This is a genomic window from Exobacillus caeni, from assembly GCF_005747095.1.
In the GTDB taxonomy this organism is placed as follows: Bacteria; Bacillota; Bacilli; order Bacillales; family Guptibacillaceae; genus Exobacillus; species Exobacillus caeni.
In genome coordinates, this window is sequence record NZ_SWLG01000010.1 from 57,672 (window position 1) to 115,342 (window position 57,671).

46 protein-coding genes and 1 riboswitch (1 of these 47 only partly in view) are annotated in these 57,671 nt (G+C 41.8%); of the genes, 40 read left to right on the plus strand and 6 right to left on the minus strand.

What is annotated here, in order from left to right; translation table 11 throughout:
• The 5 genes in view from FCL54_RS14805 to FCL54_RS14820 are tightly spaced (at most 9 nt apart) and all read left to right on the plus strand, a layout consistent with a single transcriptional unit that may run on beyond the window.
• Positions 1-2,657, plus strand: the 3' portion of a protein-coding gene (locus FCL54_RS14805) for a sigma factor-like helix-turn-helix DNA-binding protein (RefSeq protein ID WP_210238531.1). It extends 1,069 nt beyond the left edge of the window; the window shows 2,657 of its 3,726 coding nt (coding positions 1,070-3,726); the start codon falls outside the window, past its left edge; its stop codon occupies positions 2,655-2,657.
• 9 nt (positions 2,658-2,666) lie between these two features.
• Positions 2,667-4,697, plus strand: coding sequence for a DEAD/DEAH box helicase family protein (locus FCL54_RS14810; RefSeq protein ID WP_138127513.1), 2,031 nt, complete (start codon positions 2,667-2,669; stop codon positions 4,695-4,697).
• On the plus strand, positions 4,694-4,864 hold the full coding sequence (locus FCL54_RS24075) for a hypothetical protein (RefSeq protein ID WP_171016864.1): 171 nt from the start codon (positions 4,694-4,696) through the stop codon (positions 4,862-4,864). Before FCL54_RS14810 ends, FCL54_RS24075 begins: the two co-directional genes overlap by 4 nt.
• Positions 4,864-6,891, plus strand: a complete 2,028-nt coding sequence (locus FCL54_RS14815) for an AAA family ATPase (RefSeq protein ID WP_138127514.1) — start codon at positions 4,864-4,866, stop codon at positions 6,889-6,891. The genes FCL54_RS24075 and FCL54_RS14815 overlap by 1 nt, the downstream gene beginning before the upstream one ends.
• A 5-nt stretch (positions 6,892-6,896) precedes the next feature.
• Positions 6,897-7,349, plus strand: a complete 453-nt coding sequence (locus FCL54_RS14820; RefSeq protein WP_138127515.1) for a hypothetical protein — start codon at positions 6,897-6,899, stop codon at positions 7,347-7,349.
• Between the two features lie 338 nt (positions 7,350-7,687).
• Here FCL54_RS14820 and FCL54_RS14825 read toward each other — a convergent pair whose 3' ends face one another.
• On the minus strand, positions 7,688-8,875 hold the full coding sequence (locus tag FCL54_RS14825; protein WP_138127516.1) for a PDDEXK-like family protein: 1,188 nt from the start codon (positions 8,873-8,875) through the stop codon (positions 7,688-7,690).
• A 1,010-nt stretch (positions 8,876-9,885) separates the two neighbouring features.
• Between FCL54_RS14825 and FCL54_RS14835 the strand changes: the two genes are divergently transcribed.
• The 8 genes from FCL54_RS14835 (at position 9,886) to FCL54_RS14860 (ending at position 16,072) form a co-directional block, all read left to right on the plus strand.
• Positions 9,886-10,635 (plus strand): hypothetical protein, encoded by a 750-nt coding sequence (locus FCL54_RS14835; RefSeq protein WP_138127518.1) that lies wholly within the window; start codon positions 9,886-9,888, stop codon positions 10,633-10,635.
• Positions 10,636-10,935: 300 nt separating this feature from the next.
• Positions 10,936-12,384 carry a sigma-54 interaction domain-containing protein gene (locus FCL54_RS14840; RefSeq protein ID WP_138127519.1) on the plus strand — a complete coding sequence of 483 codons (1,449 nt, stop codon included), beginning with the start codon at positions 10,936-10,938 and terminating at the stop codon, positions 12,382-12,384.
• Positions 12,385-12,517: 133 nt separating this feature from the next.
• Complete coding sequence (locus FCL54_RS24635) at positions 12,518-12,640, plus strand: hypothetical protein (protein ID WP_281281381.1); 123 nt, start codon at positions 12,518-12,520, stop codon at positions 12,638-12,640.
• Positions 12,637-14,079, plus strand: coding sequence for a sodium/proline symporter (locus FCL54_RS14845; protein ID WP_138127520.1), 1,443 nt, complete (start codon positions 12,637-12,639; stop codon positions 14,077-14,079). The genes FCL54_RS24635 and FCL54_RS14845 overlap by 4 nt, the downstream gene beginning before the upstream one ends.
• Before the next feature lie 17 nt (positions 14,080-14,096).
• The gene (locus FCL54_RS14850; RefSeq protein WP_138127521.1) at positions 14,097-14,843 is read left to right on the plus strand and encodes an acetoacetate decarboxylase family protein; all 747 of its coding nucleotides are present in this window, start codon (positions 14,097-14,099) and stop codon (positions 14,841-14,843) included.
• Positions 14,844-15,099: 256 nt separating this feature from the next.
• Entirely contained in the window at positions 15,100-15,222 is a 123-nt protein-coding gene (locus FCL54_RS24640) for a DUF3784 domain-containing protein (RefSeq protein WP_281281382.1), read from the plus strand.
• A gap of 21 nt (positions 15,223-15,243) precedes the next feature.
• Positions 15,244-15,384 carry a hypothetical protein gene (locus FCL54_RS24440; protein ID WP_246055284.1) on the plus strand — a complete coding sequence of 47 codons (141 nt, stop codon included), beginning with the start codon at positions 15,244-15,246 and terminating at the stop codon, positions 15,382-15,384.
• A 229-nt stretch (positions 15,385-15,613) separates the two neighbouring features.
• On the plus strand, positions 15,614-16,072 hold the full coding sequence (locus FCL54_RS14860) for a DinB family protein (protein ID WP_138127522.1): 459 nt from the start codon (positions 15,614-15,616) through the stop codon (positions 16,070-16,072).
• Positions 16,073-16,245: 173 nt separating this feature from the next.
• On the opposite strand, the gene FCL54_RS14865 is transcribed toward FCL54_RS14860, so the two are convergent.
• Positions 16,246-17,136 carry a fructose bisphosphate aldolase gene (locus tag FCL54_RS14865; RefSeq protein ID WP_138127523.1) on the minus strand — a complete coding sequence of 297 codons (891 nt, stop codon included), beginning with the start codon at positions 17,134-17,136 and terminating at the stop codon, positions 16,246-16,248.
• A gap of 790 nt (positions 17,137-17,926) precedes the next feature.
• Here FCL54_RS14865 and FCL54_RS14870 point away from each other — a divergent pair.
• From FCL54_RS14870 to FCL54_RS14980, 23 genes are all read left to right on the plus strand, one after another.
• Positions 17,927-19,135 (plus strand): hypothetical protein, encoded by a 1,209-nt coding sequence (locus FCL54_RS14870; protein WP_246055286.1) that lies wholly within the window; start codon positions 17,927-17,929, stop codon positions 19,133-19,135.
• Positions 19,136-19,267: 132 nt separating this feature from the next.
• Entirely contained in the window at positions 19,268-20,479 is a 1,212-nt protein-coding gene (locus tag FCL54_RS14875; protein ID WP_138127524.1) for a metal-dependent hydrolase family protein, read from the plus strand.
• A gap of 284 nt (positions 20,480-20,763) precedes the next feature.
• Entirely contained in the window at positions 20,764-21,960 is a 1,197-nt protein-coding gene (locus FCL54_RS14880; RefSeq protein WP_138127525.1) for a M20 family metallopeptidase, read from the plus strand.
• 174 nt (positions 21,961-22,134) lie between these two features.
• Positions 22,135-23,364: a CynX/NimT family MFS transporter gene (locus tag FCL54_RS14885; protein ID WP_425467132.1), complete on the plus strand. Its 1,230-nt coding sequence runs from the start codon at positions 22,135-22,137 to the stop codon at positions 23,362-23,364.
• Positions 23,365-23,411: 47 nt separating this feature from the next.
• Complete coding sequence (locus FCL54_RS14890; RefSeq protein WP_138127526.1) at positions 23,412-23,753, plus strand: antibiotic biosynthesis monooxygenase; 342 nt, start codon at positions 23,412-23,414, stop codon at positions 23,751-23,753.
• 246 nt (positions 23,754-23,999) lie between these two features.
• Complete coding sequence (locus FCL54_RS14895; protein WP_138127527.1) at positions 24,000-25,796, plus strand: M3 family oligoendopeptidase; 1,797 nt, start codon at positions 24,000-24,002, stop codon at positions 25,794-25,796.
• 358 nt (positions 25,797-26,154) lie between these two features.
• Complete coding sequence (locus tag FCL54_RS14900; RefSeq protein ID WP_138127528.1) at positions 26,155-29,367, plus strand: M36 family metallopeptidase; 3,213 nt, start codon at positions 26,155-26,157, stop codon at positions 29,365-29,367.
• 424 nt (positions 29,368-29,791) lie between these two features.
• Entirely contained in the window at positions 29,792-30,121 is a 330-nt protein-coding gene (locus tag FCL54_RS14905) for a DUF3895 domain-containing protein (RefSeq protein WP_138127529.1), read from the plus strand.
• Between the two features lie 276 nt (positions 30,122-30,397).
• Positions 30,398-31,684 carry an extracellular solute-binding protein gene (locus tag FCL54_RS14910; RefSeq protein ID WP_138127530.1) on the plus strand — a complete coding sequence of 429 codons (1,287 nt, stop codon included), beginning with the start codon at positions 30,398-30,400 and terminating at the stop codon, positions 31,682-31,684.
• 219 nt (positions 31,685-31,903) lie between these two features.
• Positions 31,904-32,887 (plus strand): carbohydrate ABC transporter permease, encoded by a 984-nt coding sequence (locus tag FCL54_RS14915; RefSeq protein ID WP_210238532.1) that lies wholly within the window; start codon positions 31,904-31,906, stop codon positions 32,885-32,887.
• 20 nt (positions 32,888-32,907) lie between these two features.
• Positions 32,908-33,741: a carbohydrate ABC transporter permease gene (locus FCL54_RS14920; protein ID WP_138127531.1), complete on the plus strand. Its 834-nt coding sequence runs from the start codon at positions 32,908-32,910 to the stop codon at positions 33,739-33,741.
• 30 nt (positions 33,742-33,771) lie between these two features.
• Positions 33,772-35,553 carry a glycoside hydrolase family 66 protein gene (locus FCL54_RS14925; protein WP_138127532.1) on the plus strand — a complete coding sequence of 594 codons (1,782 nt, stop codon included), beginning with the start codon at positions 33,772-33,774 and terminating at the stop codon, positions 35,551-35,553.
• Between the two features lie 70 nt (positions 35,554-35,623).
• Positions 35,624-37,414: a sensor histidine kinase gene (locus FCL54_RS14930; RefSeq protein ID WP_138127533.1), complete on the plus strand. Its 1,791-nt coding sequence runs from the start codon at positions 35,624-35,626 to the stop codon at positions 37,412-37,414.
• On the plus strand, positions 37,407-38,945 hold the full coding sequence (locus FCL54_RS14935) for a response regulator transcription factor (RefSeq protein WP_138127534.1): 1,539 nt from the start codon (positions 37,407-37,409) through the stop codon (positions 38,943-38,945). The genes FCL54_RS14930 and FCL54_RS14935 overlap by 8 nt, the downstream gene beginning before the upstream one ends.
• A 25-nt stretch (positions 38,946-38,970) precedes the next feature.
• Positions 38,971-40,233, plus strand: a complete 1,263-nt coding sequence (locus FCL54_RS14940; RefSeq protein ID WP_171016865.1) for an extracellular solute-binding protein — start codon at positions 38,971-38,973, stop codon at positions 40,231-40,233.
• A gap of 15 nt (positions 40,234-40,248) precedes the next feature.
• On the plus strand, positions 40,249-41,925 hold the full coding sequence (locus FCL54_RS14945; RefSeq protein ID WP_138127536.1) for a glycoside hydrolase family 13 protein: 1,677 nt from the start codon (positions 40,249-40,251) through the stop codon (positions 41,923-41,925).
• Between the two features lie 169 nt (positions 41,926-42,094).
• Positions 42,095-43,159, plus strand: a complete 1,065-nt coding sequence (locus FCL54_RS14950; RefSeq protein ID WP_138127537.1) for a Gfo/Idh/MocA family protein — start codon at positions 42,095-42,097, stop codon at positions 43,157-43,159.
• Positions 43,160-43,174: 15 nt separating this feature from the next.
• Positions 43,175-44,305 (plus strand): Gfo/Idh/MocA family protein, encoded by a 1,131-nt coding sequence (locus FCL54_RS14955; protein ID WP_138127538.1) that lies wholly within the window; start codon positions 43,175-43,177, stop codon positions 44,303-44,305.
• 19 nt (positions 44,306-44,324) lie between these two features.
• The gene (locus FCL54_RS14960) at positions 44,325-45,044 is read left to right on the plus strand and encodes a ThuA domain-containing protein (RefSeq protein ID WP_138127539.1); all 720 of its coding nucleotides are present in this window, start codon (positions 44,325-44,327) and stop codon (positions 45,042-45,044) included.
• A 192-nt stretch (positions 45,045-45,236) separates the two neighbouring features.
• Positions 45,237-45,965, plus strand: coding sequence for a ZIP family transporter (locus FCL54_RS14965; RefSeq protein ID WP_138127540.1), 729 nt, complete (start codon positions 45,237-45,239; stop codon positions 45,963-45,965).
• 204 nt (positions 45,966-46,169) lie between these two features.
• A complete protein-coding gene (locus FCL54_RS14970; RefSeq protein ID WP_138127541.1) occupies positions 46,170-46,769 on the plus strand; it encodes a hypothetical protein in 600 nt (199 codons plus the stop codon).
• A 129-nt stretch (positions 46,770-46,898) separates the two neighbouring features.
• Positions 46,899-46,976, plus strand: a riboswitch (ZMP/ZTP riboswitch).
• A gap of 153 nt (positions 46,977-47,129) precedes the next feature.
• On the plus strand, positions 47,130-48,326 hold the full coding sequence (locus FCL54_RS14975) for a phosphoglycerate dehydrogenase (RefSeq protein ID WP_138127542.1): 1,197 nt from the start codon (positions 47,130-47,132) through the stop codon (positions 48,324-48,326).
• 280 nt (positions 48,327-48,606) lie between these two features.
• The gene (locus tag FCL54_RS14980; protein ID WP_138127543.1) at positions 48,607-49,044 is read left to right on the plus strand and encodes a VOC family protein; all 438 of its coding nucleotides are present in this window, start codon (positions 48,607-48,609) and stop codon (positions 49,042-49,044) included.
• A gap of 217 nt (positions 49,045-49,261) precedes the next feature.
• On the opposite strand, the gene FCL54_RS14985 is transcribed toward FCL54_RS14980, so the two are convergent.
• Genes FCL54_RS14985 through FCL54_RS15000 form a run of 4 tightly spaced genes read right to left on the minus strand, consistent with a single transcriptional unit; the run spans position 49,262 to position 52,592 of the window.
• Positions 49,262-49,918 carry a helix-turn-helix transcriptional regulator gene (locus FCL54_RS14985; protein ID WP_138127544.1) on the minus strand — a complete coding sequence of 219 codons (657 nt, stop codon included), beginning with the start codon at positions 49,916-49,918 and terminating at the stop codon, positions 49,262-49,264.
• Entirely contained in the window at positions 49,915-51,132 is a 1,218-nt protein-coding gene (locus FCL54_RS14990; RefSeq protein ID WP_138127545.1) for a metal-dependent hydrolase family protein, read from the minus strand. Before FCL54_RS14990 ends, FCL54_RS14985 begins: the two co-directional genes overlap by 4 nt.
• Positions 51,133-51,134: 2 nt before the next feature.
• Entirely contained in the window at positions 51,135-52,118 is a 984-nt protein-coding gene (locus tag FCL54_RS14995) for a threonine ammonia-lyase (RefSeq protein WP_138127546.1), read from the minus strand.
• 12 nt (positions 52,119-52,130) lie between these two features.
• Positions 52,131-52,592, minus strand: coding sequence for a RidA family protein (locus FCL54_RS15000; RefSeq protein WP_138127547.1), 462 nt, complete (start codon positions 52,590-52,592; stop codon positions 52,131-52,133).
• Between the two features lie 173 nt (positions 52,593-52,765).
• Between FCL54_RS15000 and FCL54_RS15005 the strand changes: the two genes are divergently transcribed.
• The 4 genes from FCL54_RS15005 to FCL54_RS15020 all read left to right on the plus strand — a co-directional run bounded on the left by FCL54_RS15005 (position 52,766) and on the right by FCL54_RS15020 (position 57,410).
• Complete coding sequence (locus FCL54_RS15005; protein ID WP_138127548.1) at positions 52,766-53,482, plus strand: alanyl-tRNA editing protein; 717 nt, start codon at positions 52,766-52,768, stop codon at positions 53,480-53,482.
• A 165-nt stretch (positions 53,483-53,647) separates the two neighbouring features.
• Positions 53,648-54,904, plus strand: a complete 1,257-nt coding sequence (locus FCL54_RS15010) for a metal-dependent hydrolase family protein (protein WP_138127549.1) — start codon at positions 53,648-53,650, stop codon at positions 54,902-54,904.
• 55 nt (positions 54,905-54,959) lie between these two features.
• Positions 54,960-56,165 (plus strand): hypothetical protein, encoded by a 1,206-nt coding sequence (locus FCL54_RS15015; RefSeq protein WP_138127550.1) that lies wholly within the window; start codon positions 54,960-54,962, stop codon positions 56,163-56,165.
• A 36-nt stretch (positions 56,166-56,201) separates the two neighbouring features.
• Positions 56,202-57,410 (plus strand): metal-dependent hydrolase family protein, encoded by a 1,209-nt coding sequence (locus tag FCL54_RS15020; RefSeq protein WP_138127551.1) that lies wholly within the window; start codon positions 56,202-56,204, stop codon positions 57,408-57,410.
• Positions 57,411-57,671 lie beyond the last annotated feature (261 nt).

Genomic DNA, 57,671 nt, shown 5'->3' on the forward strand with positions numbered 1-57,671 from the left:
TGTTTGAGGAAAATAAATATAATAGCTTTCGGCGCTTTTGCCATAAGAAAGGTATCAATTATATAGGTGAAATCACTGAAGAGAATCTGGAGGAGTATTCTAATTCCAAAGGGGTGGGAAGAGGAAGGCTGAATGTAGTAAAAGAAAGATTAGAAGAATATTCAGCATTACCTGAGCCAAGTCCTGACGCTAAACTGTATAATTCGGTTCTTCCAATATCAGACGTAATTATAGAGAATAAATATGCTTTATTCAGAAGGTTTTGTGAAGCAAAAAATATTACTAGATTAAATGAAATAACCCTGGACCACCTGGAGGAATTCTCCAGAACTCCAGGAGTGGGCAAGAAGAAGTTTGAGGATATCAAAACAATTCTAAAGAATAATTCATCAGAAAACCCTATTACAAATGTTGTAGAGTTTCAGAGCAGCCAATTGTTTGAATACCTAAAGGATTATAAAGTAAGGGATTTAATGGTTGCATTTAAGGTGGAGGGTGAGATACATAGCCCCCTTACGCTGAATGAAATAGAAGGTAAGAAGATAGAGGATGTTAATGAGTACTTACCGACTGAAATGTTAATGGAATTGAAAAGTAAATTGAAGAAAGCGAAACATCCAAGCATTCTTGCTGAGGACGTTCAATCTACTTTACAGGAGAACCAGTATAGAATTCTTCACTATCGGTACGGCGATAAATTAACATTGGAAGAAACTGGCCAATATTTCAATGTAACAAGAGAAAGGGTTAGGCAAATTGCCAAGAAAGCAGAAAAAAAAGTGTATTGGTACCTTGCCCAACACTATTTCTATGCAGTATCATCACTCCTTTCCACCACAAAAACATTTATTACAAGAGAAGAACTACTTAATTTATTAGGATCTGGTAATGAATATTTAATTGAAATTCTAAAAGATGGAACTGGCAGCTTAACCTACACTGAAATGTTGGATGTATTCTTTTTTACACATGCCAAGAAGATTAACTTTGAAGCAATCGATGAATTTATTGCTGACCTTCCAGCTGTCTTTTATTTCAGTGAGTTCGAATCTTCTCTGGAAGAAGTTCTGGAATCACTCGGTATTCAAGAGCCTGATTTGCCAATGATTACAGCTCTTCTCCAATATTTCGGTTTTAAAAGTTATGGGCAATTTTATTCCAGGAAAAATTTAACAGTCCTTGATGTATTAGAGATTCTGTTCTCTAATTTTCTCACAAAACCACTTCGCATAGATGAAGAAGGATTTGTGCATCTTCAGCATTTAGCAAACAAGTATTTGAACTATCGGTTTGATTGTTCTCTACGTGCATTAGATGCACGATTGAGATACTCTAACAAGATTATATTGACTGATAGCTCTACATTCATGTGGTTTGATGATGAAAGCTTTAATCAATCCTTGGTATCAGAAATTGGTAGTTATTTGTCAGAACGCTTTAAAAATACCGATGTAGTGAATATTGAAGAGGTATTTACCCACTTCAAGAAAAAGCTGGAGGAACTGGGTATTGAAACCAAACTGCACTTGTACTCCATCATCAAATATTACTTGGATGAAGAATATACGATTGGTAAAGGAAACACTCTGAATATCTTCCCGACTGACTCTGACAAGCTAAATATTGAGGACAGTTTATTAAGAGCTATAGAGGAATTTGGCGGGTACTGTGGTAAAAGCGAGTTAATGGAAAAACTCCGCTGGCAGCAATACAAAATTGATCTTGGTATTTCAAACTCCAACAAAATGATGTCTTGGGGAACCAATAAAGTTATCACCTTTGAAAGGCTGGGAATAACTCCAGAAGAGAAATCCCTCTTAATAGAACTTACTGAAAGAAGCATGGCCCAAGCTGGATACATAACAATGGGTGCACTGCTGAAAGAAATGAAATTTAATCCTCAATTATCTCCTTTAGTGAACTCAAAAGGAATAGATGATTCAGGAAAACTTGCTGCAGTGTTAAAAGTTCTAATGCCGGAGTTAAAAGGACATTCAAACTTTTTGTATAATGACGGATGCGAGTTTACAAGCTTTGAAGAAGTGATAATTGATCATTTTGACAGGGAAACAACGAGACAAGAACTACAGGATTTTGCTGTGGAGAATGGATACAAGCCTGTCATGGCTGCAACTTTGCTGAAAAGGCTGCTGAATCAGCGCGCGTTTATTGAAATTGACATGGGGGTTCTCTATCCTGCCACAAAAATAAATGTAACCGAGTCGATTGTAACTGAACTTGTCGATTTTGTTGAACAAGCAAGAGCAGGGAAGGAATATGTCTCATTAAGCAAGCTGAAAGGATACAAGCGAAGACTTCCGAGTATTGGACTAAGGTGGAATGCACACCTCATGAAAAGTATTCTTGTTGAACATGGATACCGCCAGATAACGAAGATTATGAGTGATTATCGCTATGATAAAATCGTGTTGGTAAAGAAGGAAAGTCCAATTACTTCCTTTGAGGAATTAGTCCATTTTATTTTGAAAAATGAATATGAAGGAAACATGCACGAGAGAAACGTTTATGACTTCCTTGTGGAGAGAGGGATTGTAAGAGAACAGGACAGCCCTTCAAGCAAGGTTCTTCCACATGAATTAAAGAACATAGATAATCTTGTAAATGTCGATAATCTTGGAATTGTTTCATTAAGGTAGGCGTTATTCATGTCTTTATATGACTTAAATCTTAAATATAAATACCGGTCTGACAATGACCAGATACATAGGGATTTTTATGAGAAATGCCTACAGGAATCTGTTCACTACGACCGTGCAGTTGGTTACTTCACCAGCAGCAGCTTAAGTGTGATTGCCAAAGGGCTGGAGGAGTTCATTGAAAGGGAAGGTACTATCAGAATGATAGCTAACCCATATCTGACCGTGGAAGATGTAGAAGCCATTCGCTTAGGCTACCAAGCTAAGACTGACGTAGTTTCACAGGCTCTCCTGCGACAGATAGAGATGAGCGAAAAAACCATTCGAGAAGATGCGTTGAACACTTTAGCTTGGCTGATATATCAGGGTAAGCTCGACATAAAAATTGCTTTCACAAAAAATAACAGCTTATATCATGAAAAGTTTGGAATCTTCTATGATAAAGACGGTAATCGTGTCGCTTTCTCCGGCTCAGCCAATGAGACAGTCGGTGGAATCCTGAATAACTTTGAAAAAATTGATGTGTTCTGGCGGGGAAGTGACCAGGAACGGATAGAGGACATGGTTGTCGACTTTGAAAATCTCTGGTCTGACAATACCAATGGGTTATCTGTCATTGAGATCCCAAACATTGTTAAGGAGAAGATTGCCGGATATAAAAAGGAGGGCGCAAAAATCAAATTGCCAGGTAAAGTGATTAAACCCCGTCCATATCAGCAGGAAGCGATTGACGCTGTAGTAAATAATAACTGGCATGGCATCTTGGAAATGGCAACTGGTACTGGTAAAACTATTACAAGTCTGCTTATATCCAATGAATTTTTCAAACAAAGAGGTAGGATTTTTCTAGTGATTATCGTTCCTTTCACACATCTGGTTGGCCAATGGGAGAGAAATTGTCAAGAGCTAAATTACAAAAAATTCACTCATTGTTTTGGAGCAAAAAAATCCTGGGTGAACAAGCTTCAAACAGATGTACGAGATTTCAACCTGGGTCTAATCGAAAAGCATGTTGCTATCACGACCTATAAAACAGCTGCCTCTCCAGAGTTTAATAATTTGATAGAAAAGTTGAGAGGAAAGAGCTTTCTCATCGCGGACGAATGTCACTATTTTGGTGTGAAGAGCCTGCGAGAGAACAAGTTAGCTGAAATGGAAGCCAAACTAGGGCTTTCTGCAACACCAGAACGGTGGTGGGATGAGGAAGGAACCAATTTCATAGAAGAGTTTTTTGGACCACCTGTCTATGAATATGATATGAAAGAAGCCATTGAAAATGGAGCTCTTACTGAATATATTTATAATCCTTTAATTGTAGACTTGACAGATGAAGAAGTTGAAGGTTATGAAAAGCTTACAAAGAGGCTGATTCATTTATACAGTGATGAAAAAACAAATAAAGAAGAGATCAGCGAAGTCAACCGGAAAAGAAGTCTACTTATCAGTAAAGCTGAAAGCAAAAAAGAGGCACTTTTCCGGATCTTTGACCAAAAAGAGAGAGAAGAGGTTTCGCACACACTTGTGTATTGCGCACCTGGGGAAGTTGATTTGATCACCAGTAACCTTGCAAACTTGGGATACCGTGTTCACCGGTTTAATTCAGAGGTTCCAATGAAAGAAAGAGCGAAAATTCTTGAATCGTTTGACTTAGGATCTATCCAGATACTGGTTGCTATAAAATGTCTGGACGAGGGCGTGGATGTACCAAGCACGAAGGTAGCATACTTTCTGGCGAGCACTTCCAACCCCCGTGAATTTGTCCAGAGAAGAGGGCGGATTCTACGTAAGTATCCGAACAAAAATCTGGCTCAAATATATGACTTTGTTGTGCTTCCTGAAAATGTAAATGATCAAATGTTTAAATCAATTGCATCTAAGGAGCTCCCACGGTTTGCAGAATTTTCACGCTTTGCAATTAATAACTTTAATGCCAGAGATGTTGTAGGCAAAGAGCTTAAAAGATATTCCTTGGATTACCTAATGGACAAGCTGCCGTGGGAAGTATACAGAGAGTTTAAGAAGATGGAGGTATATGAATGAAAATCAATCAGGATCTAAATAAGATAATAGAAGAGTTTCCACGCGAACTCTCATACCTAGCTGAACTATTAATGAAAGAATTGGAATCTGGTACAAAATCCAATACACAGATTGAGGCACTCATCCGTGATGAAATCAGGGAGATTGTATTAGAGGAGGAAGAATAATGAAGTTGCTCAAAATATCTCTCAAGAATTTTAGACAGTTTTATGGTAACCAGACCATTGAATTTTCTTACGATGATAAAAACATCACAATTATTTTTGGTGAAAACGGGAAGGGAAAAACCGGAATCTTCCGCGCTCTTATGTTTGGCTTATATGGGAGCACTCACATACAACAGGATAATCCTAAAGAACGAATTCACCTTGTTAACTTTATTGCCCTTGAAGAAAATGCAAACATGCCTGTTGAAGCTAGAGTAAAGGTTGAAATTGAATACTTTGGTAAAAAGTATGAATTAAATAGAGCGGTAATGGGACTTAAAACAGGAGAGTCGATCGAAGAGCGAATCCAAGAAGTATCCTTAAACGTTACGGATGAATCAGGAAACTACAGTGCTGACGGAATTACAGATCCAGCGGAAGTTTCTCGCATTATGAATGGCATTCTAGATGAAAGCATTAAGGACTTTTTCCTTTTTGATGCTGAGAAGATCGAAACACTGGCCAAAAGTGATGCAAAAGTAAGAGAGGAAGTAAAGAAAGGGATAGTAAAGCTTCTTCAAATCGACAAGCTGGAAAATGCGATTGGCATTTTGAAGAAATTGCAGAACTCGGAAAAGAGAAGAGTTCTGGATGGATCTCAAAGCCTTGACTTAAACCGCAAGCAAAATGAAATCGATGACCTTAAGAAGGACATCGAAAATACAGAAGAAAAAATAACGTATAAAGAAAACAATAAGGTTTCCTGTGCAAGTGAAATCGAAGACATTGAAAGCAGGCTTGCTGAAAATGAAGATGTAAGAAAAATCCAGGAAAAGCATGCGGCAGCAGTAGAAAAGAAAAACATACAAATCAGACTGGCTAAGAGTAAAAAGGACGAAATCAAGAATGCCTTGTCTGCAAATGGATTCAATATTCTTATGAAAGATAATTATCCGTCTGTTAAAACATACCTTGATCAGATTTTGGTTGATCAAAAGGACCTTATTCCTATTGAAGTGATTGAAAAATCTCTTCGTGAAAATAAATGTGCATGCTGTAACAATGACTTAGGCCTGCACATGGAAAACCTGCAGTATGTAGAACAGCTGAAAAACAACTACAAACGTTCTGAACTGACTCCTTTAATCTCTTTAATTTCATCAGGTATACATGACTTCACTCTCGAAGAAGAGGAAGTTAAGAACGGTATGAACCAGAAGCTTGCTGATTTCAGGGAAATTAAAGAAGGAATTGAGACAATTAACAAGCAGCTGCAGCAATATGAAACTGAGATTGCGGACAAAGCTCAGGAACAGGAAAACCTGAAACAGCTTGAGGCAACGTTAAAGGATAAAAAGACCATGCTGCATCAGTTGGGAGTTGAAATTGAGAGCCTGAAGAATCAACTTTCCCAAAAAGAAAAGGATCTACTGGCTAAAGAGAAAGAGTTCAGCCGCCTGCTTCGTGAAAACGAAAGCCTGCGCATCGACTCTAAGGTTCTTCAGTACATCGAAGATCTTAAAGATAAATTTGCAACAGTATTCAATGAATACAGTGACGAAATGAGAACCAAGCTCACAAAGGAAACGACAGCAATCTTCAAAGAGCTTATTGATCGGAAAGATAAAGAGCTTATTAACAGAATTGACATCAATGATAAATACGAAATTAAGGTACTAGGCTGGGATGGAGTCGACATTACCCAGGATATCTCACAAGGGCAGCGCCAGGTTGTTGCACTTTCCTTTATCACTTCACTGGCAAAAGTAGCAGCAGGAGGATCTTCGGATATCAACTTCCCGTTGTTTATGGATACACCATTCGGAAGGATCAGTGGAAATAACAGGGATCACTTGATTGACAATATCCCTGGATTAACATCTCAGTGGATTCTGCTATTAACAGATACTGAGCTATCTAAAACAGAAGAAATGAGATTCAAGGCCACAAATAAATTAGGAAAATGGTACAAACTTGACCAAATCTCAAACGGCCATTCCAAAATCGTACCAATGAATATAAACGAAGCAATGGCAACAAGGGGGTAAAAATCATGGACTTTTTAATGGATCAAGCCTTACTATATACAAGTAAAAAGTACGAAGAGATCTACATTCTCTTCAAAGACAAATATGAAATAAAGTACCAAGAGTTGTTCTTACTCTGTGCAAGCCTAGGCTTTAAAAAGAACAGAGAGATCAAATTCAGCGGTCACGGAAGAGAATTTCGTACCAACTACCTGACCACCAGACAAAAAGCCACAGCTTACTCTATCATCCTGAGTGATATGGAAATTGGAAAAAACATCGAAGCCTTCGAAGACAGTGAATTTCGTTTAAAAGCCAGAAAGAAACTAGAAGCATACGCTGAAGGCGGAATGGAAATCCTTGTTGAAGAGGTCTTCGGACATCGTTGGGATGGAAACCGTTTAGATCCTTCTTACGGTGAGTATGAGGTGGATGTTTTAAGTCATATTTATGGGGATGCTATTGAAGTACCATTCTAGATAAAATAGACTAGTTTTTTATTAAAACTAACCTCAAAGAAATTTAGTCCTTTTTTGGTAATTTTTGATGCTCATCACCGGTATCCTTAAGGTGAAAAGTGCCTGCCACCTGTCGAATTCGACAGGTGGCAGGCACTCCTTTTCAAAGAGATGACAGAAATGCTTAACACGATAAAGCAATAAGTAAGTGGATAAGATGGCAGTTGTTATTTCTTGACCAACATATTAACAGTAAGAAAAATCAGTTGGAGACAAGTCTAAATAAAGGAGTGCGTCAAGGTGAATCTATTCATAACTTGCGTGCTCCTTTTTTAAGGTATACCACAATCAATTGAATGTTAGAAATGATCCACTACCTCTTTTTCAATTGCAGCCATATCTTTGCTGATAAACTTATCAAGTTCTTTTATTACTTTATCTTTTACGGCTTCTACATCATTTTCTTCATAGTATTTCCTACTAACTAACTCCTTTGAATATATTTGATTATATTGTCCTGACAGTGTTCCTTTAGCTTTATTAAATAGTTTAGGTTTAGATTCTGCTAAGAAATGAATCTTTTCTCTTATTATCTGTTCTCCAGGGCCAATTATGGCTTTCATAAGAATTTTATCTGGGTAATTTTGTAGTTCAAATAAAAAAATTCTATTAGTGCTTGTCCATCCGCTGCCTTCTTTTTCAATTTTCATATCTATGGGTTTAGTAGTGAATCGAATATACCTTTTATTTGATTTATCTTTAATAATGAATGAGTGGTTTTCTAGGTAAGCGTGAACTTCTCTTCCTATTTCAGAAGCTGTATCGGGTTTATATTCGAATATTAAATCAAGGGCTTTTTGATGTTTGCTATAGATTTCCTTGCAAATTCTCTCCAGTTCATTTTCTCCCACAATATACCTCCTTAACACTTCAATATACTGGGTTATGAAAATTGATACCGACTGACTAATTGAATCTTTTCTTAAGGCTACTGTCTTTTCTAAAGTATTTAATATGTAGTTATAATCAATGGTTAACCAATTTTCTTCATCGCTAGGAGTATCACCATTAGGTGTTAAAAAGAGAAATACTTTGCTGTAGCTTGGGAATTCTTTGGAAACGATCTCCATGTACTTCTTCAACTGATGTTTCGATTCTTTACTCCAGATTTTATTCTCTATCACCATGACTATCTTATGTTCTTCCGAAAAAGCTAGCAAATCAATATTCCGCCATTCCCGTCGAATATAGAAGGTGTAATAATCCATCAAAGAGATATCCAGTAAGGTAATGTTAGAATTCGTTAAGTTAAATTGATTATGATAAAAAACTTCTTGCATGAATTTTTTTATGTAAGTATCACCAAGTCCATGATTCTCCTTTGGGTTCAATAACCAACTAAGAACATTGCTATGTCGAATTTCAGTATTAACTATGCCTAATGTCTCAAATACGTTAAAGTTAGCTAGCCGGGATTCTATATCATCTAGAACATCAATGTCTAAAAGGAATTTTTCAATTGCTTTTCTCTTTTCTGAATCTTGCATAACATCCCTCCTTTTTAACAAATCTTACTTTAAATTATACCTCATGACAAAAGATAAACGTGGAAATTTGGAAGGTCTTTTATGATAATAGGAGAATTCAGTACAAAGAGAAAGTAAACAGGGAGTTAGAATTTTTGAGTTGGGATGAAATAACAATAAACCAAGAACTTGTTAATACAAAACCATAAATCGACAAATATGTAAATATAAGAAAAGTGATCAACGAGGTAAACATAACGGAAAGTAGAGATTTTCAAAAAGCTTATAATGGCTTTTATAGAATACGTCAGAGGCCGAAAGAGTTTTATGAAACTTACTATTCATTTATGGAAGATAATAAAGACCGTTCACCTTCGTTTAGAGATACACTTCAACACAAACATAATGTACATGGCAGAGTCGAAGCATCGTTTTCCAGTAAGCTTGTTGCAACAATCAATCCAGATCTTCCTGTATGGGAGACGGTAGTGCTTGACAACCTGGGGTTAAAACCACCAGCCTATTATAAAAAAGATAAGAGTGAAAGAATGCGTTTCTATATATGAAAAAATTCAAAATTGGTATACAGATTTTATGAGAATGCCAGAAAGTAACTCAATGATAAAATTATTCGATCAAAAGTACCTTGATAAGGAAATTACAGATATTAAGAAAAGCGATTTAATTCTTTGGCAAATTCGATAAGCTATTATTAGACTGGAAGGGAGAAACTATATGAAAGAGATCAGGAAAGCAATAGAAGGTTACGAAAAGTAGTATAAAATTACGGAAACTGGAAGAGTAATTTCATTAAGAAGCAATAGACCTATGACCAGGTGCAAGGATGAATACGGTTTTCACATAGTAAAGTTAACTAATGAAAAGGGAGAATCCCAAAATTTTAATGTATATGCCTAGTGGGAAAAAGCTTTTCCAGATGTAGATAAGAGTAGGTTTAAAGGCGCTCTAAACAACAAGTATGGACCAGCTTGTACATTGATTTAACATTTTCATTCTTGGAGGACAACACCATGACAATCGCCAGCTACTCAATGTTCGATACATACAAAGAAAAAATAAATTCCTTAACACCTCCAACCGATGAAGCATCACTACTCACCGATCAATTCTTACTCGAAAAAGACCCAGAGAAGCACCTTGAAATATACTACGCCCCGTTTGAATACATAAACGAAAATGCAAAGGTAGTGATCGTAGGGATAACCCCGGGACTCCATCAGATGAAAAAGACATTTTCTACCGTTTGGAAATTAAAGGACGAAGCAATAGGGGATGAAAAGATTTTACAGGAAGTGAAGAAGACCTCTAGCTTTGAAGGTCCGATGAGAAAGAACCTTATTGCGATGTTAGACGAGCTGGGATTACATAAATACCTTGGGATATCATCCTCAACTGAGCTTTTTGGACAGGCGAACGATCTGATCCATACAACGTCAGTTCTTCCTTATCCTGTTTTTTACAAGGGAAAGAACTATAGTGGCTCAACTCCCAGTATCGTTAAAACAGAGCTGTTTAGAAAATATCTGACAAAGTGCTTTCCGGAAGCGATAAATAAATCAAGCAATCCTTTGATCATCCCCTTAGGAGTGAACGTAACAAAAGCACTAAACTTCCTGGCTGAGAATGAATACATTCCTGCTAATCCGATCCTGAATGGGTTTCCTCATCCATCAGGAAGTAACGGGCATCGACACAGGCAATTTGCGGTGAATAAGGAAGAGATGAAGAGGATGCTGGAGGAGTACTTTAACAATAACTAATTCGGATACACTGAAGATTTATTAGACAACGACACTAATTTTTAAAATAAAAGTATTATTCTTAGTCGGAGGTGTCTGGCACTTGAATAAAAGGACCCGTTTTTATGATTAAAAGCGGGTCCTTTTATTTATGGGGCCATGTGTTTTTGGCCCATTCGACAAGTGACAGGCACTCTGTTAAATGATTCTTTTTTACTTCTATACAGTAAAACGTACAGTAAGAAATTTATAAGATGATGTTATAATAGTTTAAAATAATCAGTTTATAAGGATGTTTTTGAGAAGGAGGGATGAGCATCAATGGACTATACTCTTAATGTTGAATCCTTTTTCAAAGAAAGAGATTACATCGAAAACATTTTCTCCTCTATGAGAGAAGGAGTTATTATCGTTAATCGGGATTTAAAGGCTTTTTATATGAATGAAGCTGCGAAAACGATGGGCTTTAAAGTGAATGCTGTGATTGGTAAAAGTATATTTGAAATCTTTCCAGACCTTAGTCGTGAAAACAGTAAGATATTAAAAGTCTTTCAAACGAAAAAACCGATTAAAGAGAGTATCCAAACTTTTGTCACCTATCGGGGTGAAAGAAAAACGACCGTGACATCTACCTACCCAATATTAAAGGGAGGAGAAGTAGTCGGTGCGTTTGAAATATTCTCTGACATTTCAGGCCTAAGGGATATGTCTGAAAAGCTTCAGGAGATTTCGAAAAAAGATTTAGTTGGAAAGAGCAAGGGTGTTATTAAAAAGCAGGAAAAGGAACCACTAGAAGGTAAAGTGATCATTGGGGAGAGTTCCTCTATCAAAAAGGTCAAGGAAATAATTAAAACAATGGCGAATAGTCCTTCTCCATTGCTGATTTATGGTGAAACAGGTACCGGCAAAGAACTTATCGTTCAAGAAATCCAGGCAAATCAAAATGGACCTTTGGTTACCCAGAACTGTGCTGCGATACCAGAGTCTTTGCTTGAGAGCATATTGTTTGGTACGAAAAAAGGAGGATTTACAGGAGCGGAAGATAAACCTGGATTATTTCAAGTTGCTAACAACGGTACCCTGTTCCTGGACGAAATTAATTCGATGCCTGTTACCTTACAAACGAAAATTTTACGAGTCTTGCAAGAAGGAAAAATTAGACGAGTTGGAGATCATAAGGAAATATCAGTGAATGTAAGATTGATTTCAGCCATGAATGTAAGGCCAGAGGAGTTAGTCAATTCAGGAGAAATGCGCCAGGACCTTTATTACAGGTTAAATGTATTGTATCTTGAAATTCCGCCTCTTAGAGAAAGGAAGGAAGATATTCCATATTTAGTTGAACATTTTATTAGTTATTTTAACAAGAGGCTTGGAAAGAATATTATGACGATTACACCGGAAACAATGGAATACTTTTTAAATCATGACTGGCCAGGAAATGTTCGTGAACTGAAAAATATGATAGAGCGAGCTGTTAACTTAACGAGTAAGGATATAATTGCTCTGAAAGATGTTCAGCCTCACTCGATTCTCAGTATGCCAAAGCAATCCCATCAATCGAGTGCAAATTCTCAAGGAAGGATATTGCTAAAAAAAGAAGTAGCACGTTTTGAAGCTAAACTAATAAAAGAAGCTTTAAGGAAGACAGACGGAAATATCTCCCGGGCGGCGCGTGAATTAGACATTCCTCAACAAACATTGGATAAAAAAATTAAAAAGTATGGACTTAAGGAGTTCATAGTTTCGCTCAAAACTACTCTAAAATGAGTAATGTTTTGAGTAGTTTTTTTAGTATACGAGTTTGAATATTTAGAAAATACCGATAGATCAACTGGGGGAAAGTTGGCATGAAACTTGCTTTATAGAATAGTGAGGGAAAAATTCTTAAGGGGGGATTAATTTGAAAGAATCAGTACCTTTTCTTGTCACGTTTTTTTACATTATTGTACCGGTCGTAAGTATCATTGCCACATTTATTTTACTAAAGTGGACTGACAAAAAGGAGGTGGAAAACAAATCATGATTATAACTTTTATTATTTATTTGATTTTAGTGTTTGTAGTAGGTCTCATGGCAGAACGTTTCATTACAAAAAGCGAAGCGGGTTATTATCTTGGAGACCGCAGCTTTGGCCCTGTTGCTACTGCAATCAGTTCAGGAGCAACTGATACGAGTGGTTGGATCTTCATCGGGGCAGCGGGATACTCTTATGTTGCTGGGATCTCAACGATGTGGATGTTGCCCGGTTTTGTGCTTGGTTATTTATTAAACTGGTTTGTAGTTGCTCCGAAATTAAGGAAGTATGGCCAGGATAATGACTGTCTAAGCTTAGCTGATTTTTTTGAAAAACGGTTTAAAGATAAGAGCCATTTACTTAAAATCACAGCGAGTATTATTATCGTAATCTTTTTTGTTGCTTACATGGCTTCTCAGTTAACTGCGGCAGGTAAAGCGCTTGATTCCATTGTAAGCTTAAACTTTAATGTTGGGCTTGTTCTATGCGCAGCATTTGTCCTGGGTTATGCAGTGTTCGGGGGCTATCGATCTGTAGTATGGACGGATGTTGTACAAGGTTTCATTATGATGGGTGTTCTCGTTATTTTCCCAATTTATATGATCGTTCAGCTCGGAGGATGGAACTCTTTCTTTTCTCAGGTCGCAAGCATTGATCCGATCCTTGTTTCTTCCGCTGGGGGATCGGCTGGTGCCGTAGGATTTGGAGCTATAGTCGGACTGGTAGCTTTTGGACTTGGAGAGCCTGGACAGCCTCATATAGTACAGCGCTTCCTTTCTGCAAAAGATGACAAGTCGATTCGCCAGGGGACAATGATTGCTATGATTTGGGTAATCATTGTTATGACAGGATCTAACTTGCTCGGATTAATTGGGAGAATTATGATTCCAAATCTGTCGGATGCTGAATATGTTTTCCCACAGTTAACCTCGGAAATTATGCCACCAGTAATTTCTGGAATTGTACTTGGAGCTATTTTTGCAGCAATCCAGTCTACCTTCTCTTCACAAGTAATGGTTGCTACACAAGCAATCGCAAGTGATATCTTTAAAAGTGTTTCTAAGAAGCAGCTTACAGATAAGCAATATCTAACAATAAGTAGAGTCACCATGCTTGCGTTGGGAGTTGTTGCAACTTTAATTGCACTAATGAATATTCAAGCGGTTTTTGCATTAGTGTTATATGCCTGGGCAGGATTAGCAGCAGCGTTTGGCCCGTTATTAATTCTAAGTTTATACACTAACATAGTTACAAAATGGGGGGCTTTCAGTGGGATGATTACAGGTGCAGCTGTTGCGATTATTTGGATAAACACTCCTTATGTTGCTTATGTCTATGAATTAATTCCCGCAACGCTTGCTTCTTTGCTCGCTATTTTAGTAGTTAGTAAATGGACATCAGTCCCAAAAGATGCTAATACAACAAATTCAATCGAACAAGTTAATTAATAGGAGGAAATTCTCACATGACAACAACAAAAGTAGCAACTGGAAACAACGTACCAATCCAATCCCCTTTATTCCCAGACCCATTCGTTCCTTATGAATGTAAAAACAACCGTACGATTACAGCAGTATGCCGTACTGATGAAACAGTTATAAAAAGATACCTTGAACATACACCATTTGAATATGTTGATAACACCTATATCGTCACGATCTCTGACTTTGGCAATTGCAATAAAGGCTCGTTCCTTGATTGTGCAATAGTCATTCCTGCGAAATATAAAGATACTGTGGGTGGACATTATTTGTTTGAATACGAAAATGAGGATTTCGCCATTGCAGCAGGAAGAGAACTTTGGGGATATCCGAAGAAATATGCAGAACTTTCAATGGAAGAAAAGGATGGGAAGGTGATTGCTTCTGCTATAAAAGCCGGAAATGAAATCATTCGGCTCGAATTCGATTTGAACAGTGAAGTTGAAACGTTACCAGAATTAAAGCTAACACCGCATCTAAACCTGCACACTGTACCAAACCCAGCTGGAAAAGGGATTTTGTATCAAAACGTTATTGCCAGGGACACGACACCTGACTTTCAGATGAAAACAACACAACAGGGGACAGTATCAGTCAAATTGGGTGGTGATAAAACGACTCCGCTGGAAGACCTGAAACCATTAGAAGTACTCGGCGGCACGTATACAGTAGGGGATTTCTATGCCACAGAAAAAAACGGCTGGGGGAAGATCATTGACCGTCTAAAATAAGTATAATAAGCAAAGCACTTCTTTTGAATGATAAAGAAGTGCTTTTTTTTATAATCGTCAGGTGCCTTTACTAATGAATTAATAACAGAAGATACTCAGGAGTCCATCAAGACACTTCCTGTTTCAAGGTTTATCCAGCTAAGGATAAGCCCTATTTTATATACACAAATTTTTAAAGTTATTATGTTTTTTATGAATTCTTTTTGATACAGGTTGGTAAATAATTGATATACAATTTAAAGGGGAGGTTTTGTTAATGGACTACGGATTGTTAACGATCGGTATAGCGCTTTTGCTTGTTTCCTTCCTGGTATCTGTGAAGAAGCAAACCTGGTTATTAGCCGGATTCAATGAAAAAAACATCAAAAATAAGTCGTAATTAGGCAAAGTTGCAGCAGGAATGTTTTTTCTGCCATTGGGAACGTTGGTCGTTATCCATAGTTTTATTGACTACTCAAATGAAGGAACGGTTCTTGTCGTTGCGATGCTGCTTTTACTGACCGTTACCTATGTGTATATTAATAGAAAATTGCTGGGCTAGTTCTATGTTCTGATTAAAATAATCCTGGAAGTACAGGATCACATGGATAAATGGACCAATTAAATACTGGATTAGTAAGATTCGGCAGCTAGTCCAGGGATAAAGACGTCATCATCTTTTTTCTATTTTTTAACACAGGGGTTGCCTGAATACTGAGCTATTTGAAATAATTGAATTAAAATGTTTTTTTGAAGTTTCACATCTAATCTAATGAAGGAGAGATGAAGCAATGAGAGAAGATCAATTATTTTCACAACTGAAGATGTGGCGCAGATGGACAGTTGAATATCTGAGGACAATCCCCGAGGATATCGCTGACAAAATCCCTCATGGGCATAATAACAGTATTCGCTGGAACACTGGTCACATCTTGGTAGGGTGGGATCATACGATGTTTCCTGCTGTAAGTATGGAGAGACAAATGCCAGAGTCCTATCACTTGATGTTTCCGAGAGGAAGTAAACCTGAGAGCTGGACAGAACAGCCTCCTTCAATGGAGGAACTGATCAGGCAGTTAGAAGAACAACCTATTCATATCGAAAAGGCTTGTACGGGACGTCTTGATGAACCCCTTGAAAAGCCATTTCTGGATATGAAAACAGTAGGAGACATGATTCTTTTTCATATGAACCATGAAAGTTTACACATGGGAACGATTAAAAGTATGAAACAAATACTTTCAACATAACTTCTTTATTGATTGATGGATGTAAGTTCGGATGGAGGATAGAGATTAAACCAGTACATTACTTTGAAAAGAGCGAATAGAGGATCTTCATGGGTAATACCTGAACAAATTTCTGTCATACCATAGAAATAAAAAAACCCCCGCTTCCAACCAGAAGCAGGGGAGGATAGGTATTATTTTTTATTTACAGAAGCATCATAAATCGATTCGATGGCATTTTTAATGGCTTGATCAAACTCTTCGGAAGATTGATCAACGCTTAAGTCTTCGGCAAGTGCCCGGGAGAAGCTTGCGATCATATCGTCGTTTTCTTTTAGTTTTTCGTTGGCTTCATCTCGGGAGTATCCGCCGGAGAGGGCGACAACCCGGACGACGCGGGGATGCTCCGCCAGTTCCTTGTATGCATTAGCCTTTGTCGGGAGTGTGAGCTTCAACATCACATTTTCATTCTCGGATAAACCATTGAGATGCTCGAAAATCTCCTCCCTCAGGATTTCTTCGCATTTTTCCTTGTCCTCGCTATGGATATTCACTTCAGGCTCGATGATTGGTACAAAATCGGAGGCTATTATTCTTTTGCCGATTTCGAATTGCTGGTCCACCACAGCCTTGATCCCTGATTCATTCGGTTCATGGATGACCGAACGCATTTTGGTGCCGAAGATATTTCTTTCTTTGGCACGGCGAAGCGTTTCATCAAGATCCGGAATCGGCTTCATCTGCTGTACGCCGTATTCTTGTTCAGCCAGTCCTTTATCCACTTTTAAAAACGGGACAATATTATGGTCAGCCAGATAATCCGCGGTATATTTTCCTTCTACTTTACTGTCCATCGTCTGTTCGAACAGGATCACTCCAAGGATATAATCTGAACTGAAAGCTGGAGACGTGATAATCCTGGTACGCATCTTATGCACCTGATCAAACATTTCTTCTTCATTTGAATAGGAATCCTCTGTAACACCATAAGCTGCCAGTGCCTTGGGTGTACTGCCTCCGCTTTGATCCAGTGCAGCGATAAACCCTTTACCATTCTTCATTCGATCCAGTTGACTCTGATTCATAAATTCCACTCCTTTTTCAATTAATACTCTGTAAATCCACCTCTATACTATTTCCCTATTTTGGTTGGAGTTAACATGACTATGAAGGAATTGCAGGACCTAATTCTATTGAAAAACGAGAAAAACGGGCCCTTGTTGTAAGTTTCGCTGCTTTGTTTAAAGGTTAGGGAGCTTGCAGGGATTTACCATAAGTTCTGCAGTTAAAGCAAAAAAAAAGACGTGTCAACAGATTCTACACGTCTTTACTGGGTTTCCCCAGTACAGGTATATTATTGGGGGTTGGTGCTTATTAGTTTAACACATAAAAGCGATGAAGTGTATAGATAAATCAAAAAAATTAAATAAAATTAATTCCTTAACATCTTCAATTGATGAAAGCATGATACTTTTGTTGATTCAGTAGTTAACGCTGATGAAAAGTTGCAAGTAGTCGGAGAGATTTCTCAAAGGGACGAACAAAGGAAAAGGAGTAAACTGGAAAGAGATCAAGGCTATGGTGTTTAATCCAGGTGTGACGGTTTGAAAAGGTTGGAGAATCATTCCATCCTTTTTTTAATTTGCCAATTTTTTAGAAAAATTTAATTTTTTTGTTAAAAATTGATTGACCCACACACATTAATGCGTTAAACTAACACAATATTTCAAGAAGTTGGAAAGGGGAAATGAAGGGCAAACTTATTTTTAAATGACATCTCTATTCTATTTAAATATAAAAGAATCAAGCAGGTGTTTGTTGTCTGAGAACGTTGCAAAAATTAGGGAAACCGAGAGATGAAAGTTTTGAGAGGAAGTGTTTAGTTTGTTAAATGAACCGGTAATCGCCACGATGATCGTCCTTGCATTGGTCACGGTTGGTGAAATAATTTCGATTAAAACCAGAGCAAGGGTACCGATGTTGTTGGTTGTGTTGTTAGGATATCTTGTTTTACTTTGGATCGGAGTATTTCCGAAGGATCTTGTCGAAAACTCTACCTTTTCGACTGTTGGGGCAGTGTTGATCGCTCCGTTAATCGTCCACATGGGTACGCTTATCCCCATGAAGATTATCAAGCAGCAGTATAAGTCTGTTATTGTCGCGTTGATTGGGATTATAATTGCTGCTGGAACAGTATTGTTAGTTGTTTCACCAATCTTTGGATATCAAACAGCTGCTGCGGGGACAGGCCCGCTGACAGGCGGAATCATCGCCTTTGTTGTAACATCTGAAAAGTTAAAGGCTATTGGTCTGGCGGCCCTGGTCACAATTCCCGTACTTATTCTTGCTCTTCAAACGTTAGTCGGTCTGCCGTTGACTTCATACTTCCTGCGCAAATATGCGTTTAAGGTAAAAGCCGCAAGAGGAAACAGCTTTGTTGCTGCAGCGAGTGAAGCTGCCGTACAGCAGGAGCCAGTTGTTGAGGAAGAAAAAACGGAAGAAGCATCAGGAAGGAAAAGCTGGATACCAGATCGATATGCGACTCCTTCTATTCTGCTTTTTCAATTGTTTCTTGGAGGATCGATCGCTGTTGCCGCTGGAAACCTGACAGGGGTCCACTACAGTATCTGGGCGCTTGTGATCGGTTTGATCGGAACAATGACCGGCTTCTACCGGGACAAGATGATGGAACGGGCGAATTCCTTTGGTGTAGGGATGGTCGGGGTAATCTTCGTTATCATTCCTTCTATGAATCAAGTAACATTCAGCTTGTTTTTACAAAACCTCCCCGCAGTGTTCACGATTTTACTGATCGGGGCTGCAGGCATCATTCTCGGCGGATTCGTTGGGGCAAAGTTAGTGAAATGGGACATTTATAAAGGGATTCCAGTTGCGTTAACAGCAATGTACGGATTCCCTGGTGACTATCTTGTTTGCGAGGAAGTAGCCCGAAGTGTCGGCGAAACAAAAGAAGAACAAGACTATATTTTTAACGAGATCTTGTCCCCGATGCTTGTCGGAGGGTTTACAACCGTAACGATCGCCTCTATTTTCATCGCAAGCATCCTGATGGGGACACTTTAAACAATCGCTTTATGCCATCGCTTATCCTTTGCTTTCCCTTACGCTGAAAGGTGTGGGGAGAGCAAATGATACATAAGAATCACAGCTGCTGATTACAAATCGGCAAATTCTATTAACGACACGGAGGAAACTATGAAAACAAAAATAACAAACGTTCAGCTATTTGACGGAACGGGATCTGATTTAACCAAAACTACTATTCTATTTGATGAAAAGACGATCATCGGTATTGGAGATAAAGTGAAGGAGGAAGAAGCAGACCTGGTGATCGATGGAGACGGCTTAACCTGTGTGCCTGGCCTGATGGATTGCCACGTCCACTTAACGATGAACGGAAGTGCTGATCCGTTTGGAGAAAGCCTTGGAAAGACAGAAGCGGATGATGCTTACAAAGCATACCGGAACGCGCAAAATCAAATCGAGAGCGGCGTCGTCACAGTCCGCAATGTCGGCTCAAAGGCCAACGTCGATATCGCGCTTCGTAAAGCGATCGAAAGTGGTGTCGTAAAGGGACCGAGGATTCTCGCTTCCGGTGAACCTATTGTCATGACAGGCGGCCATGGCCATACGATGGCGATCGAAGCAGACGGCGTTGATGAAGTCCGGAAAGCTGCTCGTACCCAGCTAAAAAAAGGGGCCGACCTCTTAAAGCTGATGGCAACTGGAGGAGTCATGACTCCTGGAGTGGACCCGAATTCTCCGCAGCTTGGTGAAGATGAGCTGAGTTGCGCTTGTACAGAGGCGTCCAATGCAGGGAAAACAACAGCTGCACACGCACAGGGCGTGGAAGGGATCAAGAATGCGATCCGTGCAGGCATCACAACGGTAGAACATGGCATTTACCTGGACGAGGAAGCGATCGATATGATGCTTGAACGAGGTACTTACCTTGTACCGACACTGGCAGCACCTTTTAATATCGTTGAACGAGGACTGGATGAGGGAATTCCTGAACATGCCGTTCAAAAAGCAGAGCGGGTAATGGGAGATCACGTGAAGAGTTTTTATAAGGCTTACGAGAGAGGCGTGAAAATTGCCGCCGGAACCGATGCGGGAACACCTTTTAACAGGCACGGTGATTTTGTGACAGAGCTCGAGCTAATGGTGAAGAACGGGATGAAGCATGAAGATGTTCTTCAATCGGCGACTAAGGTTGCAGCTGAAGCGATGAAAATCGATTCCAAAACAGGAACGGTTGAAGAAGGGAAACTTGCCGACCTGCTACTCGTCGAAGGCAATCCGCTTGAGGATATTTCAGCTTTGCGCAAGGTCGTTAAAGTCTTTAAAGAAGGCGAATGTTATGTTTCGAAGGACGTAAAAGAACAGTCAGTAGTAAGCAAGTAATCTGGTTTTCCGTCGTTAGAGGACATCTGTTCCGCTAATGTGTGAAATAATGCTTGATTTCAATTTTTATAGGACATATAATCCTTTATTTAAGATTTTCAATGCTGTTTCACTCTGTTTTTGATCAAATAGCGGAAGAGATGTCCTAAAATACTGGAAAAATAGCTGCTTTTAAGCAAATAGCGGAACAGATGTCCTATAATTTCGCAGCATAACAAAAAACCGACAAAGTAATTCACTAGATTGATATTTAAACAAATAATCAATAGGATGGTGTTAATAATATGGAACATTTATACGAACAGCTTGATCAACTAAACGATGAAATGGTAGAGGTTTACCGCCATCTCCATATGAATCCTGAACTTTCGTTTGAGGAAGTCGAGACTCCAAAATATATCGCGAACTACCATGAGCAGTTAGGGCACGAAGTTCGGACAGAAGTCGGAGGACGCGGTGTTGTAGCAAAACTGAAAGGAGCAAAGCCCGGTCCGACGATCGCGCTCCGTGCTGACTTCGATGCACTGCCGATCCAGGAAGAAACGGACCTTCCCCACAAGTCGAAAGTGGATGGAACCATGCATGCATGCGGCCATGACGGGCATACTGCGGAACTGCTGATCCTGGCGAAAGCCCTTAACCGCATGCAGGACGAGCTTGCCGGAACGATCGTATTTATCCATCAACATGCGGAAGAATACCAGCCTGGGGGTGCGATCGCGATGATCGAAGACGGCTGCCTTGAGGGAGTAGATGTTATTTTTGGTACTCATTTATGGGCTAATTCGCATGTTGGGGAAGTGGGATTCCGTTCAGGTCCGATCATGGCAGCAGCAGACCGGTTCCATATTAAGATCCAGGGTAAAGGCGGCCATGGTGCTCAGCCTCACTTAACGAAAGACGCTGTCGTGATCGCTTCCCAGGTTGTGACAAACCTGCAGCAAATCGTAGCTCGACGTGTTGATCCGCTGGAATCAGCCGTTGTTTCCGTTGGGAACTTCGTTGCGAAAAATGCGTTCAACGTAATCGCTGACACTGTAGAGCTAACAGGAACTGCGAGAACGTTTAAAGATGAAGTGCGTGATCTAGTGGAAGAGGAAATCGGTCGTGTCGTAAAAGGAGCATGTCTCTCTGCAGACGCTGACTATAAGTTTGAGTTTGTACGCGGGTATCCGGCGGTTGTAAACCATCCTGAAGAAACAACATTCGTAGCCGAGCTTGCTGAATCTGTTCCTGGCGTTACAAACGTCTATGAAGCAGCTCCGGAAATGGGAGGCGAAGATTTCGCGTATTACCTGCAGCATGTAAAAGGTACGTTCTTCTTCACTGGCGCAGCAGAACCGGACTGGGAGGAAACCTATCCTCATCACCATCCTAAATTTAAGATCAGTGAAAAGTCGATGCTGGTCGCTGCAAAAACACTTGGAAAAGCCGTGATCGAATACGCGAAGCAACACAATGAGGTTCCTGTAGAACAATAAAGAAATAGTTTGGATTGAAAAAAACGGCTGGGAGCAAAACTCCCGGCCGGTTTTAACTTGTTCTTTTTGTATGCTATTTTAACCTTTATAATAGTTATAATATTGTTTTTTTTCGTAATGAAGATAGATGTTCGAAATACTTCTAAGAGGTGTAGGAAATTGAAATTCCCTTTTATGATTCGATCTGTAAGAACAAGAAATATGATATTGATGGCCGGCATTATTTTCGTAGCTTTTAACCTGCGTCCAGCCATTACATCAGTAGGGCCGCTCATCGGTTTGATCCGGGATGAAACAGGGATTTCTAATAGCACCGCAGGGCTGTTGACTACCCTCCCGCTCGTTGCCTTCGCACTTATGTCTGCTTTCGTTCCCAGGATTGCTCAAAGGCTTGGAAGTGAGTGGAGTATCCTCCTGGGGTTATGTTTACTGGGAACTGGAATTGTTGCTCGTTCAGCAGGAATGCTTCCCCCATTGTTCATGGGAACGGTTTTGATCGGGTTAGGCGTTGGACTGTGCAATGTACTTCTTCCGGGGATGGTTAAGGAAAAGTTCCCTAATAAAGTTGGACTGATGACAGGACTCTATACTTTCTCAATGGGAATCTGGGCAGGATTTGCTCCTGGATTTAGTGTGCCGCTCGCTGAAAACATGGGATTAGGATGGAGGCTGTCACTTGGTGTATGGGTTATCATGATCGTGGTTGCCATAGTCGTTTGGATACCTCAGTTAAGAGTTCGTAACAAAAAGTCAGAAAGTCCACCTGTATCTGCTCCAGGTGTGTCTGTTTGGAACTCTCCCATCGCGTGGCAGGTAACGTTGTTCATGGGCTTGCAATCGATGGTGTATTTCAGTGCGACGACGTGGCTTCCGGAAATTCTTCACAGCCAGGGAAGGGATATTGCGGATGCTGGCTGGATGGTGACAGTTCTCCAGTTCTCAGGCCTACCGGCTAATTTTATTATTCCCTTACTTGCAGACCGTTTGTCCAATCAAAAGTGGATCGCTTTCGGTATTGGCGCCTTTTGTTTTTCCGGCCTTTTGGGATTGCTGGCAGGTTCAAGTATGGTGATCGCTAACATAAGTATTATCCTACTGGGGATTGGTCTCGGTGCAGCGATCAGCCATTCTCTCACACTTATCAGTTTGCGTGCTAGAAATGCCAGACAAGCAGCAAGCCTGTCAGGAATGGCTCAATGTGTAGGCTATCTCCTTGCCGCTGTGGGACCAATTCTGATCGGATCTCTGTACGATCTGTTTCATTCATGGACAATTCCCCTGCTATTCTTAATGGTGATCACTTTTATATTTACTGTTTCCGGAATGGGGGCAGGACGTGACCGTTTTGTCCTGGAAGAAAAACGCGATTACCAGAAGAGAAATGCAACTTCAACGATTGCTTAAGTTAATTTTGCACAAGAATTTTTCACAGATTATATAGGAGGGATTCTATGATTGCGCGTGTTTGGAAAGGGTGGACGAGCCGGGACAATGCAAATGCATATGAAACATTGTTACGAGAGGAAATTTTCCCGGGTTTCACGAAGATTGATGGGTATTGTGGCAGTACCATTTACCGAGGAGAAGAACATCAGGAAGAAATTGAGTTTATGATAACGAGTTTTTTCAATTCACTTGATGCAATTAAAGCATTTGCTGGTCAAGACGACTATGACATAGCTGTCATTGAGCCAGAAGCAGAAGCGTTACTTAGTCGAGGTGACTCTCATGCGAAACATTATGAATTAAGGGAGGCTTTTCAGCTAGAAGCCTTTGAAGAAAAAAATCGATAACACGACTTTACTAACAGCTTTTATAGAAGGTTTGCGATAGTTTAAGACCATCAGCTGGTATCAATGGATGCCAGCGTTTTTCTTTTGCCGATCGACTATACCTGGATCTTTTAAGGAATTTGAAATTTTATGGTAAAATTAGAAAAGAATGAAAATTTTGCTCTCTCATTAATTAGCGGGTTAATCAAACTAAGAAGTTTTGAACTAATTCGGATCGAGTTATAACATAAAAGGGGGAACACGAACTTGCCAGATACTACATATGACCAAAAGTGGGATTTAGACGTTATTTTTGAAGGTGGAAGTGAATCAGATGCTTTCCATCAGTACTTACAAGAGGCACAGGAAAAACTACAAAACCTTTCCCATTTAGTTAATGAATACACCATACCAACAGAGGTTTCACAGGCAAAGGATTTAAGAAAGGTTATCGATCATGTTGAAGGTGTAGAGCTGAGGCTACGGGAAAGTTTTGCTTTTGTAGGTTGTTTAAGTGCCCAGGATGTCACTGATAAAAAAGCACTTCAACATCGTGCAAAGATTAGCGAGATGGCTGCTGGATTTTCCACTGTTATGACCACACTAGAACAGAAGTTAAATAAAATTGATGACAGCCTTTGGAAAGAGTTATTAGCGCAACCTGAGTTAAAGGAACTCTCATTTGTGTTGAATGAAAAAAGAGAAAAGGCAAAGGAAAAGCTTTCCCTTGAACAGGAGTCTCTAATCAATGACTTAAGTGTTGATGGATACCAGGGATGGGACAGTATGTACAGTACGATCGTCGGAAAAATGAAGATCACAATGGAAGAAAACGGAGAAACGAAAGAACTATCCGTTGGGCAAGCCTCAAATAAAATGGGTTCTTCTGATCGCTCTGTACGAAAGGAAATGTTCCATAAACTTCAAGATGCCTGGGAAGAAAACGAAGATTTATTTGGAGAAACACTCAATCATTTAGCTGGTTTCCGTGTTCAAACGTACAAGCACCGTGGCTGGGATAACGTGCTTAAAGAGCCGATGGATATCAATCGTATGAGCGAAAAGACGTTAAACGCGATGTGGAATGCCATCAACAAATATAAGGACCACTTTGTGGAATATTTAAATCGAAAAGCAACACTTTTAGGGCTAGAACGATTAAGTTGGTACGATGTCGGTGCACCGATCGTAAGTAGTGACCAATCTGTTTCCTATGATGAAGGTGCTGAGTTTATTGTTGAGCAGTTTGAAAAGTTTGGGCCGAAAATGGCTTCATTCGCTAAGATGGCTTTCGAAAACAGTTGGATCGAGGCAGAAGATCGAAGTGGAAAACGTCCGGGAGGATTCTGTACCAGCTTCCCGGATAGTAAACAGACCCGTATTTTCATGACGTATTCTGGTACAGCCTCCAATGTATCGACTTTAGCTCATGAATTAGGCCACGCTTTCCACCAGCATGTGATGGATGATGTTCATTCGATGAACCAGGGCTATGCGATGAACGTAGCAGAAACAGCGTCAACTTTTGCAGAAATGATCGTAGCTGACGCAGCTGTTAAACATGCGAGTAATGAAGAAGAGCGTTTATCATTACTTGAGGATAAAATTCAGCGGAGTGTTGCGTTCTTTATGAATATTCATTCCCGTTTCTTATTCGAGAAGCGTTTCTATGAGGAACGGAAACAGGGTCTCGTCCCCGTCGATCGTTTAAATACGATAATGGTAGAAGCACAAAAGGAAGCCTTCCTAGATTCATTGGACGAATATGAGCCCCACTTCTGGGCTTCAAAACTTCATTTCCATAAAGTGGGTGTCCCTTTCTATAACTTCCCGTACACATTCGGCTATCTATTCAGCCAGGGGATCTATGCGAAGGCTCTTGAAGAAGGTAGTGACGTTGAAGAGAACTATATTGCCCTTCTACAGGATACAGGCCGTATGAAAGTAGAAGATTTAGCGAAGAAACATTTAGACATCGACCTGGAACAACCGGACTTCTGGGAAAGTGCAGTGAAATTATGCGTGAAAGATGTGGATGAGTTCTTACAGATGACGGCAGAGTAATAAGAGAAATAAGTTCTGAAAAGACCGCAAATTCAAAGTATTGTATAACACTTTGAATTTGCGGTCTTTTTTAGTATGCAGAAAACTTTCAGAAAAAATGTTGCCAGGCTTTACACTGCCACTCTGTCTTCCCGAGAAAAGTAGTTTGGCCGTCTCTTATTATCATACTTGTCTAACCATGCGATTCTCTTTTGGTCCCGGGTTATAAAATCAGTACTACTGCTCCTACTACTTTAGTTATACACCTTGTTAGTTCCTCTGCCGGTAGATTTACATCTTTTGCGTAATAGTTATCTGGCATTGTCTTCGAGATAATTAAAGTACGAATAATGAAAAAATTACTATAGGAGGATTTTGTATGGGGAAAATGTTTCGCACTTTTTCTGCCTTAACGCTTACGATTCCTTTGCTTTTTGCCGGGTCGCCAGCGGAAGCACTTATCGGATCAAACCACACTTCGCATTCGACAGACCAGGTAAACGATGATTCACGTTCTTTTGATGTTAGAAATGTATTGAACAGGGTGCTGCCGACCGAAGATCAGTTGAAAGCGGCGAGATCGTTTATCGACTCAGCAGGTTCTGGAACAAAAGTGGACTGGAATCCGCTCTTTGGAACACCATCAACCATAATAAAAGAAAAGGGTTATCTGACTGCTCCTTCCGATCTTGATGCTGAAACGATAGCACGTAACTGGTTGAAAAATAACGCAGGCATGTTTGGTCTCTCCAGTACAGAGATTGATAGTCTTGCAGTTATTCGTTCCTATGAAATGCCGGGAACCGGGCTAAATCCGGTGACATTCCAGCAAACGTTCGACGGGATAGGATCGGTTTACGGCGGCCGTGTGATTGTAGCGGTTAATAAGGACGGACAGATTCTTTCTGTGACTGGAAACATGAGCCGTTCGAAGACATTGACGGGAGAGTTTCAATTAACCTCAGCGGATGCCTTAAACCAGGCTATCAAGTTAGAGGCTAAAACACTGGAGTTTAATCCCACTTTGACCGGAACTGAAAAAGGCTGGGACGTCTTCGATGGAGGAGGTGTACTCCCGACAAAACAACGTGTGAAAAAGGCGGCATTTATCACAGAAGACGGAGTAAGGCCGGCATTCCGTGTCCTTTTTATCGAAGAACTTGATAAAGGTTACGAGATTGTTATCGATGCTGAAAGCGGTGAACAACTTTACAAACGTTCGTTGGTAGATCATCTGCTCGATCCGGAAGGGTTAGTTTTTGAAAACTATCCTGGGGCAGCTAAGGGAGGAACACAGGTCGTTAAATCATTTAAAGGTGACCCGAAGGCATCGCCAAACGGCTGGCTGATCCCTGGTACAAATCTTGGTGTAACGACCTTTGGCAATAACGCTAACAGTTATGCAAACTGGAGTAACTTTCTGGTACCGGCAGATGAAGCTGTTCGGCCGGTTGCTCCTTTAGGCGAGTTTAGCTTTACTTTTAAAAATTCATGGCAGGAAACAGAGGGGCAGACAGTTCCACCTTCTTATGCGGATGACGTGAACAGTGCAGCTACGAGTCTCTTTTATCATCACAACCTGTTCCATGATTATTACTATAATCTTGGCTGGGTGGAAGCAGCAGGTAACCTGCAGCTGTCGAACTTCGGAAAAGGAGGCGTGGATGGGGACGCTGTTTTAGGACTTGTCCAAGCTGGTGCTGTTTCAGGTGGAGACCCAACTTACACCGGACGTGACAATGCCTACATGCTGACGCTTCCTGATGGGATTCCTGCCTGGAGCGGAATGTTTTTATGGGAACCGATTGCTGGAGCTTTTAATGGTGAATACGCAGACGGGGATTTTGATGCCGGGGTTATCTATCATGAGTATACGCATGCTTTGTCTAACCGAATGGTCGCTGGTGGGGAAGCGCTGGGAAGCCATCAGGCCGGATCGATGGGTGAAGGCTGGGGAGACTGGTACGGAATGCACTATCTTATGAAGAAAGGCCTTCAGGATAAACCGGTCGTAGGTGCATATGTAACCGGAAATGACGAACGTGGAATCAGGAGCTATTCACTGGATGAAGCCCCTTATAACTATGGTGATATCGGTTATGACATTGTGGGGCCTGAAGTCCATGCTGATGGGGACATATGGGCAGCAATCTTATGGCATATGAGAGATTCTCTGATCTCAGAATTTGGCAAGACGGAAGGTGAATCTGTTTCTGAGCAGCTCGTGATCGATGCGATGCCGATTTCAGTGCCGGATCCTTCTATGGAGGATATGAGAACCGCTATTATCGCGGCAGACTTCGAACGATATGGTGGAAAACATTATGAAACACTATGGTCTGCTTTTGCACAACGTGGTTTAGGAGCAGATGCATACTCGAACGGAGGGGATGATACGGAACCGATCCCTGCTTTCAACCATCCTGATGGACAGCTGAACGGACAAATCGTTGGAAAGGTTGTGAACGCTTCGACCAATAAGCCGATTGCGGATGCACGGATCATCGTCGGCGAATTTGAAGCAAGAACAAGCCCTGTTGCCGTAACAGGTGAAAAAGGGAAATTTGGAACGTACATGGTAGAAGGAACCTACGATATTACCATTCAGGCAAAAGGATTCGGATCCAGAACGCTCCGTGATATTTCGATCAAGGCAGGAGAGAAGAACAAGTTAACCTTTAAGCTTGAGCCAAACCTGGCATCTTCCTTCAACGGCGCTTCGATAGCTAACGTATCCGGGACTTCTGACAGCAATCCTGTAAAGTTTGCGATCGACGATACCGAAGCAAGCGTTTATGCCTCTGACACCCAGGAAAATGGATTCAAGGGTGCAGAATTCGTGGTGGATCTGGCTGGAGACAAGCCGGTTGAAATCTCCCATATCCAATTGAGTGCCTTCAACGACGTTTCCAAATCACGTTTTGCGACGCTTAAAGATTACAGCATTCAGGTTTCTACAAACGGCGATAACTGGATTACGGTGAAACGGGATGCGTTCGATGCACAGAAACCAAGGCCAACAGTCGCAGACTTACATTATCAGGGAATCGATCTAGAAAATCCTGTAGAAGCAAAATACCTTAAAGTAATCGCGCACAGTGCACAGGATAACAGTAAAGGATACGTTCAAATAGCGGAAGTTCAAGCCTTTTCTTCCGATAGAACCAGAATTGAGCCGCTGACGCTAGAACCTGAAGAGCCGTTCGTTGCTGGAGGCACTGTTCAGGTAGGAAATGCCGGAACAGGCATCGGCAGCCTTGCAGGGGTCCCGGCTACGCTTGCGGTTACCGAAAATGAGTTCGTGACAACACAAAATCCTGAACCAACTTCCCAGGGAGTGGATGGTTATGTTATTACCCTTCCAGAACAGTACGCGGACGGCATTCACAACTTTACCCTGGATGGATCAGGAGACAGCGAATACGACTATGACATTTACTTCTACAATAAAAACTTTGAGGCGATCGGGGGAGTTGCGACCGCTGGTGCCAATGAATCAGGAGTAATTCCAGGAGGAACAAAATATGTCTATGTAGGGCTTTACTCAGGCGCAAATGTTCCATTTACCTTTACTGCTGTAAGTCCTTATTAAGAGCCGGTTCTCTCTATAATTAACGGGATTTCAAACGCTGTTTCACTCGACAGGATAAGCAGAGTGGTCTGAACGCAAGACAGGCATTGGACTAAATTTGAAAGAAGATAGGCTAAAGTAAGACTTTCTTCTTTTTCTGGTTTCATCCTGCCAGTCACTTGTCGAATTCGATAAGTGACTGGCATTTTTTTCTTCCGTATAAAGTAGTAGAAAAACTCTTTATATCCACTGAGGTTATGCTTGTACTTTAATCGAAAAAAGAGTGAAAGACTCAGAACGAAGGAGCAATATCTTTAAGCTACAGGTTATCATCTACTTAATGATCAAAAACGAGATAACCACGTCAGCTATTAAAATAAAGCGGAATGTGATATGGTCGTTATTAAGAGAATTGTATGGAAGGTAGTTTTATAGGAGGGTTTACATGCTATCGTATAAAGAAAAGGAACTGGTGAAAGATTACTTGCAGCGACATAATTCTTTCAAACTTAAAGAACTATGTAACTATTTAATCGATAATGGTTCTAGTAAAGAAACTTACTCAAGTGGAAAACTTAAAATTTACCCTTATGCGGCGATCTACATAAAGTCCTTTATACCGGATATAGCGATCAGAGAACTAGAGAATGAAGATCTTTTTTACGAAATAAAAGGGGAATTACCTGTTGAAACGGAAGATGTGGAAAACGAAAAAAGCAATGAGCCTGATGAAGATGAAGTTGCGGATGAAAGTGGTCAACTTAGTTTGTTTTGATTAAAGAGGAGACGAATAGGAAAAGTATACGTTCATAACTACATGTTTTTTCCAGTGAAATGATAATGAACAGTATTAGAACCTCATTTGATAAATTTCAACATCAAAGGTGTCGTATATCTCTACCAAAGAGATTTACGACACCTTTTTTATGTTGTATCTTTTCTCCCGCAAAACAACACCAAAATAAAAGACACCTTTTCTCAAATGTAAGCGGTTTTATATAAAAGCGTTTTCATAGAAAATGAAATCAATCAATAGGAAGGGGTTAATGCAATGAAATTATTAAACAAGTTGATTGCAGGCGTGGGAATATCGACCTTGCTTTTTGCTACAGGCTGTACCGGCGGTTCGTCTGAAACGAGTTCCGGCAGTGACGGGGGAAGTAAAGATAAAGTAGTGCTCGATTACTGGCACACGTACAGTGATCAAGAAGAGATTATTTTGAATGAAAAGATCAAGCCTCTATTTGAAAAAGAGCATCCAAACATTGAGTTAAAGTTAACACGTATGCCTTATGAAGGGTTAAAACAGCAAGTGGTAGCAGGTGTATCTGGCGGAGAAGCACCTGACCTTATGCGCATGGATATCGTCTGGGTATCTGAGTTTGCAAAAATGGGAGCGCTTCAGGATCTAAGCGGATTCGAAGGGTTTGATGAAGTGAAAAACAGCGTGTTCGAGTCTCCGATGGCGACTAACCTTTATGAAGGAAAGTACTATGGAGTTCCTGTAAATACCAATACAAAGATCGCGATCTACAACAAAGAGCTGCTTGAGAAAGCGGGTTATTCTGAAGCACCTGAAACAATGGAACAATTGGTCGATGCTTCTGAAAAGGCTGTGAAAGCTGGAGCAAAAGGCGGAATCGCAATCGGCGGAAGCTTCTCCTGGGCATTCCTTCCTTATTTCTGGAGTCTGGGCGGAACGATGACCAATGAAGATTATACGAAATTCGATGGATACCTTAACAGTCCTGAAAGTATTGCGGCAGTAGAAGAAATTGCAAAATGGCAAAAAGATGGTCTTGTTGCACCTACGGTTCTTGGCGGTGAACCTGGAACATGGGACGGCATGAAGAACAATGAGTACTTGATGATCGATGACGGGCCATGGTTCTACAGTATTTTAGGAAATGAAGAAGGCAGTAAATTTAAGCCTGAAGAAGCGACTGTCAGCGGATTGATCCCTGCAGGACCAGGCGGAAGCAGTTCAGTGATCGGTGGGGAAAACCTTGTAACGTTCGCAGGTTCCGAGCATCCAGAAGAAGCTTGGACTTTCGCAAAATGGATGCTAACGGATGAGCCACAACGTTTGATGGCTGAAGCAGGATTGATCCCGACGAACAAAGAAACAGCTAACGATCCGGAAGTGATCCAAAATCCTATCGTTCAAAAATATGTAAAACAGCTTGAAACAGCTTTGCCTCGTACTCCTGTCCCTCAGTGGTCTGAAATTGAAGCCGTTATTAACTTGAACTTTGAGAAAGTAATGCGCGGTGAAATGGATGCCAAGAAGGCTTTAGACGATGCAGCCAAGAAAGCAGATTCTTTGCTTCAACAGTAGTAACTGACAAGAGAAGATACTCGCCAGGCGCCTTGCCGGTGCAGTATCTTCTTTTATTAAGACTCTTTTCGAAAACTTTGTTGCAAAAGAAAAGGGTGGAACTAAGTTTTTTCTCAAAAGAACAGCGTTACAGCTGATCGAGTGGTTTTTAACAAGTGAACGCTATGAACAATAATCTTTCCGAAAAGAGTCTGTATCTTAAGTAAGGGGGGAGCCGGGGTGCTACCTAAAGTAAAAAACGAGAGTGATCATAATCAACAGCCTGTCATGACTCCAAAACAGAAAGAGCCAAAAAAGCCGAAACCTTCAAAATTTATGAAGGGATTGAAGCAATGGATGCAAGTGTTTCCGTTCCTGTTTTTAGGGTTAACAGGTGCGAGTGTCTTTGTCATTTATCCTCTTATCAAAGGGATCGTCATGAGTTTTCAGGACTATAACATCATGCCGGGTGCAGAAAGCCCGTTTGTTGGATTGGAAAACTACGCTAAGGCGTTTTCAGATCCGGCATTCCGATATGCAGTAAGAAATACATTTTTGAATACAGTCGTCACGGTACCGATCAACTGGTTCCTGGGACTATTCTTTGCTGTATTGATCAATATACAGTTCGTTAAATACAAAATTACGTTCCGGACACTCTACTATCTTCCTATTATTACATCATGGATCGTTGTTGCCTTTCTATTCCGTTACCTGTTTGCGGACGGGGACAACGGTTTGATCAACTACCTTCTTGTACAAGTTGGAATCATAGAGGAACCGATCAGCTGGCTGCAAAACCAGTGGACTGCGATGATTGTTATCTGGCTTTTCCATATATGGAAGACGGTAGGATGGACAGTTGTTATTTATCTCGCAGCACTTCAGGGTATTCCGAAGGAGCTATATGAAGCAGCATCAATTGACGGAGCAAACGGACTGAAGGCATTTCGATTCGTTACGATTCCGATGCTCGGGCCTATAACTGCCTTTGTCATCATCAACCTGGTGATGGGTGCGTTCAATATCTTCCCGCAGGTGTACTTTATCACGAATGGCGGGCCGATGGGGCAAACAGAAGTGCTGCAGAGCATGATTTATAAGCAGGCTTTCAACAACTTTAACTTTGGCTATTCCTCTGCTCTCGGGGTAATGATGGGATTGACAATTTTCCTTATTACATTGACACAACAGAAAAAACTTGGAAAACAGCGGTTCATGTAACCAGAGGAGGAGGAATTTAAATGAAGGGTAATATATTTGCGAAAATTATCGTCTATGCATTTTTGATATTAGGGCTTGTTGTCTTTATCACGCCGTTTATTTATATGGTGATGACCACCTTCATCGGTGATGCTTATTCTTTGCCTCGTCCGAATGAAGTATTTACGGCAGTGCCGAATCTCGATAACTATGAAACTGTTTGGAACAAGAATAACTTTTTCCGTTACTTTATGAACAGCTTGCTTGTTGCCGGTGTAGCCACGGTTGGAAGCGTGTTTCTTGGAGCACTTACAGCATACTCCTTTGTCCGTTTCACGTTTCCGGGTAAAGAGCTGCTGTTCAGGGTCTTCTTATTCACGATGATGATCCCGCTTGTATTGGCGATCGTTCCTCAGTTTACGGTTATTAAGAACCTTGGGCTTGTCAACACCTACTGGGGATTGTGGCTGTTGTATATCGGCGGCGGTGTAGTAGGCTCGACCTTCTTCCTGCGAGGGTTCTTTGAAACAGTACCTAAAGAACTCGAAGAATCTATTTTGATGGATGGCGGGGGGAACTGGACGATATTTAGAAGAATCTATCTTCCTTTATCAAAGCCTGCACTTGGTACGATGGCGATCTTCGCCTTCTCCGGAACGTGGGATGAGTATTTTGTCGCGTTGACGATCATTAAAGATGAAGCGATGAGAACGCTGCCGATCGCCTTGATGATGTTCCAGGGAAAATATGCAAGCAACTGGTCATGGATATTCGCGGCCTCCATCATCGCTATTCTTCCGGTCATCATCATCTATATCGTGTTCCAGAAGAAGTTCGTTCAAAGCGGCCATACGGATGGCGCTGTAAAAGGATAAGATTTTACTAATCAATCGAAGGAGAATTATATGAAAAAGGGAAGAAAATTAGCCATGTTCTTAAGTGTGACGATCGGGTTGAACGTACTTGCCGGTTGTACGGCATCAACCCCGATGTTCCGGGCAGACACGCTTCAACCAGGGGAACGGGTAGCATTTTTGAGCACGGATAAAGCCGCATATGCCCCGGGGGATAAAGTAACATTCGATCTTTCCCTGAAGGACAAGATCGAAGAAGGAAGTCTTCTTGTCCAGTATAAGCACTTAGAAGAAGAGGTCGAAAAAAAGGAAGTCAAAATCTCTGACGCTAAAGAGATCTCATGGGAGTGGACGCCAGAGAAAGATGACTTTACAGGATATATGGTCGAGGTATATGTGAAAGACGGCAAGGATATCGTAGACCACCAAAATGTAGCGGTCGATGTCTCATCCGATTGGAGCAAGTTTCCGAGGTACGGGTATCTTGCAGACTTTTTCCAGATGGATAAAGGAGAACAGCAGAAGACGATCGACAGGCTGAACCGTTTTCATATCAATGGTCTCCAGTTCTATGATTGGCAGTATAAGCATGAACAGCCGTTAAAGATGGAGAACGGTGAAGTCGCAGCATCCTGGCATGACATTGCCAATCGTGAAGTGTCTAAGCAGACAATAGAGAATTATATCTCATTGGCGCATGAAAAAAACATAAAAGCGATGAATTACAATTTATTGTTTGGAAGCTATGAAAATTATGAGGAAGAAGGTATCAAGAAGGAATGGGGAATTTACAGGGACCCTGATATGGGTGAACAGGATAAACATCCGCTCCCTGATTCCTGGGCAAGTGATATCTATCTCATGGATCCTTCTAATAAAGAGTGGCAAAACCATCTGATCAACGAAGAGAAGAAAGTGTTCGATCACCTGGCGTTTGACGGATGGCATGTTGATCAACTGGGTGACCGCGGGGTGTTGTGGAATGGGGAAGGACGTACGATCGACCTGGCACAGACATATGTTCCGTTTCTGGAAAAAGCTAGAGCCGATCTGCAAGTCGATTTTGTCATGAATGCCGTTTCCCAGTATGCGCAGGGATATATCGCTTCCCAGGCCCCGGTCGATTTCCTGTATTCGGAACTATGGGATGGGCATAAAACATATGACAGCTTAAAGACCGTAATCGATCAGAATTCAAAATACAGTAAAGGCAAGCTGAATACTGTCCTGGCTGCTTATATGAATTACGATTTATCCAATAGTGCCGGGGAATTTAATACACCGGGAGTATTGCTAACAAACTCTGTTATTTTTGCAGCAGGCGGGGCGCATCTGGAGCTCGGTGAAAACATGCTTTCCAAAGAGTATTTTCCTCATAAAAAATTAAAAATTTCAGATGCATTAAACAAACAGCTGATAGACTATTATGATTTCTCAGTAGCCTATGAAAACCTGCTGCGAGATGGTGCAGAAGAAATAGAGAAAGAAGTAACGATTGAAGGGCATGATGTAAACACAGCACCAGAACTTGGAGCGTTCTGGAGCTTTGCCAAACAAAAAGGCAAGCAGGATATCGTACAGCTAATCAACTTTACAGATGCAACATCTCTGGAATGGAGAGACAATACCGGTTCTCAAGCTGAGCCTTCTGTTAAAGAAGAACTTGAAGTAAAAGTTGGGACGAATGGAGAAGTTGATAAGATATGGGTAGCTTCACCGGATTTCTATCACGGTTCAGCCGAAGAACTCGATTTCAAGCAGAAGGGTGACCGGGTGGAATTCACATTGCCGTCCATTAAATATTGGGATATGGTAGTGATCGAGTACCAATAAATACAACTTGCTCTATAAGGGAACGCAAGATATGATAGTCTCAAACTACCGCGTAAAGAGGGATTAAAGGATGATTCACAACTTACTGCGAAAACGAATGGCTTCTAAAGTCATCGTTACTATATTTATTGTCAGTTTAATCCCGACTGTCTTTAATAGTTTGTTTTTCTATCGATCTGCCTCCAGTGTTGTAAAAGAAAATGTAAGAGAATCCTCTCTGCAGATCGCAAGGCAGGCAGCAGATTCTCTTTCATTTATTTTCTCAAATGGAAGTGATATGTCTGACCTGATATACAGTAATCAAAAAATCCAGAATATCGTGAAGGCAGACATTAATGGAACCGCTTCACCGGAAGAAATACAAGATAACCAGGAGTACATGACGTCTTTTCTAAATTCAAATATATATACGAGCTCTTTTGTCCGGATCATTTACATCTTGAAAGAAGAGGGGATGAGCTGGGGAAGCGGTACGTTTTCCTCCTATAAGCTGTCTATGTATGATATCGATCAAATGCCATGGGCAAAAAAATCGGTAAGTGCAGATGGGGAACTTGTATGGGGAAGGCTCCAATATGATAGACTAAGTGGCGCAGGAGAGAACACAGACCTTGTTCTCCCGATAACAAGAGTCCTGAAAGACTTTGATAACATGAACAACATCGCCTATGTGCAGGTCAGCCTGGATGGAAATGCAATTTTAGAAAAGATCGACCAAATTAAATTAGGGAAAACCGGACACTTTTTTGTTGTCGATGAAAATGCGGAAATCATGATAGACAGTGATCTTGATGTGATAGGAAAGCCGATCGGCAATGAAGATTTGAAAGATCAAATATTAAAGGGTCGGCAGGAATTTGAGTTTGATGAAAACGAAGTTCACCATTATGGTGTCATGCAGCCGATTGGGAATGGATGGTACATTGTCGGGGTAGTACCTGTTACCGAACTCACTGGTGAAGTTGTTTCCATGCAACACCTCATTTTCTTTGCATCTCTCATTTTTGGAATCCTGGCCATCCTCCTGGGGGTTATTCTCACAAGAAGGGTTACTGAACCGGTAAAAGTCCTGACGAAGCAGATGAAACTTGTTGGGGAAGGGGATTTCAACGTCCGCACAAAAGTAAGTTCCGTGGACGAGATCGGTATGATGAGTAATCAATTCAACCACATGATCAACCAGGTGGAAAATCTGTTGGAACGAGTGAAGGAAGAACAGGCACAAAAGCAGGAAGCAGAATTAAGGGCGATCAAGCACCGAATCAACCCGCACTTCCTGTTCAACACGCTTAGTACGATACGCTGGCTCGTCCAATTTAACCAAACGGAGAGGGCTAACACAGCACTTTCCGCTTTGTCAAAATTATTAGAAGGAAACATGGGGAAAACAGGAACTTTTATCTCCATCAAAGAAGAACTCGAACTGGTTGAAAATTTTATGGTGATCCTTCAAATCCGTTACCAGCAGAAATTTAACTTACAGACAGAGTTTGAAGAAGGGATCGAAAACTTTCAAATACCGCGAATGCTTCTTCAGCCGATCGTGGAAAACGCTATCTTCCATGGAATTGTTCCCACAGGTAAAGAAGGAACCGTTACGATCACTGGAATGAACATCCAGCATGGAGTGGTGTTGCAAATTGACGATGATGGAATAGGATTTGAAGAAGACATCCTTGAAAAAATCAATCAGGGCGCTGCACAGATCAACTCGTTTGTCGGGATTGGATTAAACCATGTATATGATTCTGTACGATTATATTACGACCCTCTCTCAAAAGTTGAAATCACTAGTACGTCAGAAGGGACAAGCGTAAAGTTGACCTTGATAACAAAACCCGGGGGTGGGGAAGATGTATAACGTAATGATTGTGGATGATGAACCGATCATACGCTTCGGATTGAAATCTTCTATCGACTGGGAAAAGGAAACCCTCCAGGTGATCGGGGATTTCCCGAATGGCAAACAGGCTCTGGAGGCTATGGAGACAGACTGCCATGTCGATATCTTGATCACCGATATTAAAATGCCTGTGATGGATGGCATTACTCTGATGAAAAAAGCGCTTGATATCAATCCAAAACTTAAGGTTGTCCTGGTCAGCAGCTATAACGAATTCGAATATGTGAGGGAAGGGCTTACACACGGGGCGATCGATTATATACTGAAGCCTACACTTGAGCCTGAAACATTATTAAAAACGGTACAAAAATGTGTCTCTAAAATTCATGAAGAGCAAAACATTGAGATGAAGCTGGAAAACGCTGAACGAACAAAAGTCCAGGCATCGCACAGGAAACTGGAACTAGAAATGAAAAAGATTCTGTTAAAGAACAAGAAGTCTATTGAAACGGAAGATATCGTCAGCATGTTCCAGGTGCCGCATAACATCATTCTTATCAAAATAAAAGAAAAGGACAAAGTGGACGAAGAATTCGGTTTTCTATACAAGAGCCTGATCTTTGAGGAAATCCAGGAACGATTCTATATGGAAACAGATGAAGGGGTATGCTTTCCGATCGGTGAGAATGAATTAGTCTGTTTCTTAAGAAAAACAACAGATTCTTTATCTTTGGCAACATCGATTAAAGAGAAGGTTGAAAAAGAAACATCGATCGAATTCATTTATGGATATGATGTCATCCGTGATCTCCATGACCTTGTAAGCGGATATCACCGTGCCCTTTCAGCATGCAGGCGGCATTTCTTCCATCATGAGAAGGATATTTTTAAGTACAGGCCAGCATTGGAAAAAGATGTGGAAGCTTTGTCCGTCAAAGGGCTGGAAGAACTTTTGCTAGACTCCAATGAAGAATCCCCTGGAAAAGTCATTCAAGAAAGATACCTTCTCTGGAGCGGTGAAACAATGACGCAGGCAAACATAAAAAGAGAAGCATCCAACATCCTGAAAGCACTCTTTTTAAAAAAGGTGGAACTTCCCGTATTGATGGAGAACCTTTCTAGGATAGATACTTCTTCCACGCTGGAGGAAGTATACAAATCCCTGATGGATGGGATTGAAGTGTGTAACCATTCCCTGTCGAATATCAATAGTAAACCTAATACTGACAATGAACTGCTCGATAAAGCGCTTCGATTTATCCATGCGCACTACACAGAAGAGATGACACTTCAAAGTGTAGCCGATCATATTCATATCAGCCGGAATTATTTCAGTATTCTCTTCAAGCGTTTGATGGAACAAAACTTTATTGACTATGTGATCGATCTCCGTATAAATAAGGCAAAGGAATTATTAGTAGAAACCTCTATGAAAGTATATGAGGTAGCAAGCGATGCAGGATTTAACGATGTGAAATATTTCAGTAAATTGTTTAAAAAAATTACCGGCCACTCGCCTGGAGATTACAGATCGACCTATGTTAAGTAAAAAGAAATGGAAAGGGTTTCAGATTATGCTTCGATTCCAACTATCGCTGTTCGTTGTTACTGTGTTTTTCATTGCAGGTTGTACGAATCAAAGGATCATTGAAAATAACGACCCGGAACCCATTTTAAAAGAAGATTCGAAGGAACAGATCGAAATCTGGCATACCTATAGTGATGAGGAAACGAGAATATTCGAGAATGAAGTCATTCCGTTGTTTGAGGAAGAATTTCCGGATATTGAGATAAAGCCGGTGCGGCAGCCGCATAATGAGCAATTGATGTCAGCATTGATCTCCAGAGCTTCAGTCAATCGCACGCCGGATATTATTAGGATGGATATTACATGGCTTCCCAAGTTCGCGGATCTTAAGTTATTGTACCCAGTGAGTGATTTCGATGATTTTGAAGAGATAAAAGACCGTTTTTATCTCCCTCCGCTGGAATCAAACCGGTATGAAGATAGCTATTATGGACTGCCGCTTAATACCAATACGAAAGCAGCCATCTATAATAGAGATACCGTAGAGCGGCTCGGATTGAAAGATTTGCCGGATACGATGGATGAGTTGCTTGAAATCATAGAAGAGCATAATCTTACGCTCGGAATCAGTGACGTATCTCCGTGGAATAGTTTACCTTATTTCTACGGGCTTGGCGGGAAATTGTTGAGCCCCCAGTTTACGCAGGCTTCCGGTTATTTTGACAGTGAGGAAAGTGTGGCAGCGGTGAAGAAGCTTGTACAACTCTATAACAATGGAAATCTTCCTCAGGAATTATTGGGAGGTTATCCTGCGACATGGCAAAATGTTAGAGCTGGAAAGTATTTTATGATTGACGAAGGTCCCTGGTTTTACAGTGTCCGTACGATGTATGATATTAAGCTGCTGAAAGAACAAACCATCTCAGCACCTTTTCCGAGCAATACTGTATACACCTCAGTGCTCGGGGGAGAGAATGCCGTCATAACAAGAGGGTCCGCGCATCGTGAAGCAGCCTGGACATTTATCAAGTGGATGACGACGGAAACACCGCAGAGGTTATTGCTGACAGCGGGAGTGCTGCCTACAAACAAGAACGTCGAGATGGCGAAAATCGTTAAAGATTACCCCTTTTATGAAAGTTATATTAAAAGTATCGATAAGACATTTCTGAGGCCGCCTGTGCCTGAATGGAATGAGATCAATTCCATCTATACCGAATATTTTATCCGGATTTTTTCAGGGAAAATAAGTGCAGAAGAAGGTTTAAAACGAGCGGCAGAAGAGATAGATAAACTGCTAGCTCCATAGAAAGGGAGTAGACCGATGAACAAGAAATGGTGGAAAGAAAGCGTAGTATATCAAATTTACCCAAGAAGTTTCAATGACAGTAACGGAGATGGAATAGGAGATCTAAAAGGAATTACGTTAAAGCTTGATTATTTAAAAGAACTTGGCATCGATGTTGTATGGCTGTCTCCGGTCTATAAATCTCCTAATGATGATAACGGATATGATATTAGTGATTATCAGGACATTATGGATGAGTTCGGAACGATGAAAGATTGGGAGGAATTATTGGACGGCCTCCACAGCCGTGGAATGAAACTGATGATGGACCTTGTTGTCAATCACTCGTCTGATGAACATAACTGGTTCGTTGAGTCCCGTAAATCAAAAGATAACGAGTACAGGGATTACTATATCTGGCGCCCTGGAAAAGATGGCGAGGAGCCGAACAACTGGACGTCATTTTTCAGTGGTTCCGCCTGGCAGTATGATGAACAGACAGAAGAATATTTCCTTCATCTTTTCAGTAAAAAGCAACCTGACCTTAACTGGGAAAATCCAGTACTAAGAAAAGAAATCTATAACATGATGACATGGTGGCTTGAAAAAGGTGTCGATGGTTTCCGCATGGATGTGATCAACTTGATCTCAAAGGCAGACGGATTGCCGAGTGCTCCCGGTGGCAAAAGATATGATTGGGGCGGGGAGTTTTTCATGAACGGCCCCCGCGTCCATGAATATTTGCAGGAAATGAACAGGGAAGTCCTTTCAAAATATGATATGATCACGGTCGGCGAATGCCCTGGTGCATCACCTGAGGATGCAGCCCGTTATGCGAATGATGAAGGAACAGAGTTGAATATGATCTTCACGTTCGAACATATGGATCTTGATTCTGGGCCCGGAGGAAAGTGGAATGTGAAACCATGGAAGCTGGCTGATTTGAAACAGGTTATGACCAAGTGGCAGAAAGAGCTGGAAGGCCGTGGATGGAACAGCCTTTACCTGAATAACCATGACCAGCCGAGGATGGTTTCCCGCTTCGGAAACGATACCGAATATCGAGTGGAATCCGCGAAAATGCTGGGCACATTCCTTCATATGATGCAGGGGACTCCATATATCTACCAGGGAGAAGAACTTGGTATGACGAATGTAAGATTCGACTCCCTTGAAGACTATAACGATATCGAGATCCATAACATGTACAGGGAAAAGGTAATAGAAGGCAATGAAGACCATGACAAAATTATGAATGCGATCTATATAAAAGGACGGGATAACGCTCGGACTCCGATGCAATGGGATGACAGCAAAAACGCAGGATTTACGACCGGGACGCCATGGCTGAAGGTTAATCCTAACTACAGGGAAATCAATGCAGAAAATGCATTGAAAGATCCTGATTCTATCTTTTCTTATTACCAGAAGCTGATCAAGCTTCGCAAAGAGCATGAAATCATTGTTTATGGTACCTATGATCTTATTCTGGAGGACCATCCTTCTATCTATGCCTATACTCGTACGCTGGAAGACGAGAAACTAGTTGTGATATGTAACTTCACTGGTGAAGAAGCAACTTTCAGGCTGCCTGAAAATATCACCTATAACTCTGCAGAAGTACTGATTGAAAACTATCGATTTGAAGAAAATGATAGTCTTTCTTCTCTAGATTTGAAGCCATATGAGACAAGAGTATACCTTTTAAAATAGTGAAAGAAGATAACAGGCGGCAAGTCCAATGGATTTGCTGCCTTTTTTGTGTTCTATCTAAGAATTAGTGTTTTATATTCCTGAGAAGGTGTCTTTAATTAAGCGTTTACATTTTCCTTGTTTTCCTCCTCAACGGTTCCTTTTACAATATAGGAAAAGGGGGATTATCATGATTAAAAATGATGTGATAAAGATCGGATTGATCGGTCTAGGCGGAATGGCCAATGCCCATCGCACGATGATTTCAGAGCTAGACCAGCTGGATATCGGTACGCTTTGCGATGTGAATGAGGAATTGTTGAATACGGTAGGTGACAAAGAAGGCATCGACCAAAAGAAACGCTTCAATGATATGGAAGCGCTTATATCAGATGGTGATGTGGATGCGGTGATCTCAATCGTTCCAAACCATCTTCATGCTAAAGTGATCGAGTTATGTATCAAACATCAGAAGCCGATCCTCGCTGAAAAGCCTTTTACGTTGAATTTTGAAGAAGCAGAAGAACTGAAGATGCGTTATGAAAAGCAACCGATTCCGTGCATGGTCGGATTTTCTTATCGCTATACGCCTTCGTTCCGGTATGCCAGGGAGCTTATTCAGCAAGGAAAGATCGGCCGGGTCCGCCATGTTGCGGTCCGTTATCTGCAATCGTTCGGTGCCCCGATCTATGAGATGCCATTTGTATGGCGATTCGATAAACCATACACAGGAACAGGGGCGCTTGGTGACCTCGGAGCGCATATGATCGATATCGCTCGTTATATGATCGGGGAATTCCAGTCTGTTTCCGCTATGATGGATACCTTTGTTCATGAAAGGAAAAGTCCAGTGAGCGGGGAAATGAAGGAAGTCCAGGTTGATGACTATGCGAGTTTTATGGCAGTTCTCGATAACAATATTCCTGCCAACTTTATCACGACAAGAAATGCTATCGGTTCAGGCAATCAGCATGAAGTGACCGTTTACGGAGATTTAGGAACGCTCCATGTGAACTGTGAACGTCCTTATGAAATCGATATATGCATCATCGAAAACAAAGAAGAGGGTGCAAGTTTTGTAACGAAGAAGGTTTCAGATAAATATAAAAGGCAGCAGCTGCAGGACTTTGCTGATTTAGTGGCAGGAGCTAAACAAGAAGGAACCCCTGATTTCTATGACGGCTATCAAAATCAGAAGGTTCTTGAGCGGATCATCGAATCGGCGGAAAGTGGCCGCATGATTCAAATAGATTAAGAAGGGGATGGTTACATGGTTGAAACCAGGTTGAAGATCGGGATAGCTGGCGCGGGTTCATTTACAGAACTATGGTATCTTCCTATTCTTGAACAACATCCGAACATCCAACTCCAGGCTATTTGCAGTGCCAGTGGAACCAGTGCTAGTAGATTGGCGGAGAAATATAACATCCAGAAGAGCTATCAATCTTACAAAGAGATGCTGGAAAAGGAAGACCTGGACGGGCTGTGCATCGTCACCCCGAATGAATCCCATATGGAAATCGCGATAGAAGCCTGCAGAAGGGGAATCCATGTTATCTGTGAAAAGCCGCTGGCGATGGATCAGGAGGAAGCGAGATCGATGCTGGAGGCTGCTCAACAAAATAACATCGTTCATGCGGTCAACTTTACGTATAGAGAGAATACGGCTGTTAAAAAACTGAGAGAAATGCTGGAAAACGGTAAGATCGGCCAGGTCTATGAAGGAAGATTTCAGTACACAGGTGCATATGGCCTTGCGGGTCCTCCTGGTTGGCGCGGCACAAGAGCCATTGGAGGAGGCGGTGGTGTTCTCGCTGATCTGGGATCCCACTTGATCGATTTGGTTCAATATGTTTTACAGGAAAATATCGAGAGCGTGCAAGCTTCTCTTTCCTATCTTCACGAGGGGAAATTAAAAGGGTTCCATGACATGAAGGAGAGCGACCAATCGGTTGATTCTGCCTTTTTCAAAGCCAGGTTCCCATCCGGCATTCATGGTTCCTTTTTTACAAGCTGGATCGCTTCCCAGGGAAACAGGAACCAGACGATAGAGTTGTCTTTTAACGGCAGCGAAGGGGCGATCCAGCTTCTCTCAAGTGAATTGGGCATTCAGCTGCAGTATGCGACAGGGAACGGGAGCTGGAAGGAAGTTGCTGTCGAAGGCGTCCAGAAATGGGAAGATGATGCGGAACCTGCTGAAGAACGATTCCGTCCCTGGCGCCTGACAGAGTCTAACGAAATCTGGAAGTGGGCCGATCGAATTATCGAAAGCAAAGCGAAGGATCAAGCGGTAAACGGAAATATGCCAGATTTCAAAGACGGCTATGAGGTTCAAAAGGTCATCGACGGAGTGTTGGAATCAGCGGATCTAGAAAAAAAGATTTTAGTAGATAAGAAATAAAACCAGAGGAGTGTTCAACATGATCAAGGTAACGATATGGAATGAAAATCGTCATGAACAAAAAAATCCTGATGTGCAGGAAATTTACCCGGATGGAATCCATCAAGCGTTAGCGTCTTTCTTAAAAGAGGACTTTGAAGTAAAGACAGCCACATTGGATGAGCCGGAGCATGGACTGACAGAGGAAGTGTTATCTGAGACAGATGTATTGGTCTGGTGGGGACATCTCGCACATGACGAAGTAAGCGATGAGATCGTAGAAAGAGTGAAGAACAGGGTCCTGGACGGCATGGGATTCATCCCGTTGCACTCGGCACACGGCAGTAAAATCTTCCACGTGCTGATGGGGACAAGAACCGGAGAATTAAAATGGCGGGAAGCGGACGATAAAGAAAGAATATGGATAGTAGACGAAAGCCATCCGATCGCAGACGGGCTTCCGGAAATGATCGAAATTGAGAAAGAAGAAATGTACGGGGAAAGATTCGGAATCCCGCAGCCGGAAGAATTAATCTTCATCAGCTGGTTCTCCGGCGGCGAAGTGTTCAGAAGCGGTTGTACGTACAAACGGGGGAAAGGGAAGATCTTTTATTTCAGGCCTGGGCACGAAACCTACCCGACCTACTACCAAAAAGAGATTCAAAAGGTTATCAGCAACGCCGTGAAATGGGCAGCTCCGAATAAAAAGAGCCCGGAGATAAAACTGGGAAACGTCGAGCCGTTAGAAGTTATTAAATAGAGAGTAATGAAAGACTGTTGAAACTTTGTTTCAACAGTCTTTGGTCTAGATTGTAAAAAACTTAGACGAGTAGTGGCCACCTTTTAGGAAAGGTGGCCTAATTATTAGTTTGAGTGCCATCAAAGTCAAACTCGTTTTATCCCAACTCTTTAAGGTTATATACCTATTAAAACAGGATAAAAGGAGTCTGTCATGTTATTGCTAAGTTTTATTTTTGTAATCGTTTTTTCACTCATACACTTTTTCTCTAAAAATATGAGATTCATCACTTATATTCCCCGCAGTAAATACTTGTCGGTTGCCGGAGGGGTAGCGGTGGCTTATGTCTTTTTGCATTTGCTGCCGGAGATCAGCGAATCGCAGAAAACGTTTGAGGGGTCGGAAAAAGGGGCGATGGGATACCTGTCCAATCATGCCTATTTGTTCGCGTTGGCGGGGCTGTTTCTTTTTTATGCGCTTGACCGTATGGTGAAAACCGCTAAGAAAAGGGATGATAAGAATCCTGAGAGAGCAGATTCAAGCGTGTTCTGGATCCATATTTCTTCGTTTTTTGTTTACAATGCATTGATCGGTTATTTGTTAGTAAGGGACAACCCTGATAGTGTCCAGGGGATGGTTCTTTATTTCATTGCGCTGGTTGTCCATTTTGTAACGGTAGACCATAACCTGAGGGTTGACCATCGCGATGCATACGATAAATATGGAAGATGGCTCCTCTCGGCTGCGATTATAGTGGGCTGGGTAATCGGTGTATTTACGGAAGTCAGTGAATTCCTGCTTTCCATGTTGGTAGCATTCCTTGGAGGCAGTATCATCCTGAATGTTATCAAAGAAGAGTTGCCGGAAGAAAGAAAGAGCAGTATTGGGGCGTTCGCGATCGGGGTTATTTCCTATTCGGCTTTGCTGCTATTGATAAAATGACTCTAGAGAACGAAAAAGAGAATCCTTTTCCTTTCAATCCATTATGATTGTCTGTCATTTGTCTGTTTCGATAGGTGACAGGCAGTTTTTTTATGAAAGAAAAGCAACACCACTCTATAATACCTGTGTGATAAAATAACGATAGGGAAAAATTTACAAGTGGTCGTGATGTCTTCAAAGATAGATTGCAGAAGGGGAATTTGGATGGTACGGAAATATAGTGGGAATTGGAAATCGTTTTCTGTTTTTACACTTGTTGTTAGTTTAATAGTTGGTTATTTTTCGGTTTTATCTGATAACCTGCCATACATGGGGAATGGTGTTACAGTTTCGGAGTTTATCGTTTCCTATTTTGCGGTAATGATTAATTCACTGCCGATGTGGTTTATTTATGCGATGGTGGCAGGTGGCCTTTTTGGAAGAAATCTAAAGCAAGGTGTTATATTCGGCACAGTTTATACTGTCTTTGCAATATCCGTATACTTTGTTATGAGTAATATTTTGATTATTTCGGAAGGAACGGTAGTTGGTGAAACACAGATCAGTACATATATGATATGGTTTGCGGCTTCGCTTGTAGGTGGATCTGTTGGCGGTGGAGTAGGTTTTCTTGTAAAAAGAAACGCTTTTGCTTTACTGGTTGTTCCAGCTGGGTTACTGTTGCAGTTGTTTATAAATGGTCCCCCAAGCTGGCGAGATATAGTCGGTATCGCGCAAAATGTTACGTATTGTGTCATGATTGTAGGAATCTTCGCTTTAATAGCGATAAATGCCACGAAGAACAGGAATAGTGTAACTTCTTAAATGATAGTAACTTTGAGCATATGTCCTGTTTTTATAAATGTCAATTAGAGAGAACAGTAAACTTTACAAAAAACTTTGAGATTACAGGTTGAAGGCTGCGTGGTAGTCTGTTAAAATAAAACAAAATTAAAGGCTATGTGTAACTGGCGCACGCGGATTACCGCGAGGGAGCACATAGTTTCGAAGTCGTTCGCCTGGGCAGAGGTAAGGGATCTATGATCCCTTGCCTCTTTCTGTATATTTGGAGGGGATAATAGCTGATCCATAACTTCAAAATGTTTCTCGGATGGTAGGTACCTTTGTTTAGTGATTTGGATTCAGGAGTGAGAAAGAACATAAACAGAAAGAGGGGAAACCATTATGAGCACAACAGTATTAGAGAAAGTGAAAAACATCAAAGTGTTGAACAACATCGCAGAGAACGGCCTGAACGTCTTCAAGGATAAGTATAGGGTAGATAGTGATTCAGACAATCCCGATGCTATTCTTGTTCGAAGTGCTAACATGCACGCGATGGATTTTGGCCCTGAGTTAAAAGCGATCGCAAGGGCCGGAGCCGGTGTGAACAATATTCCGGTCGACAGATGTACGGATACAGGTATCGTCGTTTTTAATACGCCTGGCGCGAATGCGAACGCTGTAAAAGAACTTGTCCTGACGTCACTGATGGCTTCATCCCGTAACCTTTTCGATGGTGTGGCATGGGCGAAGACATTAGAAGATGAAGGAGACCAGATTCCAAAGCTTGTAGAAGCAGGAAAGAAGAATTTTGTTGGAAAAGAGATCAAAGGCAAAACACTCGGTGTCATCGGCCTTGGTTCGATCGGAATGCTTGTAGCGAACGATGCGCTTGATTTAGACATGGATGTTATCGGATATGACCCGTTCATCTCGGTTGATACAGCCTGGAACCTGTCTCGCAACGTGCAGCGCGCGATGTCGCTCGAAGAGGTTTTTGCTTATTCTGATTATATTACGGTCCACGTTCCTTTCACGGATAAAACAGGAGGAATGTTTAACAAAGAAGTGTTCAATATCATGAAGCCTGGCGTTCATATTCTGAACTTCTCACGCGGGGAGCTTGTGGATGAAAACGATATGGCAGTTGCCCTTGAAAGTGGAAAAGTCGGAAAGTATATCACTGACTTCCCGAATGAAAATGTGTTGAAGATGAAAAACGTCGTGCCGATCCCGCATCTTGGTGCTTCGACAAGTGAATCAGAGGAAAACTGTGCGATCATGGCAGCCCGCCAGGTGAAGGATTTTCTGGAAACAGGAAACATCCGGAACTCCGTCAATTTCCCGAATGCTTCCATTCCATATACAGGGAAGCGCCGTGTTACAGCTTTCCATCAAAACGTCCCGAACATGGTCGGTCAAATGACTTCAGCCATCTCAAGCTTTGATCTAAACATCGCGGACATGGTGAACAGAAGCCGCGGGGAATACGCCTACACGATGATCGATATTGAAAATGAGGTCGATGGAGATAAGGTCTTGAGATTGGAAGAACAGGTCAAAGAAATTAACGGGGTCGTTACGACTCGGGTAATATAACAGAAAGAATCTGGCTTTGATTGAAAGAACTAGAACATATTATGGAGATATTTTTTAGGTAACGGGTCTGTTTTGATGTACAAAAACAAAAAAAAATTGTTTTAGAGTCTGATTTAGCTAATAAATCAGACTCTTTGTTTTTTTCTTGTAATTGCTGATTTGTTGTAACTAGTAACTACAGCATTGTTAAAGAAGGATATCTTTCTCTGAAATAGAATTTCAAATAAACCATACACGGATACAGGTGTTGAAAATAACAGGAACTTAGGAGGTATGGAATATGAAGATCAATAGAATAGATCATGTGAGTATTAACGTAAATGATCTTTCAGAGGCTAAAGCGTTTTTTCTTGATTTAGGACTTGAAGTGAAAGTGGAATGGGAATTGGATGGAGAACAGTTGGACAGAATAGTTGGGCTTGATAATGTTAAAACGTCGTGTGTAGGATTGGGGATGCCAAATGGTCACGCATGGATAGAGTTAGTGAAATTTTATACGCCAACAGACGCAAAAGGTATTGAGCAACCTTTTGCAAATACGCTGGGTATTCGGCATATTTGTTTTGCTGTTGAAGATATTGAAGCTATTGTTGCTAAGTTGAAAAAGAAAGGCACAGAAATCTTTAGTGAGATACAGCAATATGAAGGAAATTATAAGTTATGCTACGTTCGTGGCCCAGAGGGAATTATTTTAGAGTTGGCGGAGAAAATCAGATAAATATTGAGTGGGACTTTAAATGAATTCCATCTCCAACTTTACATGTTTTTGTTAAACTATTGGGATCTTTCGTTAAGAAGAATAATAAAACAGCTTGATTCACACTCAAAATACCACCGAAAAAACGGTGGTTTATTTTGGTGGTATTTAAGATGAAAAGTTGTTTTTTCTAAGATGTTACCGCTACAAAACAACATCTTGAGAAACTCAACTATTATTAATCAACCTCTTTAGCAGCTTTATCCAGATAGTTATACATCGTATACTTGGATATTTTCAGAAGATCGGCCACGGTCTGTACGGCTCCTTTGATAAGAAACAGACCTTTATCATCCAGGTAAGAAATGAACTTTTCACGTTCCACCTTATCCATGAGCGAGATCGGCTTTCCGATTTTATCGATCGCTTCGTTGATAAGCTGTTCCTGTAAATCATTGATGGATGGAGAGAACTCTTCTTGTTTCTGGTTAGCCGGTTCGATCGAGATCAAATTCTCGATGATCGAATTAGCTACTCTTAAGTAAGCGGTATCGATATTGATGCACAGGCAGCCAATGATGTTTCCAGCCTCATCTCTTATAATCATCGAACTGGATTTGATGGGCTTTTGAAGATGGGACGTATTGGAATAGTTTATGAGATTATCTTCGCCGTTCAGTCCCTTTTTAATGATTTCTAGTCCAAGGTTAGTGATCGGGGAACCGACTTTTCTCCCTGTCACATGGCCGTTAAAAATAGCGATGATCGAAGAAGAATAGTCTGTGAGGTCATGGAGAACTACCTCACAGAAGTCGCCAAAGGTCTTTGCGATCCCTTCAGCTACTGAGATATAAGGTTTTAACAAAGGATGTATCGTTTGTTTTTCAGTTATCATGTGCTCAACTCCACTCGTTGGGATGATGTAACTTTTTCTTGTTTGTAGACAGCCTTTCCGCCGAGGAATACTGATCTGATCTCTTTTAACTTTACGATATCTTCCAGCGGATTACCATCTACAAGAATGATATCGGCTTTTTTCCCTTTTTCTAAAGACCCGATGAGTTGTTCGGCCTTAACGGTTCTGGCAGCAGTTATCGTGGCAGATTGGATTGCTTCTAGATTGGTCATTCCTTCGTTTACATACAGCGCAAGTTCATCTGCCAGTAAGCCGGGATAGTTGTAAGGTGTACCGGCGTCTGTTCCCGCTGCGATCGGGATACCTGCAGCATGAGCCATCTTGAAGCTTACGCGGTGGTCTTCGATCAGCTCTTTTACCTGTTCGATCATGTACGAAGGGATGCCTTCTGTATGGTCAAGAATAAGCGTAGGTGCGATTAACGTAGGGACAACGAACGTGCCTTTTTCTTTCATTAGAGTAACAGCTTCCTCATCGAGAAGGTAAGCATGTTCGATCGTCGTAACGCCTGCCCGGATCGCATTTTTGATTCCCTCGTTTCCGATCGCATGCGCAGCAGTGGTCTTGTTTGCGTTTCGTGCTTCCTGGCAGGCACAGCTTAGTTCCTGTTCGCTTAACTGAGTGGAACCTGGTTCATTTCCTTCTGTCAGAACTCCGCCTGTCGCCATGAGCTTCAACAGGTCGGCGCCTTCCTTAAGCTGTGACCTTGCAGCCTTTCTGATTTCTGCTTCCCCATCAGCTTCGATCGCCATCACGTGGCCATGGCCGCCAGTCATGACAATCGGACGCCCTGCAGCAAATATTCTTGGTCCAGTCGCCTGGCCGGCTTCAATGGCCTTTCGGTACTTGATGTCCGCGTTGTAACGGGTACCGAGATTCCGGACAGTCGTGATCCCGTTTTTCAAAAATTCCTGTCCCTGTTTTCGTGCGAGGTGGGCTGTCTGGGATTCATCATCCTGTGCGATCTGTTTAAAAGGATCTGGTGAACAATCCATCCCAAGATGCACATGACAGTCGATGAGACCGGGTAGCGCTGTAAGCCCAGCACCGTCGATCACTTCAACGTCAGCTCCCGTTTCGATTTGAAGGTCGTACTCGAGAATTCCAGACTCGTCGAACAGGATCTCACCATTTTCGATTACTTCATCACCGGCACAGGTAACCAGCCTGATATTCGTAATCTTTGTTTTCATCCTCATACCCCCGCATAGGTTTTTTCATTGTATTTCTGGATGAGTGCCTGGTAGAGTTCGAAACTGATATTACCGCCGCTCACCATCACGATGACTTTTTTATTTTTAAGGTTTGTATGATGATAAAGCATTGCTGAGATTGCTGCTGCACCTGAAGGCTCGACGACAAGCTTTGCTCTTTCAGCAAGAAAAGCGACAGAGTTGGCGATTTCTTCTTCGGAAACGAGAACAAGATCGTCCACATATTTCTCAGTATGTGCGAAGGTTAAATCGCCTGGCTTCTTGGCCATCAAGCCGTCAGCTATCGTATTGACTTCTACTTCTGTCGGCGTTCCCATTTTACGGGAGGTATACATGGCAGTAGCACCCTCTGTGTTAACGCCGATCACCTTTATCGTAGGTTTCAGTTCTTTAACGGCTGCAGCGACTCCGGAGATCAGTCCGCCTCCGCTGACAGGGACGATGATCGCATCTGCTTCCGGAAGTTCCTCAAGCACTTCAAAACCGATCGTTCCCTGTCCGGCGATTGTAAACGGATCATCAAATGGGTGGATCATGGCGCGTCCTTCTTCTTCTTTGATCTGGAGCGCCTTGTTGAACATTGCGATAGAGTCTGTTCCGTATTCGATCGCTTCTGCGCCATATTGCTGTGTGATCGCGTTTTTCTTGCTCAGTACAGGGTTCTCGGGCATGATGACTGTCGCTTTGATCCCTGCCTGCTGGGCGGCATATGCGGTTCCGGCTCCGTGGTTCCCTGCCGAAAAGGCAACGACACCGTTTGCTTTCTCTTCTTCGCTGAGGTTGGCGATTTTATTATAGGCACCGCGGATTTTAAAGGATCCAGTCTTTTGAAGGTTTTCAGGCTTTAGATAGATCTGATTTCCAGAGATATCTGAAAAAGTCTTAGAGTATTGAAGGGGAGTTTGGTTAATAACACCAGCAAGGTTAGCACGGGCTTGTCTAATTTCATTCAATGTAACGATCACGTTTAATTCCTCCTATTTATCAATTACTTCAGCTACCATTTCGATTTCTACCGGGATATTAAAAGGGAGTACACTCGTACCGATTGCAGATCTTGCGTGTTTGCCGTTTTCACCAAGCACTTCTACAAAAAGGTCCGAGGCACCGTTGATGACTTCCGCCTGTCGAAAAAAATCCGGACTGCTGTTTACAAAGCCCAACAACTTGACCACTCGGATTCGACTGAGGTCACCGATTTCTGATTTAACCATACTTAGTAAATTCACCGCTGTTAATCTTGCTGCTTCATATGCTTGTTCAAGGGTTACTTCACTTCCAACCCTGCCCTGGATGCTGGGGATTCCGTTAACAATTGGACCAGATCCCGAGGTGTAGATCCGCTTCCCGCTTTTTCTTACCGTCACATAATTGGCAAGGGGAGCAGGAGAGTCCGGGAATTCATATCCAAGGTCTTTAAGTTTGTCTTCGATCAGCAAGTAAAAGGCCTCCTTGTAAAAAAGTATAGTAAAGCCATTATAAGATTAAATATTCAAAAAATTCAATACAAATAACAAAATTTTTATAATTATAACAATTTTTTGTTAACTTTTTGTTCGATTATGTTATCCTAGGTTAAAAATGAAATGGAAAGAAGAAAGGTAGGAGACAAATGGCGGCAGAACTATTTTTAGAAGACAGTTACCTGAAAGAATGCAACGCAAATATTGTGGAAGTGGAAGGAAATAAAGTGAAACTGGATCAGACTGTTTTTTATCCAACCGGCGGCGGGCAGGAGCATGACACAGGCTTTCTGGTACAAAACGGGCGGGAATATGAAGTAAGCAAGGTGAAGAAGGAAAAGGGAGATATCGTCCATTATGTAAAAGATCCAGAGGGGCTGGAAGAAGGAGAAGTGACTGCGGTTATCGATTGGAATCGTCGGTACAGCCTTATGAAACATCACTCCCTGCTTCACGTTCTTGCGAGTGTCTTTAACAAAGAATACGGATCATTATGTACGGGAAACCAGATATACCCTGACCGTGCACGGATCGATTTAACGGAAATCCACTCACTGGAAAAAGAAGACCTTGACCGAATCGTAGAACAGGCAAACAACGAAATCCACGCTAACCATCCGATCAGTTCCAGGGTGCTGCCAAGAGAAGAAGCGGAACAAATCTCAGGAGCGATTAAAACGGTCGTAAATCTCATACCTGCTTTTGTAAAGGATATCCGTCTTGTTAAAATAGGCGAGATCGATGAACAGGCATGTGGCGGCACCCATATAGGAGAAACAAAGGAGATCGAAGGAGTAGTATTAGATAAAGTGAAAAACAAAGGGAAAGGGGTAACCCGATTAGAAGTTAGAGCAACTGCTGGATAACCAAAATATAGGTGATCTTTTACAGAGAGGATGGGAATTTTCCCATCCTTTTGTTATTTGACAAATTTTTAGAATTAAAAAAATTTTTTAATAAAAGTCATTGACTCACATGCGTTAATAGGATAAACTTACAGAAAATTTTAATTATTTTGAAAGGGGAAAAAGATGGCAAATCAGATATTCTTAAAAGGCGGTTTGTTGATCGATGGGAATGGTGGGAGAGTCATAGAGAATGCAGGCGTTTTAATAGACGGAGAAAAGATAGCTGCAGTCGGCCCTGCCGATACAATCCCCGTTCCTGATGATGAGGAAGTTGTTGATCTCGATGGCAAAGTGATCATGCCTGGTCTTATCGATGCCCATGTCCACCTTGTCGGGGTGAAGAACCTGAACTTGATGATGGCAGCGCTTGAACCGACCGAAGTGCAGATGGGACGAGCATTAAAAGATTTACCCAAGCTTATTGATGCCGGCGTAACCGCAGTCCGTGATGTTGGAAGCCAGGTCGCACTTCACATAAGAAATCTGATCAAGGACGGAGTGTATGAAGGTCCCAGAGTGAAGACTTCTTACAAAATTTTGGGACAAACAGGCGGACATGGTGACATACATATGCTCCCACCGGAATTTAATACGAACCGTACTTGCGATGGTGTGGATGATTGCCGTAAAGCAGCACGTGAACAGTTCCGTGCCGGTGCAGACTTCATCAAGATCTGTTCTTCCGGTGGAGTTCTCTCGGAAAAAGATGACCCGCGCTCTCCTCAATTAACCGTAGAGGAAATCGCGGCGATTGTTTACGAAGCAGAAGCTGTAGGCTCGTATGTTGCTTCACACGCACAAAGCACACAGGGAATCATTAACGCATTGAAAGCCGGAGTAAAAACGATTGAACACGGTATCCTGATCGATGAGGAAGGAATAGAATTGATGCTCCAAAATGATGCATACCTTGTTCCAACGTTAGCCATCGTGAAGAGGATCGTTGAGGAAGGTGCCGAGTACGGCGTTCCGGAATTTGGACTTAAGAAAGCAAAGACATATTATGACCTTCATATCCAGAACATGAAAAAAGCCTATGCCGCCGGTGTGAAGATAGCAGCAGGAACGGATTTTGCCGGTTGTGATCCTGTTGATCATGGTGGTAATGCGTTAGAGCTCGAGTTACTAGTGAATGAGGTTGGTTTAACACCGATGGAGGCGATTGTCTCCGGAACGAAAATCTCTGCAGAGGCAATCGGTCTTGGTGAAGAAGTAGGAACGATTGAAACCGGTAAGCTTGCAGACTTGATCGTGGTCGACGGCAATCCGGCCCAAGATATTTCTGTTCTGTTAGACACAAACAACATCAAGCAGGTGTATGTCGGCGGAAAACGTTATAAAAACGGTGTGGCTGTAAAGAAAGAAGTAGAACTTGTCTAAGGGGATAAAAAGGGAAAAACGAATCTAAAAAATGATTTGAGGGGAAGGGATTTATTTGTTAAATGAACCGGTTGTTGCCACGATGATCATTCTTGCTTTGATTGCGGTTGGTGAAGTGGTATCTATCAAGACCAGAGCGAGAGTACCGATGCTATTGGTAGTTTTATTAGGATATCTTGTCTTACTGTGGGTAGGCGTATTTCCGCAGGATCTTGTTGCGAACTCGACGTTTTCAACAGTTGGAGCAGTATTGATCGCTCCTTTAATCGTCCACATGGGTACACTTATTCCGATGAAAATTATCAGACAGCAGTATAAGTCGGTTATCATCGCATTACTAGGTATCATTATTGCTGCTGGAACAATCCTGTTAACAGTGTCTCCGATCTTTGGTTATAAAACCGCTGCAGCAGGAACCGGGCCGCTGACGGGTGGAATCATTGCCTTTGTTGTAACTTCAGAAAAACTTCAGGCGTTAGGCTTAACAGCTCTTGTAACGATTCCTGTTCTTATCCTTTCTCTTCAAAGTTTAATCGGGCTTCCTTTGACAACGCACTTCCTGCGCCGTTATGCCGTAAAGGTGAAGGCGGAAATGGGAAATAAGCCATTCGTAGCTGCAACAGCTGAAGCGGCAGTTCAGTATGAACCGGTTGGAAGGAAAGAAAATACGGAAGAAGCTCCAGCTAAGAAAAGCTGGATTCCAGATCGGTATGCTACGCCATCTATCTTGCTTTTCCAATTGTTTTTCGGTGGATCGATCGCAGTTGTAGCCGGAAGCCTTACAGGTGTTCACTACAGTATCTGGGCGCTTGTGATCGGTTTAGTAGGAACATTAAGCGGTTTCTATCGTGACAAGATGATGGAACGCGCGAATTCCTTTGGGGTAGGGATGGTCGGTGTTATCTTCGTTATCATTCCTTCTATGAATCAAGTAACGTTCGGGTTGTTCTTACAAAACCTGCCGGCAGTATTCACGATTCTATTGATTGGTGCTGCAGGTATCATTCTCGGAGGATACGTTGGATCAAAGCTAGTAAAGTGGGATGTTACAAAAGGAATTCCGGTTGCGCTAACAGCTATGTACGGATTTCCTGGCGACTATCTTGTTTGTGAGGAAGTAAGCCGAAGTGTTGGCGAAACGAAAGAAGAGCAGGAACATATCTTTAATGAAATCCTGTCTCCTATGCTGGTTGGCGGGTTTACAACCGTAACGATCGCTTCCATTGTCATCGCAAGCGTTCTGATGGGCACTCTCTCGTAATAAAGGCTTAAAAATTTTCCTGTGATGGAGGGACATATGAAGACAAAAATTTCGAATATCCAGCTGTTCGACGGAACTGGCTCTGATTTAACAAAGACTACTATACTTTTTGATGAAAAAGAGATTTTAGCAATCGGAGATAAAGCGGAAGATGCGGATGCCGACCAGGTGATCGATGGCGAGGGACTAACATGTGTCCCAGGCCTGATCGACTGCCACGTTCATCTCACCATGGACGGAAACGCCGATCCTTTTGCAGATGCTCTTGGAAACACGGAAGCGGATGATGCTTATAAAGCATACCGCAACGCTCAAAAACAAATCGAAAGCGGCGTCGTTACAGTCCGTAATGTCGGATCGAAAGACAACGTTGATATCGCGCTAAGAAAAGCGATTGAGAAAGGGGTCGTAAAAGGCCCGCGGATCGTTGCTTCTGGTGAACCGATCGTTATGACAGGCGGCCACGGGCATACGATGGCGATCGAAGCGGACGGTGTCGATGAAGTCCGTAAAGCGGCCCGTACCCAGTTGAAGAAAGGGGCAGACCTCCTAAAGCTGATGGCGACTGGAGGAGTAATGACACCAGGGGTAGACCCGAACTCTCCGCAGCTTGGTGAAGATGAGTTGCGATGCGCCTGTACTGAGGCGACGAACGCAGGCAAAACAACTGCTGCACACGCACAGGGTGTGGAAGGGATCAAGAATGCGATCCGCGCCGGGATTACAACGGTAGAACATGGCATTTACTTAGATGACGAAGCGATCGATATGATGCTGGAGCGGGGCACATTCCTCGTCCCGACGCTTGCCGCTCCGTTTAACATCGTAGAGTATGGACTTGAAGCGGGAATACCAGAACACGCTGTACAAAAATCAGAGCGAGTAATGGATGACCATCAGAAGAGCTTCTATCAAGCTTACAAAAAAGGCGTAAAAATAGCTGCCGGAACAGATGCAGGAACGCCATTTAACAGGCACGGCGACTTTGTAACAGAGCTTGAACTGATGGTAAAGAACGGCATGAAAAATGATGACGTCCTTCGTTCAGCAACAAAAGTGGCAGCAGAGGCGATGAAAATCGACAGCAAAACAGGAACTGTCGAAGAAGGAAAGCTCGCAGACCTGCTGCTAGTCAAGGGTAACCCGCTTGAGGATATTTCAGCTTTGCGCAAGGTCGTTAAAGTTTTTAAAGAGGGCGAATGCTATGTTTCGAAAGACGTTAAAGAGCAGGCGGTAGTGAACTAGTAATCTGGTTTTCCGTCGTAAGAGGACATCTGTTCCGCTAATGTGTGAAATAATGCTTGATTTCAATTTTTATAGGACATATGATCCTTTATTTTAGATTTTCAATGCTGTTTCACTCAGTTTTTGATCAAATAGCGGAACAGATGTCCTAAAATACTGGAAAAATAGCTGCTTTTAAGCAAATAGCGGAACAGATGTCCTATAATTTCATAGCATCACAAAAAACAACAAAGTAATTCACCAGATTTATATTCAACAAAT

Bases quoted from the DNA above. Each gene is read 5' to 3' on its own strand.
- FCL54_RS14810 (WP_138127513.1), top strand. From the start codon at position 2,667: ATGTCTTTATATGACTTAAATCTTAAATATAAATACCGGTCTGACAAT.
- FCL54_RS24075 (WP_171016864.1), top strand. From the start codon at position 4,694: ATGAAAATCAATCAGGATCTAAATAAGATAATAGAAGAGTTTCCACGC.
- FCL54_RS14815 (WP_138127514.1), top strand. From the start codon at position 4,864: ATGAAGTTGCTCAAAATATCTCTCAAGAATTTTAGACAGTTTTATGGT.
- FCL54_RS14820 (WP_138127515.1), top strand. From the start codon at position 6,897: ATGGACTTTTTAATGGATCAAGCCTTACTATATACAAGTAAAAAGTAC.
- FCL54_RS14825 (WP_138127516.1), bottom strand. From the start codon at position 8,875: ATGCAAGATTCAGAAAAGAGAAAAGCAATTGAAAAATTCCTTTTAGAC.
- FCL54_RS14835 (WP_138127518.1), top strand. From the start codon at position 9,886: ATGACAATCGCCAGCTACTCAATGTTCGATACATACAAAGAAAAAATA.
- FCL54_RS14840 (WP_138127519.1), top strand. From the start codon at position 10,936: ATGGACTATACTCTTAATGTTGAATCCTTTTTCAAAGAAAGAGATTAC.
- FCL54_RS14845 (WP_138127520.1), top strand. From the start codon at position 12,637: ATGATTATAACTTTTATTATTTATTTGATTTTAGTGTTTGTAGTAGGT.
- FCL54_RS14850 (WP_138127521.1), top strand. From the start codon at position 14,097: ATGACAACAACAAAAGTAGCAACTGGAAACAACGTACCAATCCAATCC.
- FCL54_RS24640 (WP_281281382.1), top strand. From the start codon at position 15,100: ATGGACTACGGATTGTTAACGATCGGTATAGCGCTTTTGCTTGTTTCC.
- FCL54_RS24440 (WP_246055284.1), top strand. From the start codon at position 15,244: ATGTTTTTTCTGCCATTGGGAACGTTGGTCGTTATCCATAGTTTTATT.
- FCL54_RS14860 (WP_138127522.1), top strand. From the start codon at position 15,614: ATGAGAGAAGATCAATTATTTTCACAACTGAAGATGTGGCGCAGATGG.
- FCL54_RS14865 (WP_138127523.1), bottom strand. From the start codon at position 17,136: ATGAATCAGAGTCAACTGGATCGAATGAAGAATGGTAAAGGGTTTATC.
- FCL54_RS14875 (WP_138127524.1), top strand. From the start codon at position 19,268: ATGAAAACAAAAATAACAAACGTTCAGCTATTTGACGGAACGGGATCT.
- FCL54_RS14880 (WP_138127525.1), top strand. From the start codon at position 20,764: ATGGAACATTTATACGAACAGCTTGATCAACTAAACGATGAAATGGTA.
- FCL54_RS14885 (WP_425467132.1), top strand. From the start codon at position 22,135: ATGATTCGATCTGTAAGAACAAGAAATATGATATTGATGGCCGGCATT.
- FCL54_RS14890 (WP_138127526.1), top strand. From the start codon at position 23,412: ATGATTGCGCGTGTTTGGAAAGGGTGGACGAGCCGGGACAATGCAAAT.
- FCL54_RS14900 (WP_138127528.1), top strand. From the start codon at position 26,155: ATGGGGAAAATGTTTCGCACTTTTTCTGCCTTAACGCTTACGATTCCT.
- FCL54_RS14905 (WP_138127529.1), top strand. From the start codon at position 29,792: ATGCTATCGTATAAAGAAAAGGAACTGGTGAAAGATTACTTGCAGCGA.
- FCL54_RS14910 (WP_138127530.1), top strand. From the start codon at position 30,398: ATGAAATTATTAAACAAGTTGATTGCAGGCGTGGGAATATCGACCTTG.
- FCL54_RS14920 (WP_138127531.1), top strand. From the start codon at position 32,908: ATGAAGGGTAATATATTTGCGAAAATTATCGTCTATGCATTTTTGATA.
- FCL54_RS14925 (WP_138127532.1), top strand. From the start codon at position 33,772: ATGAAAAAGGGAAGAAAATTAGCCATGTTCTTAAGTGTGACGATCGGG.
- FCL54_RS14930 (WP_138127533.1), top strand. From the start codon at position 35,624: ATGATTCACAACTTACTGCGAAAACGAATGGCTTCTAAAGTCATCGTT.
- FCL54_RS14935 (WP_138127534.1), top strand. From the start codon at position 37,407: ATGTATAACGTAATGATTGTGGATGATGAACCGATCATACGCTTCGGA.
- FCL54_RS14940 (WP_171016865.1), top strand. From the start codon at position 38,971: ATGCTTCGATTCCAACTATCGCTGTTCGTTGTTACTGTGTTTTTCATT.
- FCL54_RS14945 (WP_138127536.1), top strand. From the start codon at position 40,249: ATGAACAAGAAATGGTGGAAAGAAAGCGTAGTATATCAAATTTACCCA.
- FCL54_RS14950 (WP_138127537.1), top strand. From the start codon at position 42,095: ATGATTAAAAATGATGTGATAAAGATCGGATTGATCGGTCTAGGCGGA.
- FCL54_RS14955 (WP_138127538.1), top strand. From the start codon at position 43,175: ATGGTTGAAACCAGGTTGAAGATCGGGATAGCTGGCGCGGGTTCATTT.
- FCL54_RS14960 (WP_138127539.1), top strand. From the start codon at position 44,325: ATGATCAAGGTAACGATATGGAATGAAAATCGTCATGAACAAAAAAAT.
- FCL54_RS14965 (WP_138127540.1), top strand. From the start codon at position 45,237: ATGTTATTGCTAAGTTTTATTTTTGTAATCGTTTTTTCACTCATACAC.
- FCL54_RS14970 (WP_138127541.1), top strand. From the start codon at position 46,170: ATGGTACGGAAATATAGTGGGAATTGGAAATCGTTTTCTGTTTTTACA.
- FCL54_RS14975 (WP_138127542.1), top strand. From the start codon at position 47,130: ATGAGCACAACAGTATTAGAGAAAGTGAAAAACATCAAAGTGTTGAAC.
- FCL54_RS14980 (WP_138127543.1), top strand. From the start codon at position 48,607: ATGAAGATCAATAGAATAGATCATGTGAGTATTAACGTAAATGATCTT.
- FCL54_RS14985 (WP_138127544.1), bottom strand. From the start codon at position 49,918: ATGATAACTGAAAAACAAACGATACATCCTTTGTTAAAACCTTATATC.
- FCL54_RS14990 (WP_138127545.1), bottom strand. From the start codon at position 51,132: ATGAAAACAAAGATTACGAATATCAGGCTGGTTACCTGTGCCGGTGAT.
- FCL54_RS15005 (WP_138127548.1), top strand. From the start codon at position 52,766: ATGGCGGCAGAACTATTTTTAGAAGACAGTTACCTGAAAGAATGCAAC.
- FCL54_RS15010 (WP_138127549.1), top strand. From the start codon at position 53,648: ATGGCAAATCAGATATTCTTAAAAGGCGGTTTGTTGATCGATGGGAAT.
- FCL54_RS15020 (WP_138127551.1), top strand. From the start codon at position 56,202: ATGAAGACAAAAATTTCGAATATCCAGCTGTTCGACGGAACTGGCTCT.